Source organism: Mesorhizobium sp. M7A.F.Ca.US.011.01.1.1 (genome assembly GCF_003998295.1).
Lineage (GTDB): Bacteria > Pseudomonadota > Alphaproteobacteria > Rhizobiales > Rhizobiaceae > Mesorhizobium.
Genome location: NZ_RZRT01000002.1, coordinates 161,662 through 218,833, shown reverse-complemented (window position 1 = coordinate 218,833; position 57,172 = coordinate 161,662). Strand labels below are relative to the sequence as shown.

At 63.2% G+C, this 57,172-nt stretch carries 51 protein-coding genes and 2 pseudogenes (2 of these 53 running past the window's edge); 25 read left to right on the top strand and 28 right to left on the bottom strand.

What is annotated here, in order from left to right; all coding sequences use genetic code 11:
- The 11 genes from EOA13_RS03625 to EOA13_RS03575 all read right to left on the bottom strand — a co-directional run.
- On the bottom strand, positions 1 to 298 hold the 5' portion of the coding sequence (locus EOA13_RS03625) for a hypothetical protein (protein ID WP_127289780.1). 1,178 nt of this gene lie to the left of the window's left edge; the window shows 298 of its 1,476 coding nt (coding positions 1-298); its start codon is at positions 296 to 298; its stop codon lies off the left edge, out of view.
- Between the two features lie 133 nt (positions 299 to 431).
- Positions 432 to 1,829, bottom strand: coding sequence for an NAD(P)(+) transhydrogenase (Re/Si-specific) subunit beta (locus EOA13_RS03620; RefSeq protein ID WP_127289778.1), 1,398 nt, complete (start codon positions 1,827 to 1,829; stop codon positions 432 to 434).
- Between the two features lie 6 nt (positions 1,830 to 1,835).
- On the bottom strand, positions 1,836 to 2,264 hold the full coding sequence (locus EOA13_RS03615) for an NAD(P) transhydrogenase subunit alpha (protein ID WP_024501908.1): 429 nt from the start codon (positions 2,262 to 2,264) through the stop codon (positions 1,836 to 1,838).
- Positions 2,261 to 3,541 (bottom strand): Re/Si-specific NAD(P)(+) transhydrogenase subunit alpha, encoded by a 1,281-nt coding sequence (locus tag EOA13_RS03610; RefSeq protein WP_127289776.1) that lies wholly within the window; start codon positions 3,539 to 3,541, stop codon positions 2,261 to 2,263. Before EOA13_RS03610 ends, EOA13_RS03615 begins: the two co-directional genes overlap by 4 nt.
- 85 nt (positions 3,542 to 3,626) lie before the next feature.
- Entirely contained in the window at positions 3,627 to 3,851 is a 225-nt protein-coding gene (locus EOA13_RS03605; RefSeq protein WP_013528204.1) for an aa3-type cytochrome c oxidase subunit IV, read from the bottom strand.
- Positions 3,852 to 4,060: 209 nt separating this feature from the next.
- Positions 4,061 to 4,210, bottom strand: a complete 150-nt coding sequence (locus EOA13_RS03600) for a DUF3096 domain-containing protein (RefSeq protein WP_013528205.1) — start codon at positions 4,208 to 4,210, stop codon at positions 4,061 to 4,063.
- 119 nt (positions 4,211 to 4,329) lie between these two features.
- On the bottom strand, positions 4,330 to 5,109 hold the full coding sequence (locus EOA13_RS03595) for a hypothetical protein (protein WP_127289774.1): 780 nt from the start codon (positions 5,107 to 5,109) through the stop codon (positions 4,330 to 4,332).
- Positions 5,110 to 5,258: 149 nt separating this feature from the next.
- Entirely contained in the window at positions 5,259 to 7,571 is a 2,313-nt protein-coding gene (locus EOA13_RS03590; protein ID WP_127289772.1) for an EAL domain-containing protein, read from the bottom strand.
- Positions 7,572 to 7,715: 144 nt separating this feature from the next.
- A complete protein-coding gene (locus EOA13_RS03585) occupies positions 7,716 to 11,210 on the bottom strand; it encodes an indolepyruvate ferredoxin oxidoreductase family protein (RefSeq protein ID WP_127289770.1) in 3,495 nt (1,164 codons plus the stop codon).
- Positions 11,211 to 11,428: 218 nt separating this feature from the next.
- The gene (locus tag EOA13_RS03580; protein WP_127289768.1) at positions 11,429 to 11,965 is read right to left on the bottom strand and encodes a hypothetical protein; all 537 of its coding nucleotides are present in this window, start codon (positions 11,963 to 11,965) and stop codon (positions 11,429 to 11,431) included.
- Positions 11,958 to 12,569, bottom strand: a complete 612-nt coding sequence (locus EOA13_RS03575) for a CGNR zinc finger domain-containing protein (protein WP_127289766.1) — start codon at positions 12,567 to 12,569, stop codon at positions 11,958 to 11,960. The genes EOA13_RS03580 and EOA13_RS03575 overlap by 8 nt, the downstream gene beginning before the upstream one ends.
- Positions 12,570 to 12,717: 148 nt before the next feature.
- On the opposite strand from EOA13_RS03575, the gene EOA13_RS03570 reads away from it, so the two are divergent.
- The 4 genes from EOA13_RS03570 to EOA13_RS03555 all read left to right on the top strand — a co-directional run bounded on the left by EOA13_RS03570 (position 12,718) and on the right by EOA13_RS03555 (position 17,223).
- On the top strand, positions 12,718 to 13,623 hold the full coding sequence (locus EOA13_RS03570) for a branched-chain amino acid ABC transporter permease (protein WP_127289764.1): 906 nt from the start codon (positions 12,718 to 12,720) through the stop codon (positions 13,621 to 13,623).
- A 187-nt stretch (positions 13,624 to 13,810) separates the two neighbouring features.
- Positions 13,811 to 14,395, top strand: a complete 585-nt coding sequence (locus EOA13_RS03565; RefSeq protein WP_127289762.1) for a TRAP transporter small permease subunit — start codon at positions 13,811 to 13,813, stop codon at positions 14,393 to 14,395.
- Positions 14,395 to 16,176 carry a TRAP transporter large permease subunit gene (locus EOA13_RS03560; RefSeq protein WP_127290110.1) on the top strand — a complete coding sequence of 594 codons (1,782 nt, stop codon included), beginning with the start codon at positions 14,395 to 14,397 and terminating at the stop codon, positions 16,174 to 16,176. The genes EOA13_RS03565 and EOA13_RS03560 overlap by 1 nt, the downstream gene beginning before the upstream one ends.
- 18 nt (positions 16,177 to 16,194) lie before the next feature.
- Complete coding sequence (locus EOA13_RS03555) at positions 16,195 to 17,223, top strand: zinc-dependent alcohol dehydrogenase family protein (protein WP_164779976.1); 1,029 nt, start codon at positions 16,195 to 16,197, stop codon at positions 17,221 to 17,223.
- A 308-nt stretch (positions 17,224 to 17,531) separates the two neighbouring features.
- Here EOA13_RS03555 and EOA13_RS03550 read toward each other — a convergent pair whose 3' ends face one another.
- Complete coding sequence (locus EOA13_RS03550; protein WP_013528215.1) at positions 17,532 to 18,641, bottom strand: TRAP transporter substrate-binding protein; 1,110 nt, start codon at positions 18,639 to 18,641, stop codon at positions 17,532 to 17,534.
- Positions 18,642 to 18,904: 263 nt separating this feature from the next.
- Here EOA13_RS03550 and EOA13_RS03545 point away from each other — a divergent pair, with 263 nt between their 5' ends.
- A complete protein-coding gene (locus EOA13_RS03545) occupies positions 18,905 to 19,678 on the top strand; it encodes a gamma-glutamyl-gamma-aminobutyrate hydrolase family protein (protein WP_127290109.1) in 774 nt (257 codons plus the stop codon).
- Here EOA13_RS03545 and EOA13_RS03540 read toward each other — a convergent pair whose 3' ends face one another.
- The 5 genes and pseudogenes from EOA13_RS03540 to EOA13_RS03520 all read right to left on the bottom strand — a co-directional run bounded on the left by EOA13_RS03540 (position 19,679) and on the right by EOA13_RS03520 (position 23,732).
- Entirely contained in the window at positions 19,679 to 20,083 is a 405-nt protein-coding gene (locus tag EOA13_RS03540; RefSeq protein WP_164779975.1) for a hypothetical protein, read from the bottom strand.
- A gap of 77 nt (positions 20,084 to 20,160) precedes the next feature.
- Positions 20,161 to 21,144 carry a 2-hydroxyacid dehydrogenase gene (locus tag EOA13_RS03535; protein ID WP_127289756.1) on the bottom strand — a complete coding sequence of 328 codons (984 nt, stop codon included), beginning with the start codon at positions 21,142 to 21,144 and terminating at the stop codon, positions 20,161 to 20,163.
- Positions 21,141 to 22,163 (bottom strand): LacI family DNA-binding transcriptional regulator, encoded by a 1,023-nt coding sequence (locus EOA13_RS03530; protein ID WP_081738944.1) that lies wholly within the window; start codon positions 22,161 to 22,163, stop codon positions 21,141 to 21,143. Before EOA13_RS03530 ends, EOA13_RS03535 begins: the two co-directional genes overlap by 4 nt.
- Before the next feature lie 77 nt (positions 22,164 to 22,240).
- A pseudogene (locus EOA13_RS03525) lies at positions 22,241 to 23,124 on the bottom strand (DMT family transporter).
- A 200-nt stretch (positions 23,125 to 23,324) separates the two neighbouring features.
- Entirely contained in the window at positions 23,325 to 23,732 is a 408-nt protein-coding gene (locus EOA13_RS03520; protein WP_127289754.1) for a DUF2000 family protein, read from the bottom strand.
- Between the two features lie 48 nt (positions 23,733 to 23,780).
- Here EOA13_RS03520 and EOA13_RS03515 point away from each other — a divergent pair, with 48 nt between their 5' ends.
- On the top strand, positions 23,781 to 24,650 hold the full coding sequence (locus EOA13_RS03515; protein ID WP_127289752.1) for an AraC family transcriptional regulator: 870 nt from the start codon (positions 23,781 to 23,783) through the stop codon (positions 24,648 to 24,650).
- A 24-nt stretch (positions 24,651 to 24,674) separates the two neighbouring features.
- Here EOA13_RS03515 and EOA13_RS03510 read toward each other — a convergent pair whose 3' ends face one another.
- The 3 genes from EOA13_RS03510 to EOA13_RS39540 all read right to left on the bottom strand — a co-directional run bounded on the left by EOA13_RS03510 (position 24,675) and on the right by EOA13_RS39540 (position 25,827).
- Positions 24,675 to 25,145 carry a MarR family winged helix-turn-helix transcriptional regulator gene (locus EOA13_RS03510; RefSeq protein WP_127289750.1) on the bottom strand — a complete coding sequence of 157 codons (471 nt, stop codon included), beginning with the start codon at positions 25,143 to 25,145 and terminating at the stop codon, positions 24,675 to 24,677.
- Positions 25,146 to 25,291: 146 nt separating this feature from the next.
- Positions 25,292 to 25,570: a hypothetical protein gene (locus EOA13_RS39545; protein ID WP_348629745.1), complete on the bottom strand. Its 279-nt coding sequence runs from the start codon at positions 25,568 to 25,570 to the stop codon at positions 25,292 to 25,294.
- The gene (locus tag EOA13_RS39540; protein WP_348629746.1) at positions 25,567 to 25,827 is read right to left on the bottom strand and encodes a hypothetical protein; all 261 of its coding nucleotides are present in this window, start codon (positions 25,825 to 25,827) and stop codon (positions 25,567 to 25,569) included. Before EOA13_RS39540 ends, EOA13_RS39545 begins: the two co-directional genes overlap by 4 nt.
- Here EOA13_RS39540 and EOA13_RS39535 point away from each other — a divergent pair.
- The 9 genes from EOA13_RS39535 to EOA13_RS03460 all read left to right on the top strand — a co-directional run bounded on the left by EOA13_RS39535 (position 25,768) and on the right by EOA13_RS03460 (position 35,518).
- Positions 25,768 to 25,977 carry a hypothetical protein gene (locus EOA13_RS39535; protein ID WP_348629747.1) on the top strand — a complete coding sequence of 70 codons (210 nt, stop codon included), beginning with the start codon at positions 25,768 to 25,770 and terminating at the stop codon, positions 25,975 to 25,977. The two genes, EOA13_RS39540 and EOA13_RS39535, sit on opposite strands and share 60 nt — an antisense overlap.
- Before the next feature lie 315 nt (positions 25,978 to 26,292).
- Entirely contained in the window at positions 26,293 to 27,345 is a 1,053-nt protein-coding gene (locus EOA13_RS03500) for a GTP-binding protein (protein ID WP_127289748.1), read from the top strand.
- 91 nt (positions 27,346 to 27,436) lie between these two features.
- Positions 27,437 to 27,715, top strand: a complete 279-nt coding sequence (locus EOA13_RS03495; protein ID WP_127289746.1) for a DUF1778 domain-containing protein — start codon at positions 27,437 to 27,439, stop codon at positions 27,713 to 27,715.
- Positions 27,712 to 28,239, top strand: coding sequence for a GNAT family N-acetyltransferase (locus EOA13_RS03490; RefSeq protein WP_127289744.1), 528 nt, complete (start codon positions 27,712 to 27,714; stop codon positions 28,237 to 28,239). Before EOA13_RS03495 ends, EOA13_RS03490 begins: the two co-directional genes overlap by 4 nt.
- A gap of 107 nt (positions 28,240 to 28,346) precedes the next feature.
- Entirely contained in the window at positions 28,347 to 29,321 is a 975-nt protein-coding gene (locus EOA13_RS03485; RefSeq protein ID WP_127289742.1) for a WD40 repeat domain-containing protein, read from the top strand.
- Between the two features lie 611 nt (positions 29,322 to 29,932).
- Positions 29,933 to 31,312: an aspartate aminotransferase family protein gene (locus EOA13_RS03475; RefSeq protein ID WP_127289740.1), complete on the top strand. Its 1,380-nt coding sequence runs from the start codon at positions 29,933 to 29,935 to the stop codon at positions 31,310 to 31,312.
- A gap of 11 nt (positions 31,313 to 31,323) precedes the next feature.
- Complete coding sequence (locus EOA13_RS03470) at positions 31,324 to 32,730, top strand: glutamine synthetase family protein (RefSeq protein WP_127290107.1); 1,407 nt, start codon at positions 31,324 to 31,326, stop codon at positions 32,728 to 32,730.
- A gap of 86 nt (positions 32,731 to 32,816) precedes the next feature.
- On the top strand, positions 32,817 to 34,052 hold the full coding sequence (locus EOA13_RS03465; RefSeq protein WP_127289738.1) for a putative DNA modification/repair radical SAM protein: 1,236 nt from the start codon (positions 32,817 to 32,819) through the stop codon (positions 34,050 to 34,052).
- 2 nt (positions 34,053 to 34,054) lie between these two features.
- Positions 34,055 to 35,518, top strand: a complete 1,464-nt coding sequence (locus EOA13_RS03460) for a UdgX family uracil-DNA binding protein (RefSeq protein WP_127289736.1) — start codon at positions 34,055 to 34,057, stop codon at positions 35,516 to 35,518.
- A 65-nt stretch (positions 35,519 to 35,583) separates the two neighbouring features.
- On the opposite strand, the gene EOA13_RS03455 is transcribed toward EOA13_RS03460, so the two are convergent.
- From EOA13_RS03455 to EOA13_RS03435, 4 genes are all read right to left on the bottom strand, one after another.
- Complete coding sequence (locus EOA13_RS03455) at positions 35,584 to 36,849, bottom strand: glycerate kinase (protein ID WP_127289734.1); 1,266 nt, start codon at positions 36,847 to 36,849, stop codon at positions 35,584 to 35,586.
- Positions 36,846 to 37,349, bottom strand: a complete 504-nt coding sequence (locus EOA13_RS03450) for a heme-degrading domain-containing protein (RefSeq protein WP_127289732.1) — start codon at positions 37,347 to 37,349, stop codon at positions 36,846 to 36,848. The genes EOA13_RS03455 and EOA13_RS03450 overlap by 4 nt, the downstream gene beginning before the upstream one ends.
- A 218-nt stretch (positions 37,350 to 37,567) precedes the next feature.
- Positions 37,568 to 38,884: a guanine deaminase gene (gene guaD, locus EOA13_RS03440; protein ID WP_127289728.1), complete on the bottom strand. Its 1,317-nt coding sequence runs from the start codon at positions 38,882 to 38,884 to the stop codon at positions 37,568 to 37,570.
- A 1-nt stretch (position 38,885) separates the two neighbouring features.
- Complete coding sequence (locus EOA13_RS03435) at positions 38,886 to 40,103, bottom strand: urate hydroxylase PuuD (RefSeq protein ID WP_127289726.1); 1,218 nt, start codon at positions 40,101 to 40,103, stop codon at positions 38,886 to 38,888.
- A gap of 162 nt (positions 40,104 to 40,265) precedes the next feature.
- Here EOA13_RS03435 and EOA13_RS03430 point away from each other — a divergent pair, with 162 nt between their 5' ends.
- The 3 genes and pseudogenes from EOA13_RS03430 (at position 40,266) to EOA13_RS03420 (ending at position 43,570) form a co-directional block, all read left to right on the top strand.
- Positions 40,266 to 41,186 (top strand): LysR family transcriptional regulator, encoded by a 921-nt coding sequence (locus EOA13_RS03430; RefSeq protein WP_127289724.1) that lies wholly within the window; start codon positions 40,266 to 40,268, stop codon positions 41,184 to 41,186.
- 103 nt (positions 41,187 to 41,289) lie between these two features.
- A pseudogene (locus EOA13_RS03425) lies at positions 41,290 to 42,302 on the top strand (LLM class flavin-dependent oxidoreductase).
- Entirely contained in the window at positions 42,299 to 43,570 is a 1,272-nt protein-coding gene (locus EOA13_RS03420; protein WP_127289722.1) for an LLM class flavin-dependent oxidoreductase, read from the top strand. Before EOA13_RS03425 ends, EOA13_RS03420 begins: the two are co-directional and overlap by 4 nt.
- Here the strand turns inward: EOA13_RS03420 and xdhC are convergent.
- The 4 genes from xdhC to uraH all read right to left on the bottom strand — a co-directional run bounded on the left by xdhC (position 43,567) and on the right by uraH (position 48,839).
- Positions 43,567 to 44,559, bottom strand: coding sequence for a xanthine dehydrogenase accessory protein XdhC (xdhC, locus tag EOA13_RS03415; RefSeq protein WP_127290105.1), 993 nt, complete (start codon positions 44,557 to 44,559; stop codon positions 43,567 to 43,569). The genes EOA13_RS03420 and xdhC overlap by 4 nt on opposite strands.
- Positions 44,560 to 44,634: 75 nt before the next feature.
- Positions 44,635 to 46,980 carry a xanthine dehydrogenase molybdopterin binding subunit gene (xdhB, locus tag EOA13_RS03410; protein ID WP_127290103.1) on the bottom strand — a complete coding sequence of 782 codons (2,346 nt, stop codon included), beginning with the start codon at positions 46,978 to 46,980 and terminating at the stop codon, positions 44,635 to 44,637.
- Positions 46,980 to 48,461, bottom strand: a complete 1,482-nt coding sequence (gene xdhA, locus EOA13_RS03405; RefSeq protein ID WP_127289720.1) for a xanthine dehydrogenase small subunit — start codon at positions 48,459 to 48,461, stop codon at positions 46,980 to 46,982. The genes xdhB and xdhA overlap by 1 nt, the downstream gene beginning before the upstream one ends.
- Before the next feature lie 3 nt (positions 48,462 to 48,464).
- Complete coding sequence (uraH, locus tag EOA13_RS03400; protein ID WP_127289718.1) at positions 48,465 to 48,839, bottom strand: hydroxyisourate hydrolase; 375 nt, start codon at positions 48,837 to 48,839, stop codon at positions 48,465 to 48,467.
- Positions 48,840 to 49,042: 203 nt separating this feature from the next.
- Between uraH and puuE the strand changes: the two genes are divergently transcribed.
- The 7 genes from puuE to EOA13_RS03365 form a co-directional block, all read left to right on the top strand.
- Positions 49,043 to 50,461, top strand: coding sequence for an allantoinase PuuE (puuE, locus tag EOA13_RS03395; protein ID WP_127289716.1), 1,419 nt, complete (start codon positions 49,043 to 49,045; stop codon positions 50,459 to 50,461).
- Positions 50,462 to 50,471: 10 nt separating this feature from the next.
- On the top strand, positions 50,472 to 51,335 hold the full coding sequence (locus tag EOA13_RS03390; RefSeq protein ID WP_127289714.1) for a bifunctional allantoicase/(S)-ureidoglycine aminohydrolase: 864 nt from the start codon (positions 50,472 to 50,474) through the stop codon (positions 51,333 to 51,335).
- Entirely contained in the window at positions 51,332 to 51,823 is a 492-nt protein-coding gene (locus tag EOA13_RS03385; RefSeq protein WP_127289712.1) for an ureidoglycolate lyase, read from the top strand. Before EOA13_RS03390 ends, EOA13_RS03385 begins: the two co-directional genes overlap by 4 nt.
- 68 nt (positions 51,824 to 51,891) lie before the next feature.
- Positions 51,892 to 52,485: a nucleoside deaminase gene (locus EOA13_RS03380; RefSeq protein WP_127289710.1), complete on the top strand. Its 594-nt coding sequence runs from the start codon at positions 51,892 to 51,894 to the stop codon at positions 52,483 to 52,485.
- An 82-nt stretch (positions 52,486 to 52,567) separates the two neighbouring features.
- Positions 52,568 to 54,553, top strand: coding sequence for a CocE/NonD family hydrolase (locus EOA13_RS03375; protein WP_127289708.1), 1,986 nt, complete (start codon positions 52,568 to 52,570; stop codon positions 54,551 to 54,553).
- A gap of 154 nt (positions 54,554 to 54,707) precedes the next feature.
- Positions 54,708 to 56,294, top strand: coding sequence for an ABC transporter substrate-binding protein (locus EOA13_RS03370; protein WP_127289706.1), 1,587 nt, complete (start codon positions 54,708 to 54,710; stop codon positions 56,292 to 56,294).
- A 16-nt stretch (positions 56,295 to 56,310) separates the two neighbouring features.
- On the top strand, positions 56,311 to 57,172 hold the 5' portion of the coding sequence (locus EOA13_RS03365; protein ID WP_127289704.1) for an ABC transporter permease. Its footprint extends 98 nt past the window's final position; the window shows 862 of its 960 coding nt (coding positions 1-862); its start codon is at positions 56,311 to 56,313; its stop codon lies beyond the right edge, outside the window.

Sequence of the window (57,172 nt, the reverse complement as noted above, 5' to 3'; positions counted from 1 at the left end):
AATCGGTGCGGCGCCCATCGACATCGTAGGGCGTGGTGATGCGGCGAAGCTCGTACGAATTGGTCCGGCTGTCGGGAGTGATCCAGCTCTGGTTGATCTTCGCGCCGGCAGGGTCGGCCGGATCGGCGACATGGGCATAAAACGGCGCGCGACTGGGGTCGTGGCTCCAGACAGCCTGGACAAAGCCGCGCAGCGTATCCATCGGCCGCTGTTCGCCCATGCCATGCACGATCACCACCGCCTGGCCAGGCTTGCGCGGCGGTTTTCCGGTAGCCGGCGATGCGATGGGGTCGGGCACCAACGTCTCCGTTGACGACAATCCCGCCAGCGAGACGGGATTTCGTCATCGTAACCTGGAAATCGCCGTCAAGCCAAGAAAAAGCCTGTCGCGAGCCGGGCGTTCCTTGGCGTGTCTCGGTGCTGATTCCTGATCAGTGATCCATGGCTTTGACGATCTCTTCGGTCATCTTCTTGGCGTCTCCGAGCAGCATCATGGTGCCGTCCTTGTAGAACAGCGTGTTGTCGATGCCGGCGTATCCCGAACCGAGCGAGCGCTTGACGAACAGGCAGGTGCGGGCCTTGTCGACATCGAGGATCGGCATGCCGTAGATAGGTGAGGACTTGTCGTCGCGCGCGGACGGGTTGGTGACGTCGTTGGCGCCGATGACATAGGCGACATCGGCTTGCGCGAACTCCGAGTTGATGTCCTCGAGCTCGAACACTTCGTCATAGGGCACATTGGCTTCGGCGAGCAGCACGTTCATGTGGCCGGGCATGCGGCCGGCCACCGGGTGGATCGCGTATTTGACGTCGACGCCATTGGCCTTGAGCTTGTCGGCCATTTCGCGCAACGCGTGCTGCGCCTGGGCGACCGCCATGCCGTAGCCGGGTACGATGATGACCTTCTGGGCGTTCATCATCAGATAGGCGGCATCGTCGGCCGAGCCTTGCTTGACCGTGCGCTCGATGCCGTCGTCGGCGACTGCCGCCGTCTCGCCGCCGAAGCCGCCGAGAATGACCGAGATAAAGCTTCGGTTCATGCCCTTGCACATGATGTAGGACAGGATCGCACCGGACGAGCCGACCAGCGCGCCGGTGATGATCAGCGCCAGATTGCCGAGCGTGAAGCCGAGTGCAGCGGCCGCCCAACCTGAATAGGAATTCAGCATCGAGACGACGACCGGCATGTCGGCGCCGCCGATCGGGATGATCAGCAGAATGCCGAGCACCAGCGAGGCCGCGACGATCAGCCAGAAGACCAGCTTGGACTCGGTGGTGACCAGCAGCACGATCAAGACGATGAGCGCGATGGCAAGTGCCGCGTTGATGAAGTGGCGTCCGCCGATCATGATCGGCTTGCCGGACATGCGACCATCGAGCTTGAGGAAGGCGATGACCGAGCCGGTGAAGGTGATGGCGCCGATGGCGACGCCAAGGCTCATCTCGATCAGCGCCTGGGCGTGGATGTCGCCATCCGTGCCGATGCCGAAGCTTTCCGGCGCATAGATGGCGGCGGCCGCCACCATGACGGCGGCGAGGCCGACCAGCGAGTGGAAGGCGGCGACCAGTTGCGGCATCGAGGTCATGGCGATGCGCCGCGCGGTGACGGCGCCGACGCCGCCGCCAATGGCCAAGCCGAGCACGATCAGGCCGAAGCGGCCGGCCGAGGGAGTTGCCAGCGCCAGCGTGGTGGCGATGGCAATGCCCATGCCGATCATGCCGTAGAGATTGCCCTGCCGGCTGGTGGTCGGATGCGACAGACCGCGCAGCGCCATGATGAACAGGACGCCGGAGACAAGGTAGAGGAAGGACGCGAAGTTGGCGTTCATGGCGCTCTACTTGTCCTTCTTCTTGTACATGGCCAGCATGCGCTGGGTGACGAGGAAGCCGCCGAAAATGTTGACCGAAACCAGCATCAGCGCGACGAAGCCGAAGCCCGCGGCAATGCCGGAGGCGGCGATGCCGACGGCAAGCAGCGCGCCGACGACGATGACCGAGGAGATGGCATTGGTGACGGCCATCAGCGGCGTATGCAGTGCGGGGGTCACCGACCAGACGACATAGTAGCCGACGAAGATCGCCAGGACGAAGATGGCAAAGCGGAAGACGAAGGGATCGATGGCGCCGCCGGAGAGCGCATGCGCGGCATCGCCGGCCGCGTCAGTGCCGCCGGGCGCGGTCGCCAGATTGTGCACTGCCAGCCGGACCGCGGCGGAGGCCTGGTCGAGCTGGTCGAGGGCTTTCTGCAGGGTCTGATCCATCACGCGATCCCTTTCGGCTTCGACGAGGGCGACTTGGGTGCGGCCGCCTTCTTGGGCGCGGCTTTCTTGGGCGAAGCGTCGGCGACCATGGTCTTGGCCGGGATTGCGGCCGGCTCGACATAGTGGCCCTTTGGCGGCTGCTGATCGGCTTTCACGAAAGCCGGATGCACGATCTTGCCGCCATCGGTCAGCATCGTCGCCTTGACCAGATCGTCGTCGCGATTGATGGCAAGCGTCTTGGTCGTCTTGTCGACCAGCGTTTCGAGAAAGGCAAACAGGTTTCTGGCGTAAAGCAGCGATGCTGACGCCGCGATGCGGCCGGGCACATTGAGATGGCCGACGATTTTTACCCCATTGGCCGTTGTCACCACTTGGCCCGGCACGGCGCCTTCGACGTTACCGCCGCGCTCGACCGCCAGATCGACGAGCACCGAGCCCGGCTTCATCGAGGCGACCATGTCAGCCGATACCAGTTTGGGCGCCGGCCGGCCGGGGATCAGCGCCGTGGTGATGACGATGTCCTGCTTGGCGATGTGCTCTGATGTGAGTGCCGCCTGCTTGGCCTGATATTCCTTCGACATTTCCTTGGCGTAGCCGCCGGCCGTTTCCGCAGCCTTGAATTCCTCGTCCTCGACCGCGAGGAACTTGGCGCCGAGCGAGGCGACCTGTTCCTTGGCGGCGGGGCGAACGTCGGTGGCGGTGACGACCGCACCAAGCCGGCGCGCGGTGGCGATCGCCTGCAGGCCGGCAACGCCGACGCCCATGATGAAGACCTTTGCTGCCGGCACCGTGCCCGCCGCCGTCATCATCATCGGCAGCGCGCGATCATATTCCGAAGCCCCGTCGATCACCGCCTGATAGCCGGCCAAATTGGCCTGGCTGGACAGGACGTCCATCGACTGCGCCCGGGTGATGCGCGGCATGAATTCCATCGAGAAAGCGGTGACGCCAGCCTTGGCCAGGGCTGCCACAGCGGCATCGTTGCCATAGGGATCCATGATGGCGATCACGGCCGCGCCGCGCTTGTAGCTCTTCAGCTCGACATCGCCGGGCCGACGCACCTTCAGCACGACATCGGCTTTGGCGACATCGGAAACCTTGCCGATGGCAGCGCCGGCCTTGGCGAATTCCTCGTCGGGGATGCGGGACCTCGTGCCGGCGCCGGTCTCGACGACGACGTCGAAGCCCAGCGCCGCCAGCCGTTTCACCGTGTCGGGCGAGGCCGCGACGCGCGGCTCGTTGGCATCGAGCTCACGAGGGATGAAAACCGTCTGTCCCACCGCATGATCCTTTCGGCCGGAAGCTATTTCCCGCAAGACGCCGGCCGGCCTCGCGGCGGCGCCATGGACAAGGTGTCGGAAAAATCTATCGGAGGATAAAGGCGCCGACAGCCAGAATCAGCACGAACAGAATGGTCGCCGAGAAGAAGCCGCCCGCGAAGAAGCCGAAGGCCATCGCCAGGAGCAGGGCGCCGCAAAACAGCGAGCCGTACTTGGCCAGCGCGAGGAAGCCCGCATAGGTGCGGTCATGCTCGGCATAGTCCATCTTCGCGCCCAGTTCGACAGGACCGGTCGGCGAGTGATCAGCCATAGGAATACCCCTTCGAAGACATCTTTCAGGCACATAGCGAAAAGCCGGGCCGAGAGCAATGGCGCTATTGCCGCACAACTACCGACAACTGCCTCAAAGAAAGGTTGAAGCCGGCTGCCGACGCGCGACGGAGTCCGATCGCTGGATTCCGGCGCTTGATGCGGAAAGATGCTCCGAAGGCGGACGCTTGCGTGGCCTAAGCCGGCGCCTCAGCCGGCTAGATGCGGAAATAGCCCGAGCAACCCGACGACGATCAGATAGAGCGCGACGATGTAGTTCAACAGCCTTGGCATGACCAGGATCAGCACGCCGGCGATCAGCGAGATGAGCGGGGTGAGCGCAAGTGTGGAAATGGTCATGACGGGTTCCTTTGGCATATCCGTGGATTCGGCGACCAATAGCGAGGACGACAACGCGCCGAGCCATCAGAACGCGTATCCGACCGGAAAGCTCCAGTGGTTCTGCGAAACGCCTAATCTCAGGCGGCTTCGCGAAAATATTTGGCAGTCGGCAGGATGGTCAGCGGCGCCAATTCTCCAGCACCAGGTGTCTCGAACAGCATACGCTGCTCCAGAGATGTGGATCGGAAGAATGGGAAGCGTGAGAACGACCGCTCGCGAATGGCAGCGACATTGGCGCGATAGAGCACGACCTTGTAGTTCAGGCCCGGATAGTCGCGCAGCTCACCGATCTGCTCAGAACTGTAGATACGACGGTAGAAACCCGCATGTTCGGGCCGGATAGTCGAGAGACAGTACGGTGCGTCGAAGTAAAAACAGGCCATTCCGGCAAGGCGCAGCGTCAGGTAGGGGATCTGCGGATAGACCTTCGACCAGTCTGGGTCGGCGGCAAAGCGGCTTGGATCCGCAAAGTGCGCCCCGGCAGCCAGCATCGGGCGCAGGATGTCGCCGTAGACAGTTGTAGACGGCGATTGCGGCGTGGCCCGGCAGGCATGATGAATGCGCACCGTGGAGACCAGGATTCCGTCAATATAGACGCCGAACTTGGAACAATTTTCAGCTTCGTCGAGCTCGTCATGCACAATATGTTCCGGGTTTTCTGGAACCATATCATTCAAGATATAGGATTTGTAGCGTAACCTATAGATGTCTTCGAGATCCTCGCCCTTGTCGCAGCGGCGATATTCCGTCCGCTCAAGCATCGCTGAAACATTGCGGGCGAAACTCGACATGCTGTCGGGCAAATTTTCTTCACCCCCGCCCGCCACATGGCCAAGCGCTTCCAACTGCACATCCATACTCAAACCCTCGTAAGTTTCCGCCGCAGTTCAACCTACGACGGGACCCTGAGATGTAAAAGATGAAAATGGAGCGCACGTCGTTTACCGATCATTAACGTTAACGGTCCGTAAATTTTTATGAAAAGGCGACGCTCTTCCGGCACCGGTCAGCGACGTGCGGCTCTCTTGGCTATATTGATGTCCTTGGCGAAGGGCCATACCGTGTTCGACATGGTCTCGATGCCGGAAGCGCTGAGCGCCGAACCGAACAGGAACCCCTGGACGAGATCGGGCTTGACCTGCAGCGCCAGTATCTTGAGCTGCTCGAAGGTCTCTACACCCTCGACGGTCACCGAAAGCCCCAGCGGCCGCGATAGGTTGACGATACCCTTGAGCAGCTCGAGCGAACGGGGGTTCTGGGTGACGTCCATCAGGAACGAGCGGTCGATCTTGATCTTGTCGAGCGGCAGTTTGTGCAGGTAGCTCAGGCTCGAATAGCCGGTGCCGAAATCGTCGAGCGCGATGTGCACGCCGATCTGCTTCAGCTCCTCGATATACTGGCGCGTCAGCGACTTGTCGTCGAGCAGCGCCGTTTCGGTGACCTCGATCTCGAGCCGGGAGGCGGCGAGGCCGGAGCCGGCCAACGCATCGCGAACCTTCTGGATGACGTCGCGGTTGCGGAAATCCTTGGCCGAGAGATTGACCGAGACGCTGGTCTGGTCCGGCCATTTGGCGCATTCGGCGCAGGCTGCCTGCAGCACGAAGGTGCTGATCTCGGAAATGATGCCCATTTCCTCGGCCAAAGGAATGAAGATGCTGGGCGAGATCGGCCCGAGATCGGGGTGATCCCACCGGCACAACGCCTCGCAGCTGGCGATACGCATGGTGCTCATCGCCACGATCGGCTGATAGACCACCCTCAAGCCCTTGCTTTCCACGGCTGTACGCAGGTCCGCCTTCATCAGCTGACGGTTGCGGAAGGCGGCATCCATCGAGGCTTCGAACAGCCGCCAGCTGTTCTTGCCGAGCTCCTTGGCCTTGTAGAGCGCCAGGTCCGCCTTGACGATCATGGCGTCGACATCGGTATCCTTGACCCGTGACAGCACCGCGCCGCCGCTGGCCTGAATGCGCAGCCCGTGACCGGCGACGTCGACTTCCCCTTGCAGGCCGGCGAAAATCTCGTCGAGTTGGCTGGTCAGATGGCTCTCATCCTCGACGCGGTCGAAGAAGATCATGAACTCGTCGCCACCGAAACGGCTGACGGTGATATCTTGCCTGGCAATGGCGGCAAGCCGCTCGGCAACGGCATAGATCAAGCCATCGCCGATCGGATGGCCAAGCGTGTCGTTGACGCTCTTGAAATCGTCGAGGTCGAGCACCGCAAGGCCGCAGAGACGATCGCGATCGCCGGATACCATGGCCTCGCCGACCAGTTCATGGAAATAGGCGCGGTTGGGCAGGCCGGTGAGGTTGTCGTAACGTGCCATGAAGCGGATCTTGTCTTCCGCCTCGACACGGGCGGTGACGTCCTCGAAGGTGATGACGCCCAGTTCCTGGCTGCCTTCGCGAGCCGAGAACTCGTAATGCTGGCCGTTGGCGAGGGAAACCAGCACCTTGCGGTCGCGGCCCTCACGCAGGGCACGCGTCAGTTGGGCCTCGATGTAGCGGCAATCCTTGGGCGCCAGCATGCCGCCGGCGACACCGCGCATCAACAGACCATGGATCGACCGGCCGAGCAGCGCGTCGGGCGATTTGAGCGACATCAGATGCGCGGCTTCGGCATTGGCCACCGCGACGCGGCCGTCCGGGCCGAGCATGACAAGGCCATGCGACATGGTGTTGAGCGCCCGGTTGAAGCGCTGAGCGATGCGGTTGGCCTTCTTTTCCTCGGACAGGGCGGCGAAAAGCACCTCGCGGACCAGATCGGCGAAGCGCTTGATGGCAAAAAGAAATGGCGCCGAAAGCAGGCCGAGAATGAAGTGATAGGGATCGCCCCGCAGGATGAAGCCCAGCGAGATCGGCCAAGTCATGGTCATAATGAAGATCACGACCATCCTGGGCGAACCATAGTTGCGGCCAGCAATAGACGTGGCGGAGGCAAGCGTCACGCAGACGGCAGCTATTTCCGCGAACGGGTCATAGGCAAGGTAGATGCCGACAAAGCAAAAAGCACCAAGCATGAAGCCATGCATCGAGCCGTACAGTATGTAGTCGTTCTCGCGGCGACGCGCCTCTTCCCAATTTTGAGGCGAAGGAGCGTGACGATATTTCCTGATGTTGCGAAGACGAAGGAAGGCGACGGCCAGCAGTCCGAGGGTGACCGCGAGATAGGCCGGATCCATGGTTTTCCAGTAAACCAGCACGACCAGCAGGGTTTGGGCAAAGAATCCTATCGAAAGCGTCAACCCGTCGCGAAACAAGGTTTCCACGAACGGAATGTAGACGTCGACCGGGATCTCGTTCTTCTTTATCAGATTCAACGCCTGAATCCCAACCCTGGGGAGCCAAGCAGTGCCACATCCGCCTTAAGAAAGATTTAGAGAGGCCCCGCCGCTCCTGCCGTCAAGCCGGGTGACGTAACGGAAAGCAAGGAAACTGTCGTTCAGGTAAACAAGGCGTATCGATCATTCCGCGGCCTGAAGTTCGGGCCGCGCCGGCGTACTCGACAGGCGTTCGAGCAGCCTTTGGCGTTCGCTCGAAGCCTTGTCGGCGCTGGCTCGACGGACGTGGCCGTAGCCGCGAATGAGGGCAGGCACCGAAGCCAATGCAGCCGCCGCATCGACCCTGGCCGGGGCCAGCGATTCGGCGATGAGCTCCAGATCCGCCTCGTACCGCGCCAGCAGCTGCCGCTCCATGCGCCGTTCGGCGGTGTAGCCGAACAGGTCGAAGGCGGTGCCGCGCAGGCCCTTCATCGCCGCCAGAACCCGAAAGCCCTTCATCATCCACGGGCCGAAGCTTGATTTCCTCGGGCTGCCGTCATTGCCACGACGGCCCATGATCGGCGGAGCGAGGTGGAATTCGAGCTTTTCATAGCTCTGGAACTGTTTTCCAAGTTCGGCGACGAAAGAGCCGTCCGTGTAAAGACGCGCCACCTCGTATTCGTCCTTGATCGCCATCAGCTTGAACAGGTTCCTGGCGGCCGCCTGCGACACCGCGGTCGAACCAGGCACGGCCTTCGCTTCGACGGCGCGCAAAATGGCCAGTTTTCCGGCATAACGCCTGCCATAGGCGGCGTTCTGATAGGCGGTCAGGAAGGCGACGCGGCGGGCGATGATGTCGTCCAGTGTCTCGGCGATGTCCGTGGCCTGGTCGGCCTTTCCAGCCACGGCCGGACCCGGCTGGGCAACGAGCCCGCGCACGAAATCCGGCTGATGGGCAGCGCGACGTCCCCAGCGGAAAGCGGCGACGTTCATCGCCACGGCTTCGCCATTGAGCTCGATCGCCTTCTCGACCGCCTCGGCCGACAATGGCAGGCCGCCATGCTGGAAGGCAAAGCCGAGCATGAACATGTTGGCGCCGAGCGAATTGCCGAAAAGTGCCGTGGCGGTGCGGGTGGCGTCAAAGAAATGCGCCTTGTCGTCGCCCGCTGCCGCGCGGATCGCTTTTTTCAGCCGCTCTATCGGCAACGAAAAATCGGCCGAGCGGGCGAATTCGCCGGGCATGATCTCGGCGGTGTTGGCGACGAAGATGGTGTGGCCCTCGCGCACAGCGGTCAGCACCTTCTTGGCGCCCGACACGACGAGATCGCAGCCAAGCACCAGATGGGCCTTGCCGGCCGAAACGCGGATGGCATGGATGTCGTCCGGGGTGCGGGCGATGCGGACATGCGTGAACACCGAGCCACCCTTCTGGGCGAGGCCGGCCATGTCGATCATGCCGCAGCCCTTGTCCTCGAGATGGGCCGCCATGCCGAGCACGGCACCGACGGTGACGACGCCGGTGCCGCCGACGCCGTCGATGATCGCCGCCCAGCCCTGCTCGCCAAGCGGGAATTGCGCCGGCACAGGCACGCCTTCCAGCGGATCGGCTTTGCCGGCCAGGCCCTCGGCCTTGCGGATCTTGGCGCCGTGCACAGTGACGAAGGATGGGCAGAAGCCGTTGACGCAGGAGAAATCCTTGTTGCAGCTCGACTGGTCAATCTTGCGCTTGCGGCCGAATTCGGTCTCGACCGGCTGGATCGAGACGCAGTTCGACTGCACGCCGCAATCGCCGCAGCCTTCGCAGACCAGTTCGTTGATGAAGACCCGCTTGTCGGGATCGGGGAAGGTGCCGCGCTTGCGGCGGCGGCGCTTTTCGGCGGCGCAGGTCTGGTCGTAGAGCAGCACCGAAACGCCCTTGACCTCGCGCAGCTCGCGCTGGACGAGATCGAGGTCGTCGCGGTGATGGATGGTGGCGCCGGCCGGGAATTCCGCCTTGCCGGCATATTTGCCGGGCTCATCGGTGACGATGGCGATGCGGTCGACGCCTTCGGCGCGCACCTGCCTGGCGATCATGTCGACGGTCAGGCCGCCTTCGTGCGGCTGGCCGCCGGTCATGGCGACGGCGTCGTTGTAGAGGATCTTGTAGGTGATGTTGGCGTCGCTCGACAGCGCGAAGCGGATCGCCAGCGTACCGGAATGGTTGTAGGTGCCGTCGCCAAGATTCTGGAAGATGTGCTCGCGCTTGGAGAACGGCGCCTGGCCGACCCATTGCGCGCCCTCGCCGCCCATGGCCGTGAAGCCGACGGTGTTGCGGTCCATCCACAGCGCCATGAAGTGGCAACCGATGCCGGCAGCGGCGATCGAGCCGTCCGGCACCTTGGTGGACGAATTGTGCGGGCAACCGGAACAGAAGAACGGCGTGCGCGAGCCGATGTCGGTGGCGTCGGCGAGCATTGCCTGGAACTGGCGCAGCTTCGCCACCCGCGCCGAAATCTCTTCGGACGGGCCGATGGTCCTGACGATCCTCTCGCCAAGCGCGATGGCGATCTCGTTGGGATCGAGCGCGCCCTTGGCCGGAAACAGCCAGTCGCCGCGCTCGTCCTTCTTGCCGATAATGACCGGTTGGGTGGCAGTGCCATAAAGGCTTTCGCGCAACTGCACCTCGATCAGCGAGCGCTTCTCCTCGACGACGACAATGGTATCGAGGCCGCGGGCGAAATCGGCGATGTGATGCAGGTCGAGCGGCCAGGGGCAGCCGACCTTGAACAGCCGCACGCCGATGCGGTTGGCGGCCGCCTCGTCGATGCCGATGTCCTCCAGCGCCTGACGGACATCGAGATAGCTCTTGCCCAGCGTGATGATGCCGATCTTCGGGTTGCGGCCGCCCGAATAGACGATGCGGTTCAGCCCGTTGGAAAGGATGAAGGCGGAGGCCGCGGCGCGCTTGTGCTCATGCAGCCGCTCCTCCTGGCCGAGCATGTCGATCTCGTGACGGATGTTGAGACCGCCAGGCGGCATGTCGAACTCGGGCACGACGATGTTCAGCCGCTCGAGCGCGGCATCGACCGAGGCGGTCGATTCGATGTTGTCCTTGACGCATTTGATCGCCGCCCACGTGCCGGCAAAGCGCGACATGGCGAAGCCGTAGAGCCCGTAGTCGATGATCTCCTGGACGCCGGCCGGGTTGAGGATCGGCACCATGGTGTCGACGAACAGGAATTCGGTAGCATGCGCGTTGGTCGAGGATTCGGCCATATGGTCGTCGCCCATCAGAGCGAGCACGCCGCCATGCTTCGACGAGCCGGCGAGATTGGCATGGCGGAACACGTCGCCTGAGCGGTCAACGCCCGGCCCCTTGCCGTACCAGACCGAAAAGACACCGTCATGGGTGCCCTCGCCCAGCAGTTCCGTCTGCTGCGCGCCCCAGCAAGCGGTGGCGGCAAGCTCCTCGTTGAGACCCGGCTGGAAGACGATGTCAGCCTGGGCGAGCTGTTTCTTCGCCTTCCACAGCTGCATGTCGAGGCCGCCGAGCGGCGAACCGCGATAGCCGGAGACGAAGCCGGCCGTGTTCAAGCCGGCGCGGCGATCGCGCTCGCGCTGCATCAGCAGCATGCGGATGACCGCCTGCGCGCCGGACAGGAAGATGCGCTCCTTTGCGAGATCGAACTTGTCGTCGAGCGCGACGTCGTGCAGCGTCATCAGGCATTTCCTCTGCGGAGGCCACGCGGGGCAGGCAGCCAACGTCGGGGTCGGATGACGCATCCTTTCTCCCCTTGCAAGGCAGGTCAAACAAAATCGCAGATGCCAGGCAACGCGCAACGAACAGTCCGCGGCCATCCTGAATAGGGTATGAAACGATCCGCGGACATCGCCCGGCGCACGAAAATTTCAGCTGCGGCCCGGATGGCCGCGACGCGTCAGCCGCCCTTCGAGCAATCCGGCTTCGGTTCGCCCGGCAGCTTGCCGTCGGGATGGCCGACGAGATCGGGATTGGCGGTGTAGAGCTGATCGATGACCAGCGGCCGGTCGGGCAGGATCGACTGGTCTTCCGTCGACATCAGCGTGGTATCGATCTTCTGCAGGACCGCGCCGTCGGCGCCCTTGATGCTGATGGCAATCGCATAGGGCTTGTTCTTGACGACGCAGGTCAGTGCCGGGCTCTCCAGCGTCACCTTGTCGAGCTTCGGCCAGACCTTCTGCTCGACCACCAGAGGCGCGCCGCCGGCGGGATCCTGGAAGCTGGCGACCGCGACCTGGCCCTCTCCCATCGGCTTCAGCGGCCGCAGCGTCACGACATAAGTCGCCCTTGCGAGGCGGTAGTTGAAGACGAATATCTTGCCGGAAATCTCGAACAGCTTCCCTTCGTCATTGCCGGTATCGCGGCAGGCGCCGAGCGCAACGGCCGCGATGAGTGCCGCGCCGACAAGGATCGAATGGGAAAGGCCGCTACGCATTCTTGACCTCATTTTCCGCCATGCGACGGCGACGATAGTGACGGCTTGCCTTCTGCCTGTTGCCACACACCGCCATGTCGCACCAAAGGCGGCTGGAATTGCGGCTTCTGTCGACGAACAGCCAGGTGCAGCTGGGACAGATCCTGAGCCTCGCGACGGTGTCGTCGCGCAGAAGCGACAGCGCCGAAACCGCCAGTGCCGCCTCGAAGGCGATCGGCGTCAGGGGATCACCGAACGGCCTCCCCGGCGCACCGATCTCGGTCCGGCTGCCGGCAAGGCCATCGCCGCAGGCTCTCAGGAATCCGGGCAGATCAGTGGTGGCAACCGCGCCCTTCGACGCCGCATCACGAAACAGCCGGTCCGTCGCCTCGCGGATCGACAGCACGACGGGCGCGATCGTCACCGCCGAGGATACCGCCAGCGGCCTTTCGCCAAGTTCGGCGGCGCGAAAGCGGCTCGCCGCATCGGCGAAGCGGGCAATCTCGGCCGGGTCGTCGAAGCGGTCGAACGTCCGCTCCGGATCGCCGCGCAGCACGACGGTGTTCGCCGTGTCGAGCGCAAGCAGGCCGCCGGTGAAGCGGTGCGGGGTCCAGGATACCGTCATGCCAAAAATCTAACCGATAAATCGTATTTGACAAGTTAGATTCAGCGATGCAACCTCACTCCGGGATGCGGCGGTCTCCGCAGCCTTTTGAGCATGTCGTTGGCCAAGACCGCTTCGCACTTTTGATCGACGTGCTTCGAGGTTTTGTATGCTCTATTTCTTCCAGCAGGTGCTGAACGGGCTGCATTCGGGCGCGCTTTATGCGCTGCTCGCCTTTGGCTATGTGCTGACCAACGGCATCCTCCATCGCACCAATCTCGCCTATGGCGCGTTGTTCGCCTTTTGCGGCCAGACGATGATCCTGACCACGGCCTTCGGATACCAGGTGCTGTGGCTGACGCTGCTGGCGGCGGTGGCGCTCGGCGTCGTCGCTGCGTTCCTCTATGCCGCGCTGATCAGCCACGTGCTGTCGCGCAGTGTCTTCGAACCTTTGGCCGACCGCACGCCAAATGCGATCGTGGTGACGACGCTCGGCATCCTGCTGCTGCTGTCCGAAGCGAGCCGCATCGCCGCCGACACGCATGATCTGTGGCTCCCGCCGATGCTGGCGCAGCCTATCGTTTTCGCGCAGGGCGCGACCTTCAAGGCGACGCTGACGCTCATCCAGCTCATCGACTGCGCGGTGGTGCTGACGGCAATCGTGCTGGCCAGCCGGGCTTTTGCCCGGTCGAGCTTCGGCCGGCGCTGGCGTGCCGTCTCCGACGACCCAAAGGCAGCCGCGATGTGCGGCGTCGACGTGCGCGCGGTGTTCCGGCACGCGGTGCTGTTCGGCGGCTTTTGCGCCGCGCTGGCCGGTGTGATGGCCGGGCTCTATTACGGCAATGTCAGCTTCGGCTCAGGCCTCGTCTACGGGCTGAAAATCCTGTTCGTGACGGCGGTCGGCGGCTATCTCTCGCCACCGCGCGCGGCGCTCGGCGCGGCCGCCTTCGGCATGGCCGAATCGCTGTGGGCCGGCTATTTCCCGGTCGAGTGGCGCGACGCGTGGATGTATCTGTTCCTGGTCACGACGCTGATCCTGATCGGCGCCGGCCGCGACACCGGCAAAATCGCCTGAAAGCGTCAGACTTTGGTTGCATGACGCTAGGGCAGATCGCCGCTATTGGGCACTGTCTGCCATGCGATGATATTTGCTGCCTCTATCCTTGTTGACCCGTCAGTCCACGCGCGGCATACCGTTGGACCACACGGCGTGACGGACAAAAAGGGGGAAGCCGGCACGCCTCCGGTACAGGGAGGAATGCATGGCAGGGCTGCTCGCTCTATCCAGGACTATTGATCGCGCCAACGAATTCATCGGCAAATGGATATCGTGGCTGATCCTGCTGGCGATCCTGGTGAGCGCCGCCAACGCCATTATCCGCAAGGTGTTCGACATTTCCTCGAACGCCTGGCTCGAGCTGCAATGGTATCTGTTCGGCGCCGCCTTCATGCTGGCGGCCGCCTATACGCTGAAGCAGAACGAACATATCCGCATCGACATCGTCTACGGCCTGTTCCCACGTCGCGTGCAGCACTGGATCGACCTGCTCGGGCATGTCTTCTTCCTGATGCCGTTCGTGACCCTGATGGTGATCTATTTCGTGCCCTATGTGTCGCTGTCGTTTCGCAGCGGCGAGATGTCCAACAATTCCGGCGGGCTGATCATCTGGCCGGCCAAGGCCATCCTGCTCATCGGTTTTTTCCTGCTCGCGCTGCAGGGCATTTCCGAGATCATCAAGAAGATCGCCATCATGCGCGGAGACATGGACGATCCCAACCCCTTCATATCGGTGCATGAGCAGGCCGAACTCGAAGCCAAGGCGCTGGCCGACGAGGTGCGCTCGTGATGGAGTTCATCGCGCAGAACATGGCGCCGATCATGTTCGCCTCGCTGATCATCTTCCTGCTGATCGGCTACCCCGTCGCTTTTTCCTTGGCCGCCAACGGCTTGATGTTCTTCTTCATCGGCGTGCTGCTATCCCCCTATTCCGGAGGATCGATCAACCTCGCCTGGCCGCTCCTGCACGCATTGCCGGATAATTTCTATGGCAGCCGGGTGATGTCGAACGACACGCTGCTGGCCATCCCGTTCTTCACCTTCATGGGCATCGTGCTCGAGCGGTCGGGTATGGCCGAAGACCTGCTCGACACGATCGGCCAGCTGTTCGGGCCCATCCGCGGCGGCCTTGCCTATGCGGTGATCTTCGTCGGCGCGCTTTTGGCGGCGACCACCGGCGTGGTGGCGGCTTCCGTCATCGCCATGGGCCTGATCTCGCTGCCGATCATGCTGCGCTATGGCTATGACCGCCGGCTCGCATCCGGTGTCATCGCCGCCTCCGGCACGCTTGCACAGATCATCCCGCCGTCGCTGGTGCTGATCGTGCTTGCCGACCAGCTCGGCCGCTCGGTCGGCGATATGTACGCGGGCGCGTTGATCCCGGGCCTCGTGCTCACCGGCCTCTATATGTCCTACATCCTGATCATGTCGATCATCCGGCCGAACTCGATGCCGGCGCTGCCGCTCGAGGCTCGTACACTCGGCCATGGCGTGATGTCGCTGCTGGTGGCTTTGCTGGTCACATCAGCGGTTTCCTACGCGGCGTATCGTTATCTGGCGCCGGCGCATGGCGACAATGCCGACATTCTCGGCGCGACGGCCGGAGTGCTGTTCATCTACATCGTGGCCATTGCCGACAAACGCCTGAACTTCAACCTGATGTCCAGGCTCGCGCAGCAGGTGATCATCGTGCTGATCCCGCCACTGGCGCTGATCTTCCTGGTGCTGGGCACCATCTTCCTGGGCATCGCCACCCCGACCGAAGGCGGCGCCATGGGCTCGGTCGGCGCCTTGTTCATGGCGGCGGCCAAGGGGCGCTTGTCGCTTGACGTCGTCAAGCAGGCACTGGCCTCGACGACAAGGCTGTCGTCCTTCGTGCTGTTCATCCTGATCGGCGCACGGGTGTTCTCACTGACCTTTTACGGCGTCAACGGCCATATCTGGGTCGAGCACCTTTTGACGTCGCTGCCGGGCGGCGAGGTCGGCTTCCTGATCGGCGTCAACATGCTCGTCTTCTTCCTCGCCTTCTTCCTCGACTTCTTCGAATTGGCGTTCATCATCGTACCACTGCTGGCGCCCGCCGCCGACAAGCTCGGCATCGACCTGATCTGGTTCGGCGTGCTTCTGGGCGTCAACATGCAGACCAGCTTCATGCACCCACCCTTCGGCTTCGCGCTGTTCTACCTGCGTTCGGTGGCTGCGCGCGTGCCCTATCTCGATCGTCTCACCGGCAAACAAATCGCGCCGGTGACCACCGGACAGATCTATTGGGGCGCGGTGCCCTTCGTCTGCATCCAGGTGATCATGATCGGGTTGACCATCGCCTTCCCGCAAATGGTGATGCACTACAAGGGAACGACCGTCGATCCGGGAACCATCGATTACAAGGTGCCGGAGGTGCCCGGCCTGTCACCGCTCGGCACGCCGCCGGCGGATGGAGCGGCGCCCGCTGGTGGCGGCACGGCGCCGGCAGCTCCCGACCTTTCGCAACCGCCCAGTTTCGGCGATCCCACACCGGCAAAGCCGGCAGCGCCACAGCCTGACCTGTCGCAACCGCCAAGCTTCAACTGAACCGGCATGGTCAAAACCATGAAAGCGGTGCGGCTGGAAGCAGTGGGCGGCATCACGCTGCGCGAAGTCGACATGCCTGACATCGGTGCGGATGAGCTACTGGTGCGCATCGAAGCCTGCGGTGTCTGCGGCACGGACCGGCATCTGTTTCACGGTGAATTTCCGTGCACGCCGCCGGTGACGCCCGGCCATGAATTCTCCGGCATCGTCGAGGCGATCGGAAAATCCGTCTCGGGCTTTGCCGTCGGCGATCGCGTCACCGGCGACCCCAACATCGCCTGCGGGCGTTGCGCGCATTGTCATGCCGGACGGGTCAACCTCTGCAGCAATCTGCGCGCCATCGGCATTCATCGCGACGGCGGTTTTGCCGAATATCTTGCCTTGCCGCAGAAGCAGGCGTTTGTCCTGCCTGCGGGCCTGGACCCGATGCACGGTGCGTTCTGCGAGCCGCTCGGCTGTTGTCTGCATGGCGTGGACCTTGCCGGTATCAAACCGGGCAGCTCGGTGGTCGTGCTGGGCGGCGGCGTGATCGGCCTGCTCACCGTGCAGCTGGCAAGATTGGCGGGAGCCACGACCATCGTGCTGTCGACCAGGCAAGCCTCGCGGCGCGCGCTCGCCACGGATTTCGGCGCCACCGCGACGGTCGATCCGACCGCTGCCGATGTCATCGAAGCCATCGCCGGGTCAGCCGGTCCGGTGCCAGGCGGAGCCGACGTGGTGTTCGAATGCGCGGGCGTACGAGAGACCGTCGAGCAGTCGATGCGGCTGGCCCGCGCCGGCGGCACGGTCGTCATCGTCGGCGTGACGCCGCAAGGCGTGAAAGCTGAATTCGAGCCGTTCGACCTGCTGTTCCGGGAACTGAAGGTGCTCGGTTCCTTCCTCAACCCCTACACCCATCGCCGCGCCGCCGAACTCATCGCTTCCGGTGCGATCGAGATCGACAGGCTGATCTCCAGGCAGGTGGCGCTCGAAGACGCGGCGGCAGTGATCGCCAATCCACCGGCGCCGGGCGAGGTCAAGGTGCTGGTGGTGCCGCGCCGGGGCTGAGCTGGCTTTCAGGCGTTGGCGCCGCCCCTGACTGCCGGCCTTGGCTCCTTTCCTCTCCCTCCGGAGGGGGGAGAGGTGGCGCCGCGAAGCGGCGACGGAGTGGGGGAAGGCGTTCGCCAAATGCGCAGTAGCCGCAAGACAGGCACAATCTGGCGAGCAAGAAACCGCAGGCGGGCGGCGGAGGTCGACCCCCACTCCGTCGAGCTTCGCTCGACACCTCTCCCCCGATCGACGGGGGAGAGGAAGGGTGCAGGGCATTGAGGGGCGGCACAGACCTCGACCGCCAGCCAGTGCGAGCAATTGCAGCTCTACAGCTTGCCGTTGCGCTGCTGCACCATCATGAAGGTGTCGTAATTGTATTCGGCCACCTGCGCCCAGAGATAATGCTCCTTGCGGAAGCCCTTGATCGATTCCCAGATCTTCTTGAACGGGGCGTTGGAGGCTTCCATTTCGGTATAGACCTCGTTGGCCTTTTCGAAGCAGGCAGCCATGATCTCCTGGCTGAACGGGCGCAGTTTCGCGCCGCCGGCCACCAGCCGCTTCACCGCCGCAGGGTTCAGATAATCGTATTTCTGCAGCATGTTGGCGTCGGCCGCCTGCGCGGCAGTGTGCAGCAGCGACTTGTACGTCGGCGAAAGTTCTTCGTACTTCGCCTTGTTGAACATCAGGTGGACGGTCGGGCCGCCCTCCCACCAGCCGGGATAGTAATAATAGGGCGCGACCTTATAGAAGCCGAGCTTCTCGTCGTCATAGGGACCAACCCATTCGGCCGCGTCGATGGTGCCTTTCTCCAACGCGGGATAGATATCACCGCCGGCGATCTGCTGCGGCACGACGCCGAGCTTCTGCACCACCTTGCCGGCAAAACCGCCGATTCGCATCTTGAGGCCGGAAAGGTCGGCCACCGTGTTGATTTCCTTGCGGAACCAGCCACCCATCTGGACGCCGGTGTTGCCGCCCGGCAGGCCGAAAAGGCCCTGCGTGGCGAGAAACTCGTTGAACAGGTCGATGCCGCCGCCATGGTAATGCCAGGCATTCATGCCGCGTGCGTTGAGCGAAAAGGGAACCGCCGCACCGAGCGCCCATGTCGGGTCCTTGCCCCAGTAATAATATGCCACCGTATGGCAGGCCTCGACCGTGCCGGCCGTGGTGGCGTCGGCGGCCTGCAGGCCAGGCACCAGCTCACCGGCAGCAAAAACCTGGATCTGGAAATTGCCGTCGGTGGCTTCCGACAGCATCTTCGAGAACACCTCGGCGCCGCCATAGATGGTATCGAGCGACTTCGGGAAGGACGATGCCAGCCGCCATGTCACCTTGGGATTGGACTGGGCGATGGCAGGCGCCGCCAGCGTGGCCGCCGCCGCCGCGGCACCGACGCCGGTGACACCGGCCTTGCGAATGAATGAACGACGATCCATGAACTTCCTCCCTTTTGGATCAACAGGCCGACGTCAGGAAATCCTCGGTTTCCCTGTCGGTTCGTTCGAGACAATACACGGGCAAGAAGTCGAGTCCAGCAGGCCGACCCGATTTGACGGCGAAGCCCAGCTACCCTGCAACTATAGTCTAACAGGCCATTTCGTGGCCCATGCGACACGTTGAAACTTGGCATGGAAAAATGCCCGGCGATAGCCTATTTTGCAGGCAGGACATCCTTGCCCAGATGGAACATAGAGCCAAAATGCACCAGCCGCTCGTCGCCATATCGACCGACCTCCGTCAGTTCGACAACTACACCTGGCATGCAGCCCCACAACAATATCTGGAAGCGGCGATCACCGGCGCCGGCGTGTTTCCGGTGCTGGTGCCATCGTTCGGCGACCGGCTCGATTTCGACGAACTTCTGTCGTCGGTCGACGGCGTCATGGTCACCGGCTCGAAATCCAATGTGCACCCCTCGCTTTATGGCGGCGACGCCAGCGAAGCCAATGGCCCCTATGATCCGGCGCGCGACGCCACGACGCTGCCGCTCATCCGGCGGGCGATCGAACGCGGCGTGCCGCTGCTCGCCATCTGCCGCGGCATCCAGGAATTGAACGTGGCGCTGGGCGGCACGCTTGGCACCGAGATCCAGGAGCGCGAGGGTTCGCTCGACCACCGCGCGCCGGTGAGCGACAAGCAGGACGAACGCTTCGCCATCCACCAGACCATTTCGATCAAACCTGACAGTTGCCTGGCCGGCGTGTTCGGTGCCGGCGACATCAAGGTCAATTCGTTGCACCGCCAGGCGATCGACCGGCTCGGCTCGAAGCTGCAGGTCGAGGCCGTCGCCAGCGACGGCACAGTCGAGGCGGTTTCGGTGCGCGACGCCCGCGCCTTCGCCGTCGGCGTGCAATGGCACCCGGAATACTGGGTCAAGTCGGACAGCAATTCGGTGAAGATATTCCGTGCCTTCGGCGATGCGGTTCGGCTGCACGCCGCAGCGAAGGCTGGCGCACGGGCCGCAGCGGAATAATCAGTCGCCAGATTTCTTATCGCCTATGGCCGCCAGCGACAGCAGCGGCAGCGCTGGGGCATAGGATTCGTAGCCGTCGCCGTCGGCAGCCGCGAAGGTGACGATCGGATCGACGCCGTTGGCGCTGAAGGCGACCGTGCCGTCGTTTTGCTCGCGCCAGAACTTCGCCTGCTCTATGCCCGGCAAGAGCCGGCGGCATTTCGGAGCAACGGTGAGCAGCGACAAACCGTCCGAAATTTCAGCCCCGCGGCTGACTGCGCAGACCGCCTCATCGCCATTGGCGACCAGCCTGTAGCTGTTGGACGGGGCGGCCTCGTTGGCCACGCTTTCCACGCTGCCGCCATGAAACAGCTGAATGCCACCAAACAGCGCTGCGGCAGCGATCAATGCGGAAAGTGCTTTCATCATTCTTCATCCACGTACACGGATAGGTTGAAGAATGATTCCAAAGGGTTAAGCTGACGTTAATAAGTGAGGCAGCCTCAAGCTCGCGCCTTGACTTCCGCCGTCTCGGGGACCGGCGTCAACGGTCGGCGCCCGGTGAACCAGGACACCAGATTGTCGACGCAGAGATCCGCCATGGCGCGGCGGGTATGGTCCGAGGCCGAGCCGACATGCGGCAGCAGCGAGGTGTTGGGCGCGTCGAGCAGCGCCTTGGGCACGTTCGGTTCGTCGGCAAAGACGTCGAGGCCGGCGGCGGCGATGATGCCGGTGGCGAGGGCTGCCGCAAGCGCTGCCTCGTCGACCGTGCTGCCGCGACCGATGTTGACGAAGACGCCGTTGGCGCCAAGCGCCGACAGGATTTCGGCATTGACCGCCTTCTCCGTCGAGTCGCCCCCCGGCACGACCGAAATCAGCGTATCGACGGCTTCGGCAAGTCCTTTCAGGGTCGCATGGTACTGGTAGGAAAGACCTTCGACACGGCGCCGGTTGTGGTAGGCGACCGGCAAGCCAAAAGCTTCCAGACGCCGGGCGACGGCCTGCCCGATGCGGCCCATGCCGAAAATACCCACACTGCGCCCGCGCAAGGTCAGCCGGCTCAGCGGATAGTTGCCCTTGCGCACCCAGCTGCCGTCACGCAACCAGGTTTCGGCGCGCGGCAGGTCGCGGATGGTGTTGATCAGCAGCCCGATCGTGGTGTCGGCGACCTCCTCGGTCAACACGTCGGGCGTGTTGGTGACCATGATGTTCTTCGCTCGGGCATGGCCGACATCTACCGAATCATAGCCGACGCCGAAGGAGGCGATGAGTTCGAGGTTGGGCAAGGCATCCATCATCGCCGCGTTGATGCCGGCGAACGAAGCGATGCCGCGCACATCACTGCGCATTTCGTCAGTGACGAGCGCCGGATCGGCGCGTTCGATTCTGACACGCCTGAATGTGCGGCTGATGCGGTCGACCGCATGGTCGTTGAAATCGCCCGGCACCAAGATGGCGACGGTCTGCAATTGTTCGGCCTTGGTCATGCACGCTCCACCGGCTTGCCGGTCGACTGACGCACATGCAGTTCCGGCTTGATCAATTCCTGCGAGGGCCGCACCGTCTGGCCGTTGAGCTTGTCGAGCAACGCGCTGGCGGCGCGGCGGCCAACCTCACGCTGGCCGTTCCAGACGGTGGTCAGGGCCGGCGTCGCGATCGCCGCCTCTTCGAGGTCGTCATAGCCGGTAACGGAGATGTCGACGCCGGGCACAAGGCCGGCACGGGCAATGCCGTTCATCAGGCCGATGGCGACAAGGTCGTTCCAGCAGCAGGCAGCCGTCGGTCTGTCCTTCAGCGCCAGGAACTGTCCGGCAGCCTCGAAGCCGGCCTGCTTGGTGCGTGGGCCGGCGATGCGCCATGACGGCCTGACTTCCAGCCCGGCCGCCTCCATCGCGTTGACATAGCCCTGGTAGCGGTCACGGCCGGTCGAGGTCTGGTCGGTGCCGCCGATCATGGCGATGCGCTTGTGGCCGAGCGAGATCAGGTGGTTGGTGGCAAGGCCTGTCCCGTAAGAGTCGTCGCCGCGAAAGACCGGCACGTCGGCACCCTCGACGGTGCGCGCGATCAGCACAGCGGGGAGGCCGTTCTCCTCGGCCATCAGGATATCGGAAGCCGGCGTGCCTATCGCCGGCGACATGATGACGCCGTCGGCGCCGAGCTGCAAAAGCGTATCGATGAAGGTGCGCTGCTTTTCGAGCTGATCATAGTGGTTGGACAGGATGAAGGTCTGCCGGCTGCGGTCGAGCTCGCTTTCGATCGAGCGCAGGATCTCGGCGAAGAATGGGTTCATGATGTCGTGGACGACGACGCCGACAATGCCGGAACGCGAGGTGCGCAGGCTGGCGGCGCGTCGGTTGTAGATATAGCCTATGGCGCGGGCATGTTCCTTGATGCGGTCACGGGTGGTCCCGGCAACCAGAGGGCTGTCGCGCAGCGCCAGCGAGACCGTGGCCGTGGACACGCCGAGCGCATCCGCGATCGTCGAAAGCTTGATTTTTTGTGCCAGCGACGTGTGCTCCCCGAGCCTGAACTTCCAGACCTAAACTGTTTAAAGGCGGCGTTATGCCACCGATCGGGGGCAAATCAAAGTTTTTTTGCCAACGCCTCGGCCTCGACATCCGAGGCCGCGCGGCTCCGCAGCCGAAGCCTATGCTCGCGATGGACGATGTAGAGACCGCTGGCGACGATGATGACGGCGCCGACCAATGTCCAGCGGTCGGGAAACTGCTTGAAGACGATCCAGCCGGAAATGATCATCCACACCATCTGCGAATAGGGATAGGGCGCCAAAGCCGTGGTTGTCGCCAGCCGGTAGGCCTGGACCAGCAGCCAGTGACCGACGCCGCCGAACACGTCGAGCATCAGCAGCACGAACCAGTGCCAGCCATCATGCGGCAGAGAAAACGAAAACGGCAGCAGGGGCAACAGCAGCAGCGCCGGCGCCAGCGCCGAAAACAGGATGAGGCTCTCCGATGTCTCGGTCGCCGACATGCGGCGCGTCATGATGACGTAGAAGCAGTTCGACAGCATCGAGCCGAGCGCGAAGAGATGTCCGATGCCGAAAACGCCGACGCCCGGCCGGGTGATGATGAGGACGCCGGCAAAGGCCGCCAGGATGGCCAGCCAGCGCCGCCAGCCGGCCCACTCGCCAAGCAGCGGACCGGCCAGTGCCGTGATCACCATCGGCCCGAAGAAATAGATCGAGGTTGTCTCGGCCAATTGCAGGGATTTGAGCGCCAGGACATTGAATATGGTCGATCCGAACAGGAACGCGCCACGCAAGATATGCGCCGGCAGGTTGACCGGACGAAACCGCACCGGTTCGCGCCAGCCGCGCAGCAGCGCGCCGACCAGCACCACATGCACGGCAAAGCGCACCAGGCAACGACCAGCACGGAAACGCTGGCAAGGACGAGGTATTTGCTTGATGTGTCGAGGAAGGTGAAGCAGACATAGGTGGAAAGCATGCACAGGATCGCCACCGGGGGCGTCGCGCTTTCTACATGTCTTTGGGGAGCACTCACTTGCAGGCCGGGTGGGAAGCTGGGCTGAAGCCCACCTTTGCGGGAATTGCCGGCTCCCGGCAAGGCAATTGTCGGCTGTCGCCACGCCAAAGCCGGCTGGCACAACAAGTGTCGGCGGCAGGCTTAGTCGATACCTTTGAAAGCTACGGGTGCATACGGGTGCCCTTGGTGATCTTGTCGACCAGCTTCTTCTCGGCGCGAAGCGCGATCCCGACCACCTTGGCGTCTTCAGGCGCGAATTCGGCGAAGACGGCGCGGTTGGCCGCGTCAAAGCCGGTCGAAAACATCTCCTCGACATAGAGCGAGGTGGTCACGCCGCGCTCCAGCGTGCGCCGGTGGATCGTGCCCAGCGTCGTCTGGTCGGCGGACAAAACGATGACCGGCTGGATCGACAGCGGGTTGTAGAGATTGCCGGCGCGGTCGTGATAGGGCTCGCCGATGATGTCGGGAAACTGGGCGACGATGCCGCTGGTCAGGAAAGCGGTGACGTTGAGTTTCTGCCAGACCGGCAGATCCTCCCGGAGCACGATTGCAAATTTCGTATCGAACATGAGACATTGGCCATTCGGTTGTGCCCCAATGCGAGGCTGAAGGAGACGATGTCGCACGATCTAGACAGCCAGGCTTTCAAGGGTCTTGGACGTTTGTGCGTCGATGCGGCGGAAAACCGTATCATCTCCGCCCCCGATCCCGCAGGCATGGAGCGGATCGAGGCGCGCTTCCATGGCAGCGCGTTCGACCTGCATCGCCACGACACCTATGCGATCGGGGTGACGCTGCACGGTGTGCAGACGTTTCGCTATCTCGGCGCTGCGCGCCACAGCCTTCCGGGCCAGATCATCGTGCTGCATCCCGACGAGTTGCATGACGGCGGCGCCGGCACCGAGGACGGCCTGCGCTACCGAATGCTCTATCTGGAGCCGTCGCTGATGCTCGCCTGCCTTGGCGGCGCTTCGCTGCCTTTTGTCAGGGATGGCGTGGTGACGGACGCCGCCTTTTGCGCAACGCTGCTTTCGGCGCTGGGTCCGCTGGAGCAGGAACTCGACGAGTTGTTCGTCGACAACTTCCTGACGCAACTGATGCAAAGCCTGATCCGGCATGGCGGCCAGTCGGCGAAGCCGATGACCAGGACGGCGTGGCGGGCGGCTGCGCTGGCGCGCGACTATCTCACGGAAAACCTGAACCGGCCGGTGCGCTCCGGTGAACTGGAAGCGGTAACCGGGCTTGATCGCTATGCCTTGTCACGGCATTTCCGTGCCGCTTTCTCCACCAGTCCACATCGCTTCCTGGTGATGCGCCGGCTTCAGCGCGCGCGGCGGATGATCGCCGCCGGCGAACCATTGGCACAGATCGCGGTCGAAGCCGGCTTCAGCGACCAGAGCCATTTCATCAGGCAATTCAAGAAGGCGTTCGGCATGACACCGGGACGCTGGTCGTCGCTGATCCAGGGCTCTGCCGCGGCGGCCTGATCGCCTGCCGCGACAATCCGCCGGTCAGTCGTCCGATTCGGCGTCGTCGTCGATGAGCACCAGTTCCTCGTTCGAGAGGTTGGCCTCGATGCGGGCAAGCAGTTTGAACAGCGACTTCTGGTCCTTCTTGTCGAGGCCCTTCAGCGCCTGCTTTTCGGTCTTCTTCACCGATTTCTCGATGGCGTGGATGATGTCGCGACCGGTGTCGGTGAGGAAGATATGCGCCTGACGGGCATCGGCCGACGAAGCGCGCTTCTCCAGAAAACCCTGCGCCTGCAGCCGGTTGATGGTCTTGGTGATGGTCGGCGGGCGCACGCCGAGGCGTCCGGCCAGATTGCCAGGCGTCTGGCCGTCCTCACGGTCGAGCGACAGCATGATCTGGTCCTGGCCGGCATAGAAGCCGTGCGCCAGAAGCCGGGCAGCCAGCGCCGTTCTTGCCAGCCTTGCCGCGGAATGCAGCCGGCTCATTGTCGCAGTCTTGTCCGCCTTGGCCATGGTTTTCCCTCTTCGGCCGTACCGGTGCGGGCAGCATAGAGGCAGCCGGCCGGTTGGCAATCGACGATCAAAAAGATTCCGGTGCTTCAAACAGCTTTGCCGGCAAGCATTGTGGTGTCCGCCGTGGCTAATGCCAGATGTTTATTTCAGTTAGATGACAAACGAATTCCCAGCCGGAGTTTTCGTCGCGAGCAGGGTGGTGGAGTGACCGCCGCTCGGCCAGGCTTCACCGCTACGATCATCAGCGCCTGATAGGCATCCTCCAATTCGCGCAGCGCAGCCTGCGATTGCGGTCCGGCCCGCCTGGCTATGCCGTCCGCGGCATTCGAGGTGTCGCGCTTGCCCCGCCGGTCGTTGTAGGGCGCGACAGAGGTGAAAATCTGCTCGCTGAGACTGTCCGGGAAGAACAACTGGCCGGTCATCACCGAATTGTCGTCGGGGAAGACCTTGAAATGGATATGGGTGGTGCGGCCGCGATACCAGCCGGGATAGATGGTGGCGAAGGAAACGATGCCGCTTGCATCGGTCTTCTGCCAACCACGCAGGAAGGTCTGGCCCGACGTGTCGACGTCGCAGCCGTCACCCTGTCTGGATAGCCGGAATAGGCGCCTTGCGCGTCGCAATGCCAGATGTCGACGCGGGCGCCGGCAAGTGGGCGGCAGTCCGCGTCGACAACCTGCAGCCGAACGCCAAGGGCTATGCCCTTCTTGCCTTCGGTGACGTCCGCACGTTCGAGTTTCGGGTCGAAATAGAACGGCCCCTCGGTCACTTCAGGCGTAATGGTGCAGACACCGGCTCCGTTTTCGAACAAGGCCAGTCCGGCATAGGGTAAAGTCTGGTCTGCTATCGCGGCGGCGGGCAGGAAGGCACCACCGCCGGCGGTGACCGCGATCAAACCGAGCGCCTGGCGCCGGCTCATTGAGAAGGAGGATGGCTTGCCGGACATATCTTGCCTCTCGAATTGGCCTCTCGTATCCTGATCTAGGCGGTCACAGCGGCTCTCGCCAATGAAAATTCGGCAATGTCGGCAAGCCGGTTTGGCCCATCGGTTTGCCCCGTGCAAAAGCCCGGCACACACCCTATATGGAGCCGACATTCCCTTTTTCTCAGGCCGAATTTTCGAGGCCCAGCACTTTCGAGGCAAGCCATGAGCGACGCACAGACGCAGATCCCCGTAACCGTTCTCACCGGCTATCTCGGCGCCGGCAAGACGACGCTGCTCAACCGCATCCTGTCGGAAAACCACGGCAAGCGCTACGCCGTCATCGTCAACGAGTTCGGTGAAATCGGCATCGACAACGATCTGATCGTGGAATCCGACGAGGAAATCTACGAAATGAACAATGGCTGCGTCTGCTGCACGGTGCGCGGCGACCTGATCCGTGTCGTCGAGGGCCTGATGCGCCGGCCAGGCCGCTTCGACGCCATCGTGGTCGAGACCACCGGGCTCGCCGATCCGGTGCCGGTGGCGCAGACCTTCTTCATGGACGACGACGTGCGCTCCAAGACCAGGCTTGACGCGGTGGTGGCACTGGTCGACGCCAAGCACCTGCCGTTACGGCTCAAGGATTCCAGGGAAGCCGAGGACCAGATCGCCTTCGCCGACGTCGTCGTGCTCAACAAGACCGACCTCGTCACATCAGAAGAGCTCGCCAAGGTCGAGGCGACGATCCGCGCCATCAATCCGGCGGCGAAGATCCATCGCACGACGCGAGCCGGCGTCGACCTGACCGAAGTGCTCGACCGCGGGGCCTTCGACCTGTCGAGGGCACTGGAAAACGATCCGCACTTCCTCGAGGCGCATGAGGATCACGATCATCATGACCACGATCATGACGGCCACGATCACCACCACCATGATCATGACGGGCACCACCATCACGCCCATGCGTCCGACATCCATGACGTGACGGTGCAGTCGGTGTCGCTGCGAGGCGGCGAGATGGACCCGAAGAAATTCTTTCCGTGGATCGAGAAGATCACCCAGATGGAAGGCCCCAACATCCTGCGGCTGAAAGGCATCATCGCGCTCAAGGGCGACGACGAACGCTATGTCATCCAGGGCGTGCACATGATCATCGAGGGCGACCACCAGCGCGCATGGAAAGACGGCGAAAAACATGAGAGCCGGCTAGTGTTCATCGGCAGGGAACTCGACGCCGAACGGCTGGAGAAGAGTTTTGATGCCTGCCAGGCCTAGGTCATCCTTCGTAGCGCTACTCAGTGCGAGTTGAATATCTCCTCGTGTACACATATCATGTGTACACGATATTAGCGGCGAGGAGTGACCTATGCCTAGATCAGCCGACAACAAGACCGAGCGCTACCAAATCCGCATTCCGGCTGAGCAGAAGGCGATGATCTCCCGCGCCGCAGCGCTGTCGCACAAGGACATGGCCGACTTTATCCTCGACAAGGTCGTGCCCGAAGCGCAGGCCGTGATCGAAGCAGCCGAGATGACGAAGGTGTCCGGTCGCGATTTCTCGCGCATCCTCGACCTGTTGGAGCACCCGCCAAAGCCAAACGCCAAGCTCAAGGCCGCGATCGCTGCCTTGCCGGCTACTCTGTGACGCTTCCATCCTGGCACGAAGAACCGATTGCGAAACGTCATGATCGGGCTTCCTTCGATTGCGGCGACGCTCAGATGCACGATTTTCTGCGGCGGTTCGCGCGACAGAGCCACGACCAGAATGCAGCCAAGACCTTCTGTGCAATCGATGATACGGCTTCGGAGCGTATCCTCGGTTTCTACACAATCGCACCGTCCGCAGTCGCCCATGAAACCGTGCCCGAAGCCATGACGAGAGGCTTGGCGCGACACGAGGTTTCCGGTTTCAAGCTTGCACGGCTCGCGACCGACCGCACCGTCGCAGGGCAAGGGCTCGGCGGTCAGTTGCTTGCTGCCGCGGCGTTGCGCTGCCTACGGCTTGCCGGCGAGGGCGGCGGCATCCTGCTCATCATCGATGCCAAGAGCGAGCGGGCGGCAAGGTGGTATGCCAGTTATGGCGCCGAGCCCCTCCAAGGATCGGATTTGACCCTGGTGATGCCCCTGGCGACGTTCGCAACCGATCTGCGGGAGAGAGGGCTGCTTTGACAACCGCCTCTCGCGACTTGCCTAACCTCATGGTTGCCGGAACCGCAAACGTCGAGTAAGCCGCCCGGGCTGTCTCTACAATCTCGTCCAGGTGAATAAGAATAGTCATGCCCACAGTCGCCCCGCTTGATCTCGAAGGCCATTGCATCGCCGCCGTCTTTCTCGGTGACGTGCCGCATTTCGCGATGGCCGACGGCGCCGTCCATCGGCTCGACCATGGCCACAAGACAGTTCAGGCCAATGACGGGGTGCTTGCCGCCTTCCATGATGCGGCCAATGACCGGCTGATCACCGGCGGCGAGGACGGCAAGGTGTTTGCCGTGAAAGCGGGCGGCGAGGTCACGGAATTGGCAAGCGCGGCCAAGAAGTGGATCACCAGCGTTGCCGCCGGGCCGCAGGGCGCCATCGCCTATGCCTCAGGCAAGACAGCCTTCGTGCGCTTTGCCGATGGCAAGACCAGGGAATTCGCCCATCCGCGTTCGGTGGAGGGGCTGGCCTTCTCGCCCAAGGGCATGCGCTTCGGCGTTGCCCGCTACAATGGCGCGACGCTGCATTTCCCCGCCGCCGAGGGCAAGCCGGTGGAACTCGAATGGGCCGGTGCCCACACCGGCGTCACCTTCTCTCCCGATGGCGCCTTCCTCGTCACCACCATGCAGGAAAACGCGCTGCACGGCTGGAAGCTCGCCGACGGCAAGCACATGCGCATGACCGGCTATCCCGGTAAGGTGAAAAGCCTGTCGTGGAGCGTGAAGGGCAAGTGGCTGGCGAGTTCCGGCGCGCCGGCGGCGATCGTCTGGCCGTTTTCCGGCAAGGACGGCCCGATGGGCAAGGCACCGCTGGAGCTCGGCACGCGCGGCAACGCCATGGTGACGGCTGTCGCCTGCCACCCGAGCCAGGATGTCGTTGCCGTCGGCTATGATGACGGCATGGTGATGGCGGTGCGTTTTGCCGACGCCAAGGAAGTGCTGTTGCGGCGGCCGGGCAAGGGCGCCATCACCTCGATGATGTGGGACAAGGAAGAACGCCGGGTTGCCTTCGGTAGTGCCGCCGGCGATTGCGGCGTCATCGATATCACGGCCTGACCCCGCTCACTCCGCTCCGCACGACACTTTGCGATTTCAACCGGTTTGCCGTCCTGGTCCGTATCCGCCGCGGCGTCGTAGACGGCGAGCGTATAGCTCCCGTCGTAGACGCCTTCGTCGCTGGTCTTGGTCAGGATCGTCAGTTCAACCGAGTTGATCTTTTGCGCGGCCTCGTGCTCACGATAGATGTTCAGCCGCAATTCCTTGCCGTCGAGCCAGTACTGCGTCAGGTTGGAATCCTCGAACACGGTCTTGCGCAGGGTGTCGCCGGCAGGCCGGCTCAGAATTTCGAGGTTGCCGCGAAAGTTGAAGGTCGGCCCGCCCATGCCTCTGGTGACGCCTGCCTCGACCTCGAATGTCGCCGCCGTGTCCTCGGTGGAGCACCAGATGCCGCCCGAGGCAAAGGCAGCGCCAGCCGACGACAGAAGCATTGCCACACATATGATCGTTCTCATTTTGCCCCTCCACCTCAAATCCCGCTCATATTGGCGCTGACTTCGGCAGCACGGTCAAGCGCCGCTGCCAAAGGCTGAGCCAACGCAGGACAGATGCGCGGCCAATTGCGGATGCAGACACGGATTGTCTAAGAGGGATCGACCAGAGGGGTTTTCATGCACAGCGACACGTCCAGGACGTCCATCGGCGGCATCGGCCGCGACCGCATTGCCGATTTGCGCGAGACCGAGGGGGCAGCCTTCCGCAAGGCGCGGCCGCAATCGCAGGCAAAGGCCGGCAACGGCCTGCCCGGCTTCTTCGGCGGCGTCCCTATGCACTGGATGAACGACTGGCCGACGCCGTTCCCGATCCTGGTCGACAGCGCCAGGGGCGCGACGATCACCGATATCGACGGAAACAAGCTCGACGATTTCTGCCTTGGAGACACCGGCTCGATGTTCGGCCATTCGCCGCCACCGGTGGCACGCGCCATCCGCCGCCAGGCTGGACGCGGCCTGACCTATATGCTGCCTTCGGAAGATGCACTCGCCATCGGACCGCTGCTGCAGCAGCGCTTCGGCCTGCCGTTCTGGCAGATCGCGACGACGGCGACCGACGCCAACCGCTTTGCGCTGCGTGTTGCCCGTGCCGTCACCGGCCGCGAAAAAATCCTGGTCTTCAACGGCTGCTATCATGGCTCGGTCGACGAGACGATGGTGCGGCTGATCGACGGCAAGCCCGTCAACCGGCCGGGATTGGCCGGCGAGTTCCGCGACCTGACCCGCACGGCCAAGGTCATCGAGTTCAACGATGTTTCAGCACTCGAAGCCGCGCTTGGGGATAAGGACGTCGCCTGCGTCATCGCCGAGCCGGTACTGACCAATTCCTGCATGGTGCTGGCCGATCCGGGTTACCATGACGCCCTGCGCAAACTGACACGCCAAGCCGGCACGCTGCTTCTGATCGACGAGACGCACACGATCTCGACCGGCCCCGGCGGCTATACGAGGAAGTATGGCCTCGACCCGGACCTCTTCGTGCTGGGCAAGCCGATTGCCGGCGGTGTGCCGGCCAGTGTGTGGGCGATGAGCGATGATGTCGCCTCGCGCTACGCAGCCTACAACAGGGATAAGGACCCGGGCTATTCCGGCATGGGCACGACGCTGTCGGCCAACCCGCTGCAGTTCGCGGCGATGCGCGCCACGCTCGAAGAGGTGATGACCGAGGGGAATTACGACCGGATGGATCATCTGGCGCGGCGGCTCGATGCTGGGCTGACCGGCGTGATCGATCGCTATCGTCTGCCCTGGCATGTTTCCCGCGTCGGCGCCCGCGTCGAGTTCATCTGTGCGCCCGGTCCGCTGCGCAATGGCGCCGAGGCGGAAATGGCGCATGCACCGGAACTGGAGGCCGCCATCCATGTCGCGCTGGTCAATCGCGGCGTGCTGATCGCACCCTTCCACAACATGATGCTGATCTCGCCGGCGACCTCGGCTGCCCAGGTCAACCGGCTGATCACCGCCTTCGGCGCGGTTGCGGCGAAGCTTGCGGCATGAGACAAGCGGCGATGGACCACCCCAATGCCATGATGACCTCACCTTCGGGCTCGACACCTGCCGAGGCGCAAGCCTTTCTCGACGCCCATCCCGAGATCGAGGCCTTCGATATCGTGCTGACCGATGCCAATGGCGTCGGCCGTGGCAAGATCGTGCGCCGGCATGAGCTTAAGAGCATCTTCGAAGGCGGCCGCCACATGCCGATCTCGATCCTCGGCCTCGACATCACCGGCGAGGATGTGCACGAGACCGGGCTGATCTGGACCACCGGGGACGGCGACCTCAGGGCCTGGCCGATCCCCGGCACGCTGGTGCCGCTCTACGGCACGAGCCCGCCGCGCGGCCAGTTGCTGATGGCGATGTACATGCTCGACGGCCGGCCGATGTCGTCGGATCCGCGGCTGGCGCTGGCTCGGCAGGTGGAGATCCTGGCGGCCAAGGGTCTGTACCCGGCCGGAGCCTTCGAGCTCGAATTCTTCCTGCTGGCCAACGAACGCGACGCCGACGGCAAGGTGCAGCCCGCGCGCGCCGTGCTCGACGGCCGCGTCTCGGGCAAGACTGAAGTCTATTCGGTCGATCATCTGCACGGCATGGAGCCGCTGTTCTCCGACGTCTATGCCGCGGCCAAGGCGCAAGGCATTCCGGCCGAGACGGTGATTTCCGAATATGCGCCCGGCCAGTACGAACTGACGCTGAACTACCGCAAGGATGTGATGCGGGCGGCCGACGATCTGGTCATGCTGAAGCGGCTTGTGCGGGCGCAGGCGCGCCGCCATGGCGTCACCGCCTGTTTCATGGCCAAGCCGATCGAGAAATATGCCGGCTCGGGCATGCATTTCCACGTCTCGCTGCAGGACAAGGCCGGCCGAAACGTCTTTGCCGAAGCCGGCGGCGAGAGCTGGTCGCTGCCGCTGCTGCAGGGGCTCGGCGGCCTGATCCAGACCATGGCGGAATCGATGCTGGTGTTTGCACCGCACGCCAATTCGTGGCGGCGCTTCGTCTCGCAATCCTATGCGCCGGTGGCGCCGACCTGGGGTGTCAACAACCGATCGGTGGCCTTACGTGTGCCGGCCGGCGACGCCAAGAACCGGCGCATCGAGCACCGGCCGTCCGGCGTCGACGCCAACCCTTATCTGATCGCCGCGACCGTGCTCGCCGGCATCATCAAGGGCATGGATGAAGGCCTCGATCCGGGTCCCGAAACGACCGGCAACGGCTATGAGGCAGCGGTCACGCGCACGACCATGCCTGTCGACTGGCGCGCCGCGATCGAAGCGGCGCGGACGTCCAGCTTCCTGAAGAACGCGCTCGGCGAGGACCTGCACCGGACCTTCGTGGCGATCAAACAGTCCGAGTATCTGCGGGTGGCACGCACGGTCAGCGAACTGGATTACCACCTCTATCTGCACGAGGTTTGATGGATTCATGATGGGCGGCGATCACTTTTTCGCCGCCTCCATCAAATGAGGTAGCGGATCTCTTGTTCAGAACATATCATGAACATATGAGCGCACTTACCGTCCGTGAAAAGCTAGCGATCCTCTCCGACGCCGCCAAATACGATGCCTCCTGCGCCTCTTCCGGTGCTGCAAAAAAGGATTCCTTGAAATCCGGCGGCATCGGCTCCACCGAAGGCATGGGCATCTGTCATTCCTACGCGCCGGATGGCCGCTGCATTTCCCTTCTCAAGATCCTGCTGACCAATTTCTGCATCTACGATTGCAGCTATTGCATCAACCGCTCGTCGTCCAATGTGCGGCGCGCCCGTTTCAGCATCGAAGAGGTGGTGAAACTGACCATGGATTTCTACAGGCGCAACTATATCGAAGGCCTGTTCCTGTCCTCCGGCGTCGTCCGCTCACCGGACGAGACCATGGGCGAGATGGTCGAGGTGGCACGCCGACTGCGCTTGGAGGAGAAGTTCTCCGGCTACATCCATCTGAAGACGATCCCGGAAAGTTCGGCGGAACTGGTCGAGAAGGCAGGGCTTTATGCCGACCGGCTGTCGATCAACGTCGAACTGCCGACCGATGAGGGCGTGAAGCGGCTGGCGCCCGAGAAGAAGCCGGAGACAATCCGGCTTTCCATGGCCAGGCTGCGCCAGAAGATGGAGGAGAAGGCTGAGCCGACTTTGAAGACCAAGAAGCGCGAACGCTTTGCGCCGGGCGGTCAGTCGACGCAGATGATCATCGGCGCCGACAAGACATCCGACGACGGCATTCTTCACACCAGCGCGCGGCTCTATGGCAGCTATCATCTGCGGCGCGTCTATTACTCGGCTTTCAGCCCGATTCCGGATTCGTCATCGTCGCTGCCCTTGCTGAAACCACCGCTGATGCGCGAGCACCGGCTCTATCAGGCCGACTGGCTGATGCGGTTCTATGGGTTTTCACAGCCGGAAATCCTTGCCGGGAGCAGCGACGGCATGCTCGATCTCGCCATCGACCCGAAGCTCGCCTGGGCGCTGCGCAACCGGGAACAGTTTCCGGTCGACATCAACCGCGCCGACCGCGAAGCGCTGCTGCGGGTGCCGGGTCTCGGCACCAAGGTGGTGGCAAAGATTTTGGAGACGCGCCGACATCGGCGCATGCGGCTGGAGGATGTCGGGCGGGTCTGCCAGTCGATCGCCAAGCTCAGGCCGTTTATCATCGCCGAAGGCTGGTCGCCTGGTGCGCTGACCGACAAGGCCGGCCTGCGCGACAAGATCGCCCCCTCCTGCGAACAATTGTCGTTGTTCTGATCATGCGGCCGGCGGAACTCGATCTCGCCAGATACAGTGTGCGGCTCGGCAGCGAGACCGATTTTGCCGGCTGGCGTGACGCGGCACGGCGGCTGGCCCTGAATGAGGTCAGGCCCGAGGACGTCGGCTGGCATGTCGCGCCGGGCTCTGATCAGGCAGAATTGCCTGAAGTGCCCGCGGGCGCGCAGCTCGTCGTGCCGCGCGACTTCATCGGGCATGCCGAAACGGCGTTCTGCTATTCCGATCCCGGCCGGTTTGCCTTTCTCTACAGAGCGCTTTGGCGATTGCGCGACGAGCCTAAACTGCTGGAAATCGCGTCGGATCCCGACACCAGGCGGCTTGAGACCATGGAAAAGGCGGTGCGGCGCGACAGCCACAAGATGCATGCCTTCGTGCGCTTCCGAAAAATCGGCGACGGTGCCGATGAGCGCTATGTCGCCTGGTTCGAGCCGGATCATTTCATCGTCGAGCGCAACGCCGATTTCTTCGTCAGGCGTTTCACCGGCATGCGCTGGACGATCCTGACGCCCTATGCCTCCGCCGATTGGGATGGCGAAAGGCTGGCTATCGGACCGGGCGCGGCCAAGGGCGATGCGCCTGATCAAGACGACACCGAGGCGCTCTGGCGCACCTATTTCGAGAACATCTTCAATCCGGCGCGATTGAAGGTGAAGGCCATGCAGAAGGAGATGCCGAAGAAATATTGGCGGAACCTTCCCGAGGCTTCGCTCATTCCAGACATGATCGCAGGAGCGGACAAGGCCGCCAAGGACATGATTGCGAAGATGCCGACAACACCCGCGCCGCACCACGCAAAGGTGCAGGCACGGCATTGGCCGAAGCAACAGCCTGCCGAGACGGCGGAGGACGATGCCGCAAGCACGATTTCGGAGTTGCGTGAGGTAGCGAAAGGCTGCCGTCGCTGCCCGCTGTGGCGCGACGCGACGCAGACCGTCTTCGGTGAGGGCCCCGACAATGCCAAAGTGATCTTCGTCGGCGAACAGCCGGGGGATCAGGAGGATCTCGCCGGCAAACCTTTCGTTGGTCCGGCCGGCAAGGTGTTCGATGCGATCCTGGACGATGCCGGTGTCGATCGGCAAAAGGTCTATGTCACCAACGCGGTCAAGCACTTCAAGTTCGAGCCGCGCGGCAAGCGCCGCATCCACTCCAAGCCGAATTCCGGTGAGATTCAGGCCTGCCGCTGGTGGATCGACCAAGAATTCGAGCTGATCAAGCCTAACCTCGCCGTGGCACTCGGCGCGACAGCGGCGATGTCGCTGCTCGGCAAGGCGATCCCGGTGACAAAGATGCGCGGACAAGTGATCGAGCGCGAGGACGGATTGCGCGTGTTCATCACCATCCATCCCTCCTTCATCCTGCGCATCCACGATCGGGCGGACAAGGAAGCCGAACGCGAACGGTTCCTGCAGGATATGAAGCTGGTGAAGCGGCTGATGGCCGCCTGATCAGTTTTGTTTTTGCGCGATTCCAGACGGAAAACCGCTTCACACTTTTCCTGGTACTGCTTTGGCTACCTAATCAGAATCGCCCTGAGATCGTTGACATTCGTACCGGTCGGGCCGGGCACGAAAAGATCGCCAACCGCGTCGAAGGCCGTCCAGGCATTGTTGCCGGCAAGCATAGCCTTGGCGTCCACCCCGGCTGCGCGCATGCGCGATACGGTCGAGCCATCGGCGAAGGCGCCGGCATTGTCTTCCGAACCGTCGATGCCGTCGGTGTCGGCGGCCAGTGCGTGGATGCCGTCGACGCCATTGATGCCGATGGCGAAAGCCAGCAGGAATTCCGAATTGCGGCCGCCCTTGCCTTTTGCCCGCAGGGTCACGGTTGTCTCGCCGCCCGACAAGATGAGCACCGGCTTTTTAAATGGCCGGTTGCGGGTCGCCACTTCGCGCGCGATCGCGGCATGGACGCCGCCAACCTCGCGCGCCTCGCCTTCGATGGCATCGGAGAGGATGATGGCTTCAACGCCTTGCCGTTTCGCTTCCGCAGCAGCCGCTTCGAGCGACACCCCGGCCGAAGCGATCAAATGCACCTCGTTGCGCGAAAAGCGCTCGTCATCCGGGCTTGGCGCATCGGCGGCCGGCGAATTGATATGCGCCATCACCGAGGCCGGCAGTTTCATGCCATAGGCCGATATCGAGGCCAGCGCGTCTGCGCGGCTGCCTGTATCCGGTACGGTTGGGCCGGAGGCGACCATTGCCGGATTGTCGCCGGGAATATCGGAGACGATCAGCGACACCACCCTGGCCGGCCATGCGGCCGCCGCCAGCCTGCCGCCCTTGATGGTGGAAAGGTGCTTGCGGATGGTGTTCATCGCCGCGATCGGCGCACCCGAGGCGAGCAGCGCCTCATTGACGGCGATCTCGTCGGCCAACGTCAAGCCGCCAGCGGGCGACGGCAACAGCGCCGATCCGCCGCCGGAAATCAGCGCCACCACTAGGTCATCCTCAGTCAGACCCTGGACCTTGGCGAGCAGGCGCCGCGAGGCTTCCAGACCGGCAGCGTCCGGCACCGGATGAGCCGCCTCGATGATCTCGATGCGCTCGCAGGTCGCGCCATAGCCATAGCGGGTGACGACCAGCCCTTCGATCGGGCCGGCCCACACTTTCTCGAACGCTGCCGCCATCTGCGCCGAGCCTTTGCCCGCGCCGATGACGATGGTACGGCCCTTTGGCTTGGCCGGCAGATGATCCCGGATGGTTCGTTCCGGATCGGCGGCGGCAACGGCGGCGTTGAAGATGGAGGTCAGGAAGGCCTTGGGATCGAGCACGGTCATTCGGCGTCCCGAGGCAATGCCAGCCCGCGCTTGTCGACGCCCAAATGATCGCACAGCGCATCGACGACGACGCCATGATCCTCCCGCTCCGGCAGTCCGGAGACGGCGATCACACCAATGACGCCGGCGCCCTTGACGGTCACCGGAAAGCCACCGCCGGCCAGCACGTAGTCGGCAATATCCAGCCCTTCGCCGATCTTGAAGCTGCGGTCCGGGCGTTGCTGTTCCAGCACCATGCGGTAGGTGCTTCTCAGGAACCGCCTGACCACATTGATCTTGCGCCGCGCCCAGTCGGGATTGGAAGCATTCGAGCCCGGCAGCGCCGCGTAGAAGAGCGGCCGGTCCCACAGCCTGATGTCCACTATGATGGGCAGTTTCTCGGCAATTGCACGATCGCGAATGGCGGAGCCGATTTTGAAAGCGACGGCCTCGTCGAAGGTGGCGAAGACAAGGGTCTCTTCCTGTCTCTTGATCAGAGCGATGTCGTTAGCAACGGCCATTTTCTTTCTCCGAAATCGTCACACGTCGTGTGTACGACAAGCTCCGCTCGGTCAAGCTTCCGTGGAGCGGCCCCCTCATCCGGCCGCTTCGCGGCCACCTTCTCCCCGGTGGGGAGAAGAGGAAAGCGTCGGCACTGGCGATCTCCTCTCCCCTCGGGGAGAGGTCGGATTGCCCCGAATTGCCCTTGCAATTCGGTTGGCAATCCGGGTGAGGGTTCTTACCCCGCGATCATATCCGCCTTGGCTGGCCGCCCCGCCACATAAACCTCGCGGACAGTGCGGTCGTCACCCAGCGTCTGCAGCAGGAACAGTTCCTGCGCCAGCGTCTCGACCGTTTCCATCCTGAGCCGCATCGCCGGCGTTGCCCTGGCGTCCAGCACGACGATGTCGGCATCGCTGCCTTCATCCAACGTGCCGATCTTGTCAGCCACCGACAGCGCCTCGGCATTGCCGCGCGTCATCTGCCAGAAGGACTGGAGCGGGTTGAGCTTCTCACCGTTCAGCGCGATCACCTTGTAGGCTTCGTCCATGGTGCGCAGCATGGAGTAGTTGGTGCCGCCGCCGACATCGGTGGCAGCGGCGATCCGGACCGGCTTGCCGCGGCGCCGGAAGCGCTGGTAGTCGAACAGGCCGGAACCGAGGAACAGGTTGGAGGTCGGGCAGAACACCGCTACCGAGCCCGAGTCCGAAAGTGCATCCGCTTCGCGCTCCGACAGATGGATGCAATGTCCAAACAGGCTCTTTTTGCCCAACAGCCCGTAGTGCTCGTAAACGTCGGTATAGTCGCGCGACCACGGGTAGAGTTCCTGCGTGAAAGCGATTTCGGCGTGGTTTTCCGACAGATGCGTCTGCATGTGCAGGTCGGGATATTCCCGACACAGCGCGCCCGACATCTCCATCTGCTCCGGCGACGAGGTGATGGCGAAGCGCGGCGTGATGGCGTAGTGCTGCCGTCCCTTGCCATGCCATTCCTTGATCAGCGCCTTCGTGTCGTCGTAACCCGATTGCGGTGTGTCGAGCACGCCGTCGGGCGCATTGCGATCCATCATCACCTTGCCGGCAATGTTGAGCATGTTGCGGTCATGCGACTCGGCGAAGAAGGCTTCGGCTGAAGACTTGTGCACCGAGCAGTAGGCGGCGACCGTCGTGGTGCCGTGACGCACCATCTCGTCAAGGAACAGCCGCGCGATGCGGCGGCCGTGCTGGGCGTTGGCGAACTTCGCCTCTTCCGGGAAGGTGTAGGTATTCAGCCAGTCGAGCAGTTCTGCACCATAGGAAGCGATGATCTGCATCTGCGGAAAATGCGCATGTGCGTCGATGAAGCCGGGCAGCAGCAGATGCGGCCGGTGGTCGATTTTCTTCGCCGTCTCGCCGGCCTGCTTTTCAACATCGGCATAGGTGCCCGCAGCGACGATCCGGCCGTCGCGGATCAGCAGGCCGCCATCCTCCTCGTAGCGCCAGGCGGAATGATCGTCGATGGTCTGCGGCCAGCGCACGAAGGACAGCGTGCGGCCGCGCAGAAGTGTCGAGTTCATGCTATCTCCCTGCGCCTTCGAACCAGGCCACCAGCAGTGCCCTTTCCTTGTCGGTAATCTGGCTGACGTTGGCGGGCGGCATGGCGTGGCTGCGACCGGCCTGCAGATAGATCTCGCGGGCGTGGTTGGCGATATCCGCATCGGTGTCGAGCATCACGCCCTTGGGCGCATGATAGATGCCCTCATAGACCGGCTCCGCCGCGTGGCACATCGAGCAGCGGCCGAGCACGGTGTCGCGCACGGCCGGGAAATGCGCTGAAGCGACATAGATTTGCGCCGACGCCGATTCCTTGGGCTCGCCGGTCAGCACCTTCGGCGCGGTCGACAGCCAGATGATGACGATGAACAGGACAAGTGCCGCCATCCAGGTCCAGGTCGGGTTGCCCTTGCGCGCGTGGACCGAGTTGAAATAGTGCCGGATCAGCACGCCGATGATGAACACCAGCGAGGCGATGACCCAGTTGAATTCAGTGCCGAAGGCCAGCGGATAGTGGTTCGACAGCATCAGGAACAGCACCGGCAGCGTCAGATAATTGTTGTGGAGCGAACGCTGCTTGGCGATCTTGCCGTATTTCGGATCAGGCTTGCGGCCGGCGATGAGGTCGGCGACGACGATCTTCTGGTTGGGGATGATGACCATGAAGACGTTGGCCGACATGATCGTGGCGGTGATGGCGCCCAGATGCAGGAAGGCGGCGCGGCCGGTGAAGAGATGCGTCAGCCCCCAGGCGATGAACACCAGTACGCAGTAGAGCACCAGCATCAGGCCGGTGTCGCTTTTGCCGAGCGGCGAGCGGCACAGCAGATCATAGACCACCCAGCCGACGCCGATCGTCGCCAGCGACTGCAGGATGCCGACCGGGACCGACATCGGGAGCACGTTGGGATCGATCAGGAACAGATCGGCCCCGGCATAATAGACGACGCACAGCATGGCGAAGCCGGACAGCCAGGTGGCGTAGGATTCCCATTTGAACCAGGTCAGGTGCTCGGGCATTTCGGCTGGCGCCACCAGATATTTCTGGATGTGGTAAAAGCCGCCGCCATGCACCTGCCATTCCTCGCCGAAGGCGCCGACCGGCATGCCCGGGCGCTGGCGCAGGCCGAGATCGAGCGCGACGAAGTAGAAGGACGAGCCGATCCAGGCGATGCCGGTGACGACATGCAGCCAGCGCACGGCAAAACTTAGCCAGTCCCAGAAAATCGCGAAATCCATCATTGAAATCGTCCCTGCCGATTGGGCGACTTTACGGGTTGGAGCGCAAACGGAAAGAGGCGAGGTGCACGATGACTTTCAAAAAAAAATGGAAAATACTAGGGTAGTCACACGCAGCAGGAGGGGAGCCGCCCGAAGGCGGCCTCAGGAAAGCCACGAAACCGCATGGCCTATCTCGACAACATCTCCGTCTTCGTTCGCGTGGTCGAGCTCGGCAACCTGTCGGCGGCAGGGCGCGACATGCGGATTTCGCCGGCAGTCGCCTCCAACCGCATCAAGGAGTTGGAGAAGCACCTGGGCGTGCGGCTGTTCAACCGCACCACACGGCAATTGATGCCGACCGAGCATGGGACGGTTTTCTACGGGGGCGCCAAGCAGGTGCTGGAGGCGATCACCGAGGCGGAAGCCGCGGTCTCTGCGCTTTCCGGCCAGCCGCGCGGCACCATCCGCGTCACCGCACCGTTGGGCCTCGGGCGACGGCTGGTGGCTTCGGGCATTCCGGATTTCCACGACAAATATCCTGATATCGAGGTGCGGCTCAGGCTCTCGGATCACAATGTCGACATCATGAAGGAAGGCATCGACGTCGCCTTCCGGCTCGGCATCATCGAGGATTCCAGCCTCAGGATGCGCGGCATCATGGAATGCGAGCGCGTGCTGGTGGCGGCGCCGAAATATCTGGAGGCGCGCGGCGAACCGTTGGAGCCGCAGGAGCTGATCGGCAAGAAGCACGACTGCCTGATGCTGCGTTATTCCGGCGCGCGCGAATATGTGTGGACGCTGCAGACCCCCACAGGCCCGCAGAAATTCGAGGTGCACGGGCCGTATGACACCGACGATGGCGACGTGCTGACCGGCTGGGCGCTTTCGGGGCGCGGCATCATCAACAAGCCGCGCTTCGAGGTCGAGCCATTCATCCGCGACCGGCGGCTGAAGGTGATCCTGAGCAGCACGCCACCGACACCGGTGCAGTTCGCCGCCGTCTATCCGCACAAGAAGCTGCAGGATCCAAAAGTACGGCTGCTGCTCGACTTCATGGCCGAGCGCTGCCAGCGACTGATCAACGATCTGCTAGCTGGGAAATAATGCTGGCCGGCACGTGACCGGCGCTTGGCCCAGCGCCAGCGGTTGCCATCCCTGGATGTGGCGAACATAGTTCAGGTGGTATTTCGTCTCGCAGGGACCATCGATGGACAACGGCGCCACAATGCATCTTGCCGTTTCGCTGTTTCCGGGAACCACCGATCCATCACCGGGGCGGGAATTCAGCCACCTGGCCGGTTTAGTGCAAAAGGCCGAAGCGGCGGGCCTGGACATGGTGCTGCTTGCCGATTCAGCGCCGGCTTCCGGCGGCGGTGCCGCGAACAGTCCGATGCCCTTCGAAGCGACCACTTTGCTGGCCGCATTGGCAACTGTCACAAGCAGGATCGGTCTGGTTGCCGCTGCCTCGACAATTGCCCACCAACCCTACAATCTGGCGCGCCGTTTCGCTTCGCTCGACATCATCAGCCATGGCCGCAGTGGCTGGAACGCGACGATGGCGCAGGCGTCACGGGAAGCAGTCAATTTCAGCCGGCCCGAAGGATTTTCGCCTGACGATTCCGCCGTCGCAGTGAGGAATATATCGGCATCGTGCAAGGTCTGTGGCAGGGCTGGGATGCGGACGCGCTGCTGTTCGACCAGAGCGGCGGCCGCTTCCACGACCCCGAAAAAATGCATCTGCTCGAGCACAAGGGCGCGTTCTTTTCCGTGCGCGGACCGCTGAACGTCGCCCGGTCGCCGCAGGATACGCCAGTGCTCGTCTTGTCGGGCCTGCAGGAATCCGACTTCGATATTGCCGCTCGCACCGCCGATATCATCCTGCTGGACGGCGGACCGGTGGAGGGCACGACAGAACGCTATGAGGATATCCGGCGTCGTGTCACGGCGAGCGGACGCGATCCGGACGCTGTGAAAGTGCTGACGAACGTCGCGCCTACCGCCGATAGTAATCCGGCTGCCCTCGCCGAGAGGCTGGAAAAGGAATTCCGGGCGAGAGGCTGCGACGGGTTCAACATCCTGATGCCGGCACAGCTTTCAACGTTCGACGATTTCGTCGATCTGGTTTTGCCGGAACTGAGGCAGCGCGGCCTGTTTCGAGAGAACTATCGCGGCACGACGTTGCGCTCGCATCTCGGACTTGCCGGCGGAGGTGACCGATGACCGCTCGCCAGATGAAACTCGGCGCCTTCCTGTGGGCGACAGGCCACCACATCGCCGCCTGGCGCCATCCCAAGGCGCACATCACCGCCGGCACTGACATCGACCATTACATCGCGCTGGCGCGCACGGCGGAGGCGGCGAAGTTCGACATGATCTTCTGCGAGGACGCCGCCGGCCTGCGCGAGGCCAATATCGGCATCGCCAGCCAGACGTCGCGCTCAATCGGCTTCGAGCCGATCAGTCTGCTTTCGGCGCTTGCCGTCCAGACCAGCCGCATCGGCCTCGTCTCGACAGCCTCGACGAGCTACAACGAGCCCTATGGGCTCGCACGAACCTTCCTGTCGCTCGATCATCTGAGTGGCGGCAGGGCCGGCTGGAACCTGGTCACCTCGGCCAGCCCCATCGAGGCCGCCAATTTCGGCTCGACCGGCCTCAAGCCCCATGCCGATCGCTATGAGCGCGCGCGTGAATTCGCCGAAGTCGTCACCGGGCTCTGGAACGGCAAGCTCGGCGCCTCCGGTCACGACGGCCAGAGCTTTTCGGTTCGCGACCCGCTCGATCTGCCACGCTCGCCGCAGGGCGCCCCGGTCATGGTTCAGGCCGGCGCCTCGGATGTCGGCCGCGACCTTGCCGCCCGCACCGCCGATGTGGTGTTCACCGCGGCGCAGACCTTCGAGGAAGCGAAGGCCTTCTACGACGATCTCAAGGGACGTCTGGCGGCCTATGGGCGCGAGCCTGACGACATCAAGATCATGCCCGGCGTCGCGCCGGTGGTGGCGGAGACCGAAGCGGAGGCCCGCGAGAAATACGAGGAGTTGCAGGAGCTGATCCCCGACGATGTCGGCGTTGCGCTGCTGTCCAGCTATCTCAGCATCTCCGATCTGTGGCGCTACCCGATCGACGGGCCGCTGCCGGATCTGCCGGAGAGCGAGGGGATGAAAAGCCGGCAGGCGCTGGTCATCGAGCAATCGCGCCGCGACGGCCTCTCCATCCGCCAGTTGGCCCGGCATTTCGCCGGCGCGCGTGGCCATTGGCGCATCGTCGGCACAGCGGCCCAGGTGGCCGACGAGTTGCAGGCACGGTTCGAGGGCGGTGCGGCCGACGGTTTTAACGTCATGCCCTCATATTTCCCGGGCGAACTCGATGCCTTTGCCACACTCGTCGTGCCGGAACTGCAGCGACGCGGCCTGTTCCGCAAGGAGTACGACGGCCGCACACTGCGCGACCAACTGGGTTTGAAACAGCCGGTCAACTGCGGTGCAGCCTAGCCTGCCATCACCCTGCCATGCGGAATTTGCTGGTCGGCACTTAAGGCTGCGCTGTGACTGACCAGCGCCGTCATGATCTCAGCTGCCGCCAGCGCCGCGATGACCTGTGGGCGCTTGTCTTTGACCGTATCGCCGCCGATCGGCGAGACGAGGCGGGCAAACTCGGCCTCGCTGCCTGCCGCCGATTTCAGGAACCAATTCCTGAACGTCGCTTTCTTGGTCTTCGAGCCGATCATGCCGACATAGGCGGCATCGCCGCGCTTCAGCGCCTCGGCGACGATCAGGAAATCCAGCGCATGATCGTGGGTCAGGATGGCGAAGGCGGTGCCGGCGGGAGCGTTTCGCACCTCGGCCTCGGGCATCGGCGTCAGCCGGGTCTCGACGGTCTCCGGCATGCCTTCCAGTGCTTCGGCCCGCGTCTCGATGACGATGCCGTGCACGGGAAGAAGTGCGATCGTCGACGCCAGCGCCTGGCCGACATGGCCGCCGCCGAAGATGTAGACACGCGGCAAGTGAGCCTCCTCGGCTTCCGCAGCCGCAACCAGATCGGCGGCAAGGGCTGCATCGACGAGCCGGATCAGCACTTCGACGCGCCCGCCGCAGCATTGGCCGATCTCGGGGCCCAAAGGCACGTCGAGGGTCGCGCGAATATCCCTCCCCCTTGAGGGGAGGGTGGCGGCGAAGCCGTCGGGTGGGGTCGTCGCAGCAGTGCTCGACGCTTTAGGTCGCGCGCTGCCTCTGCCGACCCCCTCTGGCCGCTTTGCGGCCATCTCCCCCTCAAGGGGGGAGAAAAGCATCTGCCTGGCCTTGTCGATGGCCATATACTCAAGTTGCCCGCCGCCGATCGTGCCCGATATCGCCGATTGCGAGACGAGCATGAAGGCGCCCTTCTCGCGTGGCGTCGAGCCTTTTGTCCCGGCGACCTCGATCAAAGCGATACGGCCCTGCCTGGCAAGGAAGTCTTTGAGGCTTTGCACTTTCGAATTCATCATTCGCATTCCCGTGCGGGAAACATAGGGTTTTTCGGCCTGAATTGCACGCGTTGCCGACCCCGGGGACCAGACTCAGGCCTTGGCCTCTTTCTTCAGCCGCTCGATCGCCATCAGCACCCGCTCCGGCGTTGCAGGAGCATCGAGGCGCGGGCAGATCTTGTGATCGGCGACGCTGGCCACTGCATCCGACAGCGCATGCAGCACCGACATGCCGAGCGGGAACGGCGGCTCGCCGACCGCCTTGGAGCGGTGGATCGTCGGCTCGCCGGCTTCCGGCCAGTCGGCCAAGGTGACGTTGAATATCTTCGGCCGGTCGGAGGCGAGCGGAATCTTGTACGTCGATGGCGCGTGCGTGCGCAGCCGGCCCTTGGCGTCCCACCACAGTTCTTCCGTCGTCAGCCAGCCCATGCCCTGGATGAAGCCGCCTTCGATCTGGCCGATGTCGATCGCCCGGTTCAGAGATCGGCCGCAGTCATGCAGAATATCGGCGCGCTCGACCATGTATTCACCCGTCAGCGTGTCGACCGAGACTTCCGAACACGAGGCGCCATAGGCGAAATAATAGAAGGGGCGGCCCTCGCCCTTGTCGCGGTTCCAGTGGATTTTCGGCGTCTTGTAGAAACCCGCCGCCGACAGCTGGATGCGGGCCATATAGGCCTGCTTGACGAGGTCGGCGAAGGCGATCTCCTGGTTGCCGATGCGCACCCGATTGGGCAGGAACAGCACCTGATCGCGCGGCACCTGATATTTTTCGGCGGCGAAATCGATCAGCCGGTCCTTGATCTGGCGAGCGCCGTTTTGCGCCGCCATGCCGTTGAGATCGGAGCCGGACGACGCTGCCGTGGCCGAAGTGTTCGGCACCTTGCCGGTCGTGGTCGCGGTGATCTTGACCTGGTCGAGGTCGATCTGGAACTCTTCCGCCACCACTTGCGCAACCTTGACGTAGAGGCCCTGCCCCATCTCAGTGCCGCCATGGTTCAGATGCACCGAACCGTCGGTATAGACATGCACCAGCGCGCCGGCCTGGTTATAATGCGTGGCGGTGAACGAGATGCCGAACTTGACCGGCGTCAGCGCCAGGCCGCGCTTGATGAAACGGCTGTTGGCGTTGAAGGCCGATATTTCCCGCCGCCGCCGCGCATAGCTGGCGCTTTCCTCCAGTTCGGCGACGATGCGCTGGATGATGTTGTCCTCGACCGTCTGGTGATAGGGCGTGATGTTGCGGTCTGAGGTGCCGTAGAAATTCTTCTTGCGGATTTCGAGCGGATCCTTGCCGACGGCGAAGGCCACCTCGTCGATGACGCGCTCGGCGCCGACCATGCCTTGCGGGCCGCCGAAACCACGAAAGGCGGTGTTCGACACGGTGTTGGTGTAGAGCGGCGCCGATTGGGCATGTACCGCCGGCCAGAAATAGGTGTTGTCGCAGTGGAACAGTGCGCGATCGGTCACCGGGCCGGAAAGGTCCGACGAAAAACCGCAGCGCGCCGCGAACATGAAATCGACGCCGAGGATGTTGCCCTCGTCATCGAAGCCGACTTCGTAGTCGACGAGGAAATCGTGACGCTTGCCGGTGGCGATCATGTCGTCGTCGCGGTCGGGCCGGATCTTCACGGCGCGATGGTGTTTCTTCGCGGCGATCGCGGCCAATGCGGCAAACTGGTTGCCTTGCGTCTCCTTGCCGCCGAAGCCGCCGCCCATCCGGCGGATCTCCACCGTGATGGCATTGCTCGGCACGCCGAGTGCATGGCTCACCATGTGCTGGACTTCGCTCGGATGCTGGGTCGAGGAATAGATGGTGACGTCCTGATCCTCGCCCGGAATGGCCATGGCGATATGGCCTTCGAGGTAGAAGTGTTCCTGGCCGCCGATGCGCATTTTTCCCTTTAGCCGGCGCGGCGCCTGACGGATCGCTGTAGCGGCATCGCCGCGCTTCAGCGTCAGTGGCGGCGTGACGAGCTTGTCCTTCTTCGGATCGAGCGCGCCAATGTCGGTGACGAAGGGCAATTCCTTGTATTCAACCTTGGCCAATCTGGTGGCGCGACGCGCCTGCTCGCGCGTCTGCGCAATGACGCAAAAGATTGGCTGGCCATAGAATTGCACCTTGCCGTCGGCCAGCACCGGCTCGTCGTGGCGGCCTGTCGGCGAAATGTCGTTCTCGCCCGGCACATCCTTGGCCGTCAGCACGTCGACAACACCGGGCGCTGTACGCACCGCCGAGAGATCCATGCTGGTAATCGTGGCATGCGTGGCGGCAGAAAGCCCGAGGCAGCCATGCAGCGTGCCGGCCGGTTCCGGCATGTCGTCGATATAGACGGCCGTGCCGCTGACATGCTTGTGGGCGGAGTCATGGCGTTGATCGGTGGCAACGCCGCCGGCGATCTTTTCAGCCTTCAGATTGGGGGGAGCGTGCTTGTTCATCATGCCGCCTCGTGCCTCGAAACCTGGATCGGCTCCCTGGTACCGCTGGTCTCGGCGAAGAAGCGCAGCAAGAGATTGCGCGCCGCGAGCGCACGATACTCGGCCGAGGCCCGCATGTCGGTGAGCGGGGTGAAATCCCTGGCATATTCGACCATCGCCGCGTCAACCGTGGTCTCCGTCCATGGCTTGCCGAGCAGCGCTTTTTCGACAGAAGACGCCCGCTTCGGCGTCGCCGCCATGCCGCCATAGGCAATGCGCACCTCCGCGACCGTGCCATCGCTGGCCAGCGTCAAGAAGAAGGCGCCGAGGGCCGCGGTGATGTCCTCATCGCGGCGCTTGGTGATTTTGTGGACGGCGAATTTCGTGCCCTTGACCGGAACCGGAACGTGCACGGCCTCGACGAATTCGCCCGGCTGCCGGTCCTGTTTGCCATAGGCAATGAAGAAGGTTTCCAGTGGAATCGAGCGCCGCTTCTTGCCCTTGCGCAGGGTGAGACTTGCGCCAAGCGCGATCAACGGCGGCGGCGTGTCGCCGATCGGCGAGCCATTGGCGATATTGCCGCCGATGGTGCCCATGTTGCGCACCTGTTCGCCGCCGATGCGATCGAACAACGGCCCCAGCGCCGGGATACGCTTCGCCAATGTCGCGAAGGCATCAGTGTAGGTGACGCCCGCGCCGATCGAAATGATGCCGTTGTCTTCCGAGATGGTGCAAAGTCCGTCGAGATTGCCGATGAAAATGGCCGGCGAAATATCGCGCATGTGCTTGGTCACCCAGAGGCCGACATCGGTTGAGCCGGCAACGATGGTGGCGTTGGGGTCCCTGTCCAGCACAGCGGCGAAATCGTCGACATTGGCCGGTACGACCAGCCGCGTCTTGGCCGAACCGATCTCAATCCGGGCGCCGTCATGCATGGCCTCGAGCCTGGCGGTGATCGCCTTGCGCTCCGCCGCCAGCGGATCTTTTGCCGCTTTGCCGTAGCTCGAGATGGCCTGGGCCGCGCGCATGATCGCCTCGTAGCCGGTGCAGCGGCAGAGATTGCCTTGCAAGGCCTTTTCGATATCCGCGTTCGACGGATTCGACGACTTCATCCACAGGCCATAGAGCGACATGATGAAACCCGGCGTGCAGAAGCCGCATTGCGAGCCGTGGAAATCGACCATCGCCTGCTGCACCGGATGCAGTTGGCCGGGTGAACCGCGCAGATGCTCGACGGTCACGACATGGGTGCCGTCCAGGGAGCCGAGGAAGCGGATGCAGGCATTGACGCTTTCATAGACCAGACCGCCGGCCGAGAGCTTGCCGACCAGCACCGTGCAAGCGCCGCAGTCGCCCTCGGCGCAACCTTCCTTGGTACCGCGCAGCGACCGGTCGAGCCGCAGCCAGTCGAGCAGGGTCGCGTCGGATGTCACCGACGAAAGCGCCACATCCCTGCCATTGAGGATGAAGCGGATCTCGTTGCGGATGCTCATTTTGGCCATGCCTCAGCTCCCCCTGTAGGTCGAGTAGCCGTAGGGCGAGACCAGCAGTGGCACATGATAGTGCACGGGCTCGGCCATGCCGAAGCGGATTGGTATCGTATCGAGAAAGGCCGGTTTCGGCAGGCTCAATCCCTGCTGGCGCAAATAGTCGCCTGCGGCGAAGACCAGTTCGTATTCGCCGGTGCGGAACTCCGCGCCGGCGAGCAGCGGCTTGTCGCAACGGCCGTCGGCATTGGTGACAACAGTCTTCAAATGTGTCCGTGCCTTGCCGTCGAGGTGATAAAGCGCGATCGACAATCCCGCCGCCGGCTTGCCTGTCGCCGTGTCGAGGACATGGGTCGTCAGACGCCCGCCATCGGCATTCGACGTTTCTGCCATTGGCCGCCTCCCATTTCCGGTACGAGCGAATTGGCCCGGTACGATCAAGTATCAACAGTGAATTGTGCGCCAATTAAAGGCGATGCATAAGTCCCGGTCGAGCGGAGTGCGACAAAAACACTTTCAAAAATTTTCGGGGGAATGCGAGAAGCACCCTTTCGATATCCTGATCATACTTCGGGCCATGCCCGGCGGGAGGGACGATGCGTTACAGCAGAGACATGCGCGGCTATGGAGCCAATCCGCCGGACCCGAAATGGCCTGGCGGCGCGCATGTCGCCGTGCAGTTCGTCGTCAACTACGAGGAAGGCGGCGAGAACTGCGTGCTGCATGGCGACAAGGCGTCCGAAGCCTTCCTGTCGGAAATCGTCGGCGCGGCACCCTGGGTGGGCCAGCGCCACTGGAACATGGAATCCATCTACGAATACGGTGCCCGCGCCGGCTTCTGGCGGCTGCTGCGGCTGTTCACCGAGGCCGAGGTGCCGATCACCTGCTACGGCGTCGCCACTGCACTCGCCCGTTCGCCGGATCAGGTGGTGGCCATGCAGGAAGCCGGCTGGGAGATCGCTTCGCACGGGCTGAGATGGATCGACTACCGCGACCACAGCGCCGAGGATGAGCGCCGCGACCTCGAGGCGGCGATCAAGCTGCACTACGAAGTGACCGGCGCGCGCCCGACCGGCTGGTATACGGGTCGCACATCGATCAACACAGTGCGGATTGTGGCGGAAGAAGGCGGTTTCGACTATGTGTCGGACACCTATGACGACGAGCTGCCCTACTGGTTCGAGCATGAGGGCGGCACGCAGCTCATCATCCCCTATACGCTCGACGCCAACGACATGCGCTTCGCCACGCCGCAGGGTTTCAACTCCGGCGACCAGTTCTTTGCCTATTTGAAAGACAGTTTCGATACGCTCTATGCCGAGGGCGCGGCCGGCCGGCCGCGCATGATGAATATCGGCCTGCATTGCCGCCTCGTCGGGCGGCCGGGCCGGGCGGCGGCGCTGAAACGCTTCATCGACTATGTGAAATCGCACGACAAGGTCTGGCTGGCGCGGCGCATCGATATCGCCAAGCACTGGCAGCAAAACCATCCGTACAAGCCGGCGGCACTCCGCCCGTCGAAGATGGAATTCGAGACCTTCGTCCACACTTTCGGCGGCGTGTTCGAGCATTCGCCCTGGATCGCCGAACGCGCCTACGAACTGGAACTGGGGCCGGCGCATGACACTTCAGGCGGCCTGCACAATGCGCTTTGCCGTATCTTCCGGTCCGCCAGCGAAACCGAGCGGCTTTCGGTGCTCAACGCCCATCCTGACCTTGCCGGCAAGCTGGCCAAGGCCAAGCGACTGACAGTGGAATCGACCAGGGAACAGGCCTCGGCCGGCCTCGACGCGCTGACCGACAAGGAGCGCGAACTGTTTTCCAAGCTCAACGCCGCCTACGTCACCACCTTCGGCTTCCCCTTCATCATCGCGGTGAAGGGCAAGACGAGGCAGGAAATCCTGGCGGAGTTCGAGGCGCGCATCGGCAACAGCCGCGGCGTCGAGTTCGAGACCGCCTGCAAACAGGTCGAGCGCATCGCACTGCTCCGCCTCAAGGACATGCTTCCGCAATAGGTTTGAACCCATGGATACGATCAGAATGCCCGAGCGAACCTATTACGCACCACATGGCGGCCATTCCGGCCAGAGCGAGCTTCTGACCGGCCGCGCCGTCTTCACCGAGGCCTATGCCGTCATTCCTCGGGGTGTGATGCAGGACATCGTCACCAGTGCCTTGCCGTTCTGGGACGAGACCCGCGTCTGGATATTGTCGCGACCGCTGTCGGGTTTTGCCGAGACGTTCTCGCAATACATTGTCGAGGTCGCGCCCGGCGGCGGCAGCGACCGGCCGGAACCCGATGCCGGTGCCGAGGGCGCGCTTTTCGTGGTCGAGGGCGAGTTGACCGTTCTGCTTGCCGGCAGGAAGCATGTGCTGCGACCCGGCGGCTTTGCCTTCCTGCCGCCGGCCAGCGGCTGGACGGTTCGCAACGAAAGCAAGGCCGACGTGCGCTTCCACTGGATTCGCAAGGCCTACGAGACGGTTGACGGTCTCGATGTGCCGGAAGCCTTCTTCACCAACGAACAGGAGATCGCACCGACGCCGATGCCCGGCACCGAGGGCCGCTGGGCGACGACGCGGTTCGTCGATCCGGCCGATTTGCGCCACGACATGCACATGACCATCGTCACGCTGGAACCCGGTGCGGTCATTCCCTTCGCCGAGACCCATGTCATGGAGCATGGGCTCTATGTGCTGGAGGGCAAAGCGGTCTATCGCCTCAACCAGGACTGGGTCGAGGTCGAGGCCGGCGACTATATGTGGCTGCGCGCCTTCTGCCCGCAGGCCTGCTATGCGGGCGGCCCGGGCAAATTCCGCTATCTGCTCTACAAGGACGTCAACCGGCACGCCAAGCTCGGCGGCGCCGGTGTCCCCGGGCAGACGCTGTGACGCGGATCATTGCGCGGCCGCTGACCCGCGAGAGCTTTGCTCCGTTCGGCGACGTCATCGATATGGGCGGCGACAACCACTACCCGATCAATGGCGGCCGCGCGGAACGCTATCACGATCTGGCGACCGCCGAGGCGATCGGACCGAATGCCCGCGTGCTGATCTCGATGGTGCGCGGCACGCCTTACGAACTGCCGCTGAAGCTGAGCATGGTCGAGCGCCACCCCTTCGGCAGCCAGGCCTTCATCCCGCTGTCGCCGCGCCCCTTCCTGGTCGTCGTCTGCCATGATGGCGATGAAGGGCCCGATGAGCCGCATGCCTTCATCACCGCACCCGGACAAGGTATCAACTATTCCCGCAATCTCTGGCATGGCGTGCTGACGCCGCTTGGCGAGGCGCAGGATTTCCTGATTGTCGACCGTGGCGGCGACGGCTCAAACCTCGAAGAATTCCATTTCTCGCATGCTTACGAGATCCATCTCCCTTAATTTTTTGTGCATGTCGTTACCCCAAAACCGGGGGCACTTTTGGGCGACATGCAGCAGGAGAGCCTGAAATGACCGACATTTCTTTGATCGACCGCCTGCTCGACGTGATCGAGCACGACATCGTGCCGAAGACGGCCGAAGGCGTTACCCATGGCAACAAGCTGTTCGGCGCGGCGATCCTGCGCAAGGACGACCGTTCGCTGGTGCTGGCCGAAACCAACAACGAGATGGAAAACCCGCTCTGGCATGGCGAGGTGCACTGCCTGAAGCGTTTCTACGAAATGCCGAAGGCGGAGCGCGTCGATCCGAAAGACGCCATCTTCCTCGCCACGCATGAGCCCTGCTCGCTCTGCCTGTCGGCGATCACCTGGACCGGCTTCGACAATTTCTACTATCTGTTCAGCCATGAGGATTCGCGCGACAGCTTCGCTATCCCGCACGATTTGAAGATCCTGAAAGAGGTCTTCACCCTCGATCCCGGCGGCTACAATGCCGAGAATGCCTACTGGACGAGCTTTTCGATCCGCAGGCTGGTGCGGGCGTTGCCGGAGGCCGAGCGCCAGCGCCTGGAAACGCGCATCGGCGAGATTTCCAACCGCTACGACGAATTGTCCGGCGTCTATCAGGCGAGCAAGGATGAGAACGACATTCCGCTGAATTGACGCGGATTGACCAGCCGAATTCGTTGGCTGGCCCACGACGCGATCCCACCGGCTCCATCATCTGGCGATCCTGGAGCATGCCATGAAAACAGTCACCGAATTTTCCCGCAAGGTCGTCGAGTTCCCGGACATGGGCATCGTCATGCCGGATGGCTGCCGGCTGTCAGCGCGGGTGTGGATGCCGGAAGATGCCGGCGACGATCCGGTGCCGGCGATCCTCGAGCACCTACCCTACCGCAAGCGCGACGGCACCATCTTTCGCGATCAGCTGACGCATCCCTATTTCGCCGGCCACGGCTACGCCTCGATCCGGGTCGATATGCGCGGCAATGGCGATTCCGAAGGGCTGATGGACGACGAATATTCCGAGCAGGAATTGCAGGACGCCTGCGACATCATCGCCTGGGCGGCAAGCCAGCCCTGGTGCAACGGCAATGTCGGCATGATGGGCATTTCCTGGGGCGGCTTCAACTGCCTGCAGGTGGCGGCCAAGCAGCCGCCGGCGCTGAAGGCGGTGATCAGCCTGTGTTCGACCGTCGACCGCTATGCCGACGACATCCACTACAAGGGCGGCTGCCTGCTGATCGAGAATTTCGGCTGGGCCTCGACGGTGCTGTCCTATTCGTCGCGCCCGCCGGATCCACTGCTGGCCGGCGACAACAGATGGCGCGATCTGTGGCTGACCCGGCTGGAGAACCAGTCCTTCCTGGCGCCGCTGTGGCTGAAGCACCAGCACCGTGACGCCTACTGGAAGCGCGGCTCGATCTGCGAGGATTTCTCCGCCGTCAAAGCCGCGGTGCTGTCGATCGGCGGCTGGCATGACGGCTATCGCAACACCGTCTCGCATCTGGCCAGCAACATCGAAGCGCCGGTCAAGGGCATTATCGGGCCGTGGATCCACAAATACCCGCATTATGCGGGACCAAAACCCGCCATCGGTTTCCTGCAAGAGGCGTTGCGCTGGTGGGACCGCTGGTTGAAGGACATCGACACCGGCGTCGAGACCGATCCGGCCTACCGCGCCTATGTGATGGACAGTGTGCGCCCGGCACGCTGGCATCCCGAGCGCCCGGGCCGCTGGGTGGCGGAGCAGGAATGGCCCTCGCCAACCATCAAGACGCAAACGGTCGATCTGATCCCCGCAGGCGAAAAACCCACCATCGTTGCCTCGCCGCAAAGCTGCGGCTTGGCTGGCGGCGAGTATTTTCCCTTCACCTTCGGCCCCGAACTGCCCGGCGACCAACGCCCCGATGATGCCCTGTCGGTGTGTTTCGACCAGCCGGAACTCGGCGAGCCGATCGACATCGTCGGCGCGCCGGAGGTCGAATTGCGGCTGTCCTCCGACCGTCCGCAGGCCAACATTGCGATCCGGCTTTGCGACGTGCACCCCGACGGCGCCTCGGAGTTGATCTCCTATGGCGTACTCAATCTGACGCACCGTAATTCGCACGAATTTCCCGAGGCGCTGGTGCCGGGCGAAACCGTCTCAGTTCGCGTCGTGCTCGATCAATGCGCCTATCGCGTTCCGCCCGGCCACCACCTGCGTGTTGCCGTTTCGAACGCCTATTGGCCTGCCATCTGGCCGTCGCCGGAGCCGGTCCGGCTGACCTTGTCGGCGGCGACGCTCCGCTTGCCGCTGCGGCCGCTGGCGGCAGGAGACGAAGTAACGTTCGCCGAGCCGGAAGGGGCCACCCCCTGGGCAACGGAGACGATCCGCGCCGCCAATTCCGAGCGCCATGTCGATCGTGATGAAAAGACCGGAATGGTGACCCTTTCCATCGTTGATGATTTCGGCGAGGTGCGCGATCTCGCCCATGGCCTCGCCAACGGCAGCATCGCCCGCGAGGCCTGGACGATCCATCCCGACGATCCGCTGTCGGCCTCGGGCAAGACGCACTGGACGCAGACCTTGTCGCGAAACGGATGGTCGGTACGCACCGAAACGACAGCCGAAATGCGATCGGACGCGCAAAACTTCATCGTCAGCGCCAGAATCGAGGCCTATGAGGACGAAAACCTCGTCTTCGAGCGCAATTTCGAAGAGAAGGTGCCGCGCGCACTTCTTTGAGCGCCGATTTCATTGGTCCAATTGCGACGTACGATTTACGCCACGGCATGTCGCATTCGGTCTTGCTTACCGCTTTCCCTTGCGGTCATTATTCTCCTCACAAGAAACAAGAAAAACGACCGCAGAGTCGAACCAACAGAGTGAGGAACTCAAAATGTCGAACGAACTGGAATTTCTTAGCCGGCGTGTCGCGTCGGGCAAACTGAGCCGTCGTGATTTTCTCGGCCGGGCGGCGGCGCTCGGTATCTCCGCGCCCTTCGCCAACTCGCTGCTTTCAAGCGCGGCACGCGCGGCAGGTCCAGTCAAAGGCGGCACGCTGAAAGCTGGACTTGTCGGCGGCGAGTCCACCAACAGCCTTGATCCGGCACTGTTCATGACTCAGGTGCCGTTCGCCTTCGGCAAGATGTGGGGCGAATTGATCGTCGAGCTTTCGCCGGAAGGCAAGCTCGAGAACCGCATCGCCGAGGAGATCGGCTCGTCGGACGACGCCAAGGTGTGGACGCTGAAGATCCGCGACGGCGTCGAATTCCACAACGGCAAGACGGTGACCGCCGAGGACGTGGCCGCCACACTTGAGCGCCATTCCGACGAGAAGTCGAAATCCGGCGCGCTCGGCTACATGAAGGGCATCGAGACCATCAAGGCCAGCGGCAAGGAAGTCGTGCTGACCCTGAAGGAAGCCAATGCCGATCTGCCCTATTTGCTCAGCGACTATCACCTGATCGTCCAACCGAATGGCGGCAAGGACAAGGCCGACGCAGGCATCTCGGCCGGTCCTTACAAGGTCACGACCAATGAGCCCGGCGTGCGCCATGGCGGCGAGCGTTTCGCCAATTACTGGCAGGGCGACAAGATGGGCCATGCCGACCAGATCGAGATCATCGTCATCAACGATGCGACGGCGCGCACGGCCGCCCTGCAGGGCGGCCAGGTCAATATGGTCAACCGCGTCGAGCCGAAGATCGTCGACCTGATCAAGCGCCTGCCGGGCGTCACCATCCGCAACCACGCGGGTCCTGGCCACTACGTGTTCATCATGCATTGCAACACGGCGCCGTTCGACAACGCCGATTTGCGCATGGCACTGAAGCTGGCCATCGACCGCGAGGAAATGCTGGACAAGATCCTGCGCGGCTACGGCTCGCTCGGCAACGACTTCCCGATCAATGCGTCCTATCCGCTGTTTACCGAGATCGAGCAGCGTAAGTACGATCCCGACAAGGCCAAGTTCCACTTCAAGAAGTCGGGCCACGATGGCGCCGTCCTGCTGCGGACCTCGGACGTCGCTTTCCCGGGCGCTGTCGATGCATCGCAGTTGTTCCAGCAGAGCGCGGCCAAGGCCGGCATCCAGATCGAGCTGAAGCGTGAGCCCGGCGACGGCTATTGGAACGAGGTCTGGAACAAGCAGCCCTTCTGCGCTTCCTACTGGGGCGGCCGCTCGACCCAGGACCAGATGTACTCCACCGCTTATCTGTCGAACGCCGACTGGAACGACACGCGTTTCAAGCGCCCGGACTTCGACAAAATGGTGCTGGCCGCGCGCGCCGAGCTCGACGAGACCAAGCGCAAGCAGATGTACCATGACATGGCTGTCCTGGTACGAGACGAGGGCGGCCTGATCCTGCCGATGTTCAACCAGTTCATCGACGCTACCGGCGCCAAGGTCGGCGGCTGGGTCGATGATCCGCATCAGGAGCTGATGAACGGCTACGCGCTGGCGAAGTGCTGGCTCGAAGCCTGAGCTTGGCCTTGCGGATATGTCCTCACCCATCTTGAAACTGGTGGCCCAGCGCGTTGCGCTGGGCATTCTCCTCTTGTTGGCCGTTTCGGTCCTGATCTTCGCCGGCACCCAGATCCTGCCCGGCGACGTCGCGCAAGCCATTCTCGGGCAATCGGCGACACCGGAGTCGCTCGCCAATCTGCGCGAGCAGCTCGGCCTCAACGATCCGGCCTATATCAGGTATTTCCGCTGGCTCGGCGGTGTGCTGACCGGCGATCTCGGCACGGCCATGTCGAGCGGGCAGGATATCGCCACGTCGATCAAGGGGCGGCTGTGGAACACGCTGTTCCTCGCCTTCTGGGCGGCGATCGTCGCCGTGCCGCTGGCGATCATTCTCGGCCTGATCGCGGTGCGCTACCGCAATGGCTGGGTCGACAAGCTGATCTCAGGGCTGGCGCTGGCCTCGACCTCCTTTCCCGAGTTCTTCATCGGCTACGTGCTGGTCTATTTCTTCGCCGTGAAATGGCAAATCTTCCCCGGCATTTCGACCGTCTACGACGGCATGCCTTTTGGCGAGCGCATGCAGGCGATCGCTCTGCCGGCGGCCGCGCTGACGCTGGTCGTGCTCGCCCACATGATGCGCATGACACGCGCGGCGATCCTCAATGTCATGCAGTCGGCCTATGTCGAGACGGCGGAACTGAAGGGCCTGTCGGCCTTCAACGTCATCCGCAAGCACGCCTTCCCCAATGCGATCGCGCCGATCATCAACGTCGTCATGCTCAACCTCGCTTACCTCATCGTCGGCGTCGTCGTGGTCGAGGTGATCTTCGTCTATCCGGGCATGGGACAGTATCTGGTCGACCACGTCACCAAGCGGGACGTGCCGGTCGTGCAGG

Bases quoted from the DNA above. Each gene is read 5' to 3' on its own strand.
- EOA13_RS03370 (WP_127289706.1), top strand. From the start codon at position 54,708: ATGTCGAACGAACTGGAATTTCTTAGCCGGCGTGTCGCGTCGGGCAAA.
- EOA13_RS03560 (WP_127290110.1), top strand. From the start codon at position 14,395: ATGGAGTTCATCGCGCAGAACATGGCGCCGATCATGTTCGCCTCGCTG.
- EOA13_RS03475 (WP_127289740.1), top strand. From the start codon at position 29,933: ATGCACAGCGACACGTCCAGGACGTCCATCGGCGGCATCGGCCGCGAC.
- EOA13_RS03605 (WP_013528204.1), bottom strand. From the start codon at position 3,851: ATGGCTGATCACTCGCCGACCGGTCCTGTCGAACTGGGCGCGAAGATG.
- EOA13_RS03420 (WP_127289722.1), top strand. From the start codon at position 42,299: ATGACCGCTCGCCAGATGAAACTCGGCGCCTTCCTGTGGGCGACAGGC.
- xdhB (WP_127290103.1), bottom strand. From the start codon at position 46,980: ATGAACAAGCACGCTCCCCCCAATCTGAAGGCTGAAAAGATCGCCGGC.
- EOA13_RS03540 (WP_164779975.1), bottom strand. From the start codon at position 20,083: ATGAAAGCACTTTCCGCATTGATCGCTGCCGCAGCGCTGTTTGGTGGC.
- EOA13_RS03390 (WP_127289714.1), top strand. From the start codon at position 50,472: ATGGATACGATCAGAATGCCCGAGCGAACCTATTACGCACCACATGGC.
- EOA13_RS03595 (WP_127289774.1), bottom strand. From the start codon at position 5,109: ATGGATGTGCAGTTGGAAGCGCTTGGCCATGTGGCGGGCGGGGGTGAA.
- EOA13_RS03460 (WP_127289736.1), top strand. From the start codon at position 34,055: ATGCGGCCGGCGGAACTCGATCTCGCCAGATACAGTGTGCGGCTCGGC.
- EOA13_RS03455 (WP_127289734.1), bottom strand. From the start codon at position 36,849: ATGACCGTGCTCGATCCCAAGGCCTTCCTGACCTCCATCTTCAACGCC.
- EOA13_RS03515 (WP_127289752.1), top strand. From the start codon at position 23,781: ATGTCGCACGATCTAGACAGCCAGGCTTTCAAGGGTCTTGGACGTTTG.
- guaD (WP_127289728.1), bottom strand. From the start codon at position 38,884: ATGAACTCGACACTTCTGCGCGGCCGCACGCTGTCCTTCGTGCGCTGG.
- EOA13_RS03545 (WP_127290109.1), top strand. From the start codon at position 18,905: ATGCACCAGCCGCTCGTCGCCATATCGACCGACCTCCGTCAGTTCGAC.
- EOA13_RS03495 (WP_127289746.1), top strand. From the start codon at position 27,437: ATGCCTAGATCAGCCGACAACAAGACCGAGCGCTACCAAATCCGCATT.
- uraH (WP_127289718.1), bottom strand. From the start codon at position 48,839: ATGGCAGAAACGTCGAATGCCGATGGCGGGCGTCTGACGACCCATGTC.
- EOA13_RS03375 (WP_127289708.1), top strand. From the start codon at position 52,568: ATGAAAACAGTCACCGAATTTTCCCGCAAGGTCGTCGAGTTCCCGGAC.
- EOA13_RS39535 (WP_348629747.1), top strand. From the start codon at position 25,768: ATGCCAGATGTCGACGCGGGCGCCGGCAAGTGGGCGGCAGTCCGCGTC.
- EOA13_RS03555 (WP_164779976.1), top strand. From the start codon at position 16,195: ATGAAAGCGGTGCGGCTGGAAGCAGTGGGCGGCATCACGCTGCGCGAA.
- EOA13_RS03465 (WP_127289738.1), top strand. From the start codon at position 32,817: ATGAGCGCACTTACCGTCCGTGAAAAGCTAGCGATCCTCTCCGACGCC.
- xdhC (WP_127290105.1), bottom strand. From the start codon at position 44,559: ATGAATTCGAAAGTGCAAAGCCTCAAAGACTTCCTTGCCAGGCAGGGC.
- EOA13_RS03435 (WP_127289726.1), bottom strand. From the start codon at position 40,103: ATGATGGATTTCGCGATTTTCTGGGACTGGCTAAGTTTTGCCGTGCGC.
- EOA13_RS03620 (WP_127289778.1), bottom strand. From the start codon at position 1,829: ATGAACGCCAACTTCGCGTCCTTCCTCTACCTTGTCTCCGGCGTCCTG.
- puuE (WP_127289716.1), top strand. From the start codon at position 49,043: ATGCGTTACAGCAGAGACATGCGCGGCTATGGAGCCAATCCGCCGGAC.
- EOA13_RS03450 (WP_127289732.1), bottom strand. From the start codon at position 37,349: ATGGCCGTTGCTAACGACATCGCTCTGATCAAGAGACAGGAAGAGACC.
- EOA13_RS03500 (WP_127289748.1), top strand. From the start codon at position 26,293: ATGAGCGACGCACAGACGCAGATCCCCGTAACCGTTCTCACCGGCTAT.
- EOA13_RS03485 (WP_127289742.1), top strand. From the start codon at position 28,347: ATGCCCACAGTCGCCCCGCTTGATCTCGAAGGCCATTGCATCGCCGCC.
- EOA13_RS03575 (WP_127289766.1), bottom strand. From the start codon at position 12,569: ATGACGGTATCCTGGACCCCGCACCGCTTCACCGGCGGCCTGCTTGCG.
- xdhA (WP_127289720.1), bottom strand. From the start codon at position 48,461: ATGGCCAAAATGAGCATCCGCAACGAGATCCGCTTCATCCTCAATGGC.
- EOA13_RS03565 (WP_127289762.1), top strand. From the start codon at position 13,811: ATGGCAGGGCTGCTCGCTCTATCCAGGACTATTGATCGCGCCAACGAA.
- EOA13_RS03535 (WP_127289756.1), bottom strand. From the start codon at position 21,144: ATGACCAAGGCCGAACAATTGCAGACCGTCGCCATCTTGGTGCCGGGC.
- EOA13_RS03520 (WP_127289754.1), bottom strand. From the start codon at position 23,732: ATGTTCGATACGAAATTTGCAATCGTGCTCCGGGAGGATCTGCCGGTC.
- EOA13_RS03580 (WP_127289768.1), bottom strand. From the start codon at position 11,965: ATGCGTAGCGGCCTTTCCCATTCGATCCTTGTCGGCGCGGCACTCATC.
- EOA13_RS03380 (WP_127289710.1), top strand. From the start codon at position 51,892: ATGACCGACATTTCTTTGATCGACCGCCTGCTCGACGTGATCGAGCAC.
- EOA13_RS03550 (WP_013528215.1), bottom strand. From the start codon at position 18,641: ATGGATCGTCGTTCATTCATTCGCAAGGCCGGTGTCACCGGCGTCGGT.
- EOA13_RS03570 (WP_127289764.1), top strand. From the start codon at position 12,718: ATGCTCTATTTCTTCCAGCAGGTGCTGAACGGGCTGCATTCGGGCGCG.
- EOA13_RS03600 (WP_013528205.1), bottom strand. From the start codon at position 4,210: ATGACCATTTCCACACTTGCGCTCACCCCGCTCATCTCGCTGATCGCC.
- EOA13_RS03470 (WP_127290107.1), top strand. From the start codon at position 31,324: ATGGACCACCCCAATGCCATGATGACCTCACCTTCGGGCTCGACACCT.
- EOA13_RS03585 (WP_127289770.1), bottom strand. From the start codon at position 11,210: ATGACGCTGCACGACGTCGCGCTCGACGACAAGTTCGATCTCGCAAAG.
- EOA13_RS03430 (WP_127289724.1), top strand. From the start codon at position 40,266: ATGGCCTATCTCGACAACATCTCCGTCTTCGTTCGCGTGGTCGAGCTC.
- EOA13_RS03510 (WP_127289750.1), bottom strand. From the start codon at position 25,145: ATGGCCAAGGCGGACAAGACTGCGACAATGAGCCGGCTGCATTCCGCG.